The sequence below is a fragment of the Shewanella sp. SP2S2-4 genome, from assembly GCF_031932025.1.
Lineage (GTDB): Bacteria > Pseudomonadota > Gammaproteobacteria > Enterobacterales > Shewanellaceae > Shewanella > Shewanella baltica.
Map to the genome: position 1 here is coordinate 1 of NZ_JAUOER010000011.1, position 57,059 is coordinate 57,059.

57 protein-coding genes (1 of these 57 running past the window's edge) are annotated in these 57,059 nt (G+C 46.7%); 35 read left to right on the forward strand and 22 right to left on the reverse strand.

What is annotated here, in order from left to right; all coding sequences use genetic code 11:
• The first annotated feature begins 944 nt into the window (after nt 1–944).
• Both Q4Q54_RS10485 and Q4Q54_RS10490 read left to right on the forward strand, forming a co-directional pair.
• Nucleotides 945–1,508: a hypothetical protein gene (locus tag Q4Q54_RS10485; RefSeq protein WP_311988411.1), complete on the forward strand. Its 564-nt coding sequence runs from the start codon at nt 945–947 to the stop codon at nt 1,506–1,508.
• A gap of 106 nt (nt 1,509–1,614) precedes the next feature.
• The gene (locus tag Q4Q54_RS10490) at nt 1,615–2,001 is read left to right on the forward strand and encodes a carboxymuconolactone decarboxylase family protein (RefSeq protein ID WP_131524148.1); all 387 of its coding nucleotides are present in this window, start codon (nt 1,615–1,617) and stop codon (nt 1,999–2,001) included.
• 127 nt (nt 2,002–2,128) lie between these two features.
• Here Q4Q54_RS10490 and Q4Q54_RS10495 read toward each other — a convergent pair whose 3' ends face one another.
• Nucleotides 2,129–2,380 carry a DUF2999 family protein gene (locus Q4Q54_RS10495; RefSeq protein ID WP_006083102.1) on the reverse strand — a complete coding sequence of 84 codons (252 nt, stop codon included), beginning with the start codon at nt 2,378–2,380 and terminating at the stop codon, nt 2,129–2,131.
• A gap of 166 nt (nt 2,381–2,546) precedes the next feature.
• On the opposite strand from Q4Q54_RS10495, the gene Q4Q54_RS10500 reads away from it, so the two are divergent.
• The 3 genes from Q4Q54_RS10500 (at nt 2,547) to Q4Q54_RS10510 (ending at nt 5,292) form a co-directional block, all read left to right on the forward strand.
• Entirely contained in the window at nt 2,547–4,061 is a 1,515-nt protein-coding gene (locus Q4Q54_RS10500; RefSeq protein ID WP_311988412.1) for an ATP-binding cassette domain-containing protein, read from the forward strand.
• A 422-nt stretch (nt 4,062–4,483) separates the two neighbouring features.
• Nucleotides 4,484–4,780: a DUF134 domain-containing protein gene (locus Q4Q54_RS10505; RefSeq protein WP_012088215.1), complete on the forward strand. Its 297-nt coding sequence runs from the start codon at nt 4,484–4,486 to the stop codon at nt 4,778–4,780.
• Complete coding sequence (locus tag Q4Q54_RS10510) at nt 4,777–5,292, forward strand: NifB/NifX family molybdenum-iron cluster-binding protein (protein ID WP_311988413.1); 516 nt, start codon at nt 4,777–4,779, stop codon at nt 5,290–5,292. Before Q4Q54_RS10505 ends, Q4Q54_RS10510 begins: the two co-directional genes overlap by 4 nt.
• A 19-nt stretch (nt 5,293–5,311) precedes the next feature.
• On the opposite strand, the gene Q4Q54_RS10515 is transcribed toward Q4Q54_RS10510, so the two are convergent.
• Together Q4Q54_RS10515 and Q4Q54_RS10520 are read right to left on the reverse strand one after the other, a co-directional pair.
• Nucleotides 5,312–5,659, reverse strand: a complete 348-nt coding sequence (locus tag Q4Q54_RS10515) for a thioredoxin family protein (RefSeq protein WP_263200635.1) — start codon at nt 5,657–5,659, stop codon at nt 5,312–5,314.
• Nucleotides 5,660–5,710: 51 nt separating this feature from the next.
• Nucleotides 5,711–6,364 carry an excalibur calcium-binding domain-containing protein gene (locus tag Q4Q54_RS10520; protein WP_263200634.1) on the reverse strand — a complete coding sequence of 218 codons (654 nt, stop codon included), beginning with the start codon at nt 6,362–6,364 and terminating at the stop codon, nt 5,711–5,713.
• A gap of 411 nt (nt 6,365–6,775) precedes the next feature.
• On the opposite strand from Q4Q54_RS10520, the gene Q4Q54_RS10525 reads away from it, so the two are divergent.
• Both Q4Q54_RS10525 and Q4Q54_RS10530 read left to right on the forward strand, forming a co-directional pair.
• Entirely contained in the window at nt 6,776–7,162 is a 387-nt protein-coding gene (locus tag Q4Q54_RS10525) for a PadR family transcriptional regulator (RefSeq protein WP_105251375.1), read from the forward strand.
• Nucleotide 7,163: 1 nt separating this feature from the next.
• Nucleotides 7,164–8,126, forward strand: a complete 963-nt coding sequence (locus Q4Q54_RS10530) for a hypothetical protein (protein ID WP_306684525.1) — start codon at nt 7,164–7,166, stop codon at nt 8,124–8,126.
• Between the two features lie 147 nt (nt 8,127–8,273).
• Here Q4Q54_RS10530 and Q4Q54_RS10535 read toward each other — a convergent pair whose 3' ends face one another.
• Complete coding sequence (locus Q4Q54_RS10535) at nt 8,274–9,089, reverse strand: hypothetical protein (RefSeq protein WP_311988414.1); 816 nt, start codon at nt 9,087–9,089, stop codon at nt 8,274–8,276.
• A 326-nt stretch (nt 9,090–9,415) separates the two neighbouring features.
• Here Q4Q54_RS10535 and Q4Q54_RS10540 point away from each other — a divergent pair, with 326 nt between their 5' ends.
• The 7 genes from Q4Q54_RS10540 (at nt 9,416) to Q4Q54_RS10570 (ending at nt 18,745) form a co-directional block, all read left to right on the forward strand.
• Nucleotides 9,416–11,473: a TonB-dependent receptor gene (locus tag Q4Q54_RS10540; protein ID WP_409438288.1), complete on the forward strand. Its 2,058-nt coding sequence runs from the start codon at nt 9,416–9,418 to the stop codon at nt 11,471–11,473.
• 207 nt (nt 11,474–11,680) lie between these two features.
• On the forward strand, nt 11,681–13,177 hold the full coding sequence (locus Q4Q54_RS10545; protein ID WP_011847836.1) for an alkaline phosphatase: 1,497 nt from the start codon (nt 11,681–11,683) through the stop codon (nt 13,175–13,177).
• A 40-nt stretch (nt 13,178–13,217) separates the two neighbouring features.
• On the forward strand, nt 13,218–14,855 hold the full coding sequence (locus Q4Q54_RS10550) for an alkaline phosphatase (protein WP_311988415.1): 1,638 nt from the start codon (nt 13,218–13,220) through the stop codon (nt 14,853–14,855).
• A gap of 174 nt (nt 14,856–15,029) precedes the next feature.
• Nucleotides 15,030–15,758 (forward strand): hypothetical protein, encoded by a 729-nt coding sequence (locus Q4Q54_RS10555; protein WP_311988416.1) that lies wholly within the window; start codon nt 15,030–15,032, stop codon nt 15,756–15,758.
• A gap of 281 nt (nt 15,759–16,039) precedes the next feature.
• A complete protein-coding gene (locus tag Q4Q54_RS10560; protein WP_311988417.1) occupies nt 16,040–16,882 on the forward strand; it encodes an AraC family transcriptional regulator in 843 nt (280 codons plus the stop codon).
• A gap of 226 nt (nt 16,883–17,108) precedes the next feature.
• Nucleotides 17,109–17,816: a LysE family transporter gene (locus Q4Q54_RS10565; RefSeq protein ID WP_311988418.1), complete on the forward strand. Its 708-nt coding sequence runs from the start codon at nt 17,109–17,111 to the stop codon at nt 17,814–17,816.
• 98 nt (nt 17,817–17,914) lie between these two features.
• Nucleotides 17,915–18,745 carry a hypothetical protein gene (locus Q4Q54_RS10570; RefSeq protein ID WP_311988419.1) on the forward strand — a complete coding sequence of 277 codons (831 nt, stop codon included), beginning with the start codon at nt 17,915–17,917 and terminating at the stop codon, nt 18,743–18,745.
• Between the two features lie 1,368 nt (nt 18,746–20,113).
• Here Q4Q54_RS10570 and Q4Q54_RS10575 read toward each other — a convergent pair.
• Nucleotides 20,114–22,054: an EAL domain-containing protein gene (locus Q4Q54_RS10575; RefSeq protein WP_311988420.1), complete on the reverse strand. Its 1,941-nt coding sequence runs from the start codon at nt 22,052–22,054 to the stop codon at nt 20,114–20,116.
• Between the two features lie 224 nt (nt 22,055–22,278).
• Here Q4Q54_RS10575 and Q4Q54_RS10580 point away from each other — a divergent pair, with 224 nt between their 5' ends.
• Nucleotides 22,279–23,040: a phosphatase PAP2 family protein gene (locus Q4Q54_RS10580; protein ID WP_259484100.1), complete on the forward strand. Its 762-nt coding sequence runs from the start codon at nt 22,279–22,281 to the stop codon at nt 23,038–23,040.
• Nucleotides 23,041–23,116: 76 nt separating this feature from the next.
• Here Q4Q54_RS10580 and Q4Q54_RS10585 read toward each other — a convergent pair whose 3' ends face one another.
• Nucleotides 23,117–23,665: a DUF2799 domain-containing protein gene (locus tag Q4Q54_RS10585; protein WP_006083081.1), complete on the reverse strand. Its 549-nt coding sequence runs from the start codon at nt 23,663–23,665 to the stop codon at nt 23,117–23,119.
• A gap of 179 nt (nt 23,666–23,844) precedes the next feature.
• Between Q4Q54_RS10585 and Q4Q54_RS10590 the strand changes: the two genes are divergently transcribed.
• Complete coding sequence (locus Q4Q54_RS10590; RefSeq protein ID WP_311988421.1) at nt 23,845–24,162, forward strand: hypothetical protein; 318 nt, start codon at nt 23,845–23,847, stop codon at nt 24,160–24,162.
• Between the two features lie 335 nt (nt 24,163–24,497).
• Entirely contained in the window at nt 24,498–25,358 is an 861-nt protein-coding gene (locus tag Q4Q54_RS10595) for a PA4780 family RIO1-like protein kinase (protein WP_006083079.1), read from the forward strand.
• Nucleotides 25,359–26,140: 782 nt separating this feature from the next.
• Here the strand turns inward: Q4Q54_RS10595 and Q4Q54_RS10600 are convergent.
• Nucleotides 26,141–26,374 carry a transposase gene (locus Q4Q54_RS10600; protein ID WP_006083078.1) on the reverse strand — a complete coding sequence of 78 codons (234 nt, stop codon included), beginning with the start codon at nt 26,372–26,374 and terminating at the stop codon, nt 26,141–26,143.
• Nucleotides 26,375–27,310: 936 nt separating this feature from the next.
• Between Q4Q54_RS10600 and Q4Q54_RS10605 the strand changes: the two genes are divergently transcribed.
• Nucleotides 27,311–28,000: an OmpA family protein gene (locus tag Q4Q54_RS10605; protein WP_311988487.1), complete on the forward strand. Its 690-nt coding sequence runs from the start codon at nt 27,311–27,313 to the stop codon at nt 27,998–28,000.
• 265 nt (nt 28,001–28,265) lie between these two features.
• On the forward strand, nt 28,266–29,102 hold the full coding sequence (locus Q4Q54_RS10610; protein WP_311988422.1) for a molybdate ABC transporter substrate-binding protein: 837 nt from the start codon (nt 28,266–28,268) through the stop codon (nt 29,100–29,102).
• Nucleotides 29,103–29,181: 79 nt separating this feature from the next.
• On the opposite strand, the gene mgtE is transcribed toward Q4Q54_RS10610, so the two are convergent.
• The 11 genes from mgtE to Q4Q54_RS10665 all read right to left on the reverse strand — a co-directional run bounded on the left by mgtE (nt 29,182) and on the right by Q4Q54_RS10665 (nt 37,713).
• Entirely contained in the window at nt 29,182–30,546 is a 1,365-nt protein-coding gene (gene mgtE, locus Q4Q54_RS10615) for a magnesium transporter (RefSeq protein WP_311988423.1), read from the reverse strand.
• A gap of 351 nt (nt 30,547–30,897) precedes the next feature.
• Nucleotides 30,898–31,173 carry an HPr family phosphocarrier protein gene (locus Q4Q54_RS10620; RefSeq protein WP_006083073.1) on the reverse strand — a complete coding sequence of 92 codons (276 nt, stop codon included), beginning with the start codon at nt 31,171–31,173 and terminating at the stop codon, nt 30,898–30,900.
• Nucleotides 31,160–32,014 (reverse strand): RNase adapter RapZ, encoded by an 855-nt coding sequence (gene rapZ / locus Q4Q54_RS10625; RefSeq protein ID WP_006083072.1) that lies wholly within the window; start codon nt 32,012–32,014, stop codon nt 31,160–31,162. The genes Q4Q54_RS10620 and rapZ overlap by 14 nt, the downstream gene beginning before the upstream one ends.
• A complete protein-coding gene (gene ptsN, locus Q4Q54_RS10630; RefSeq protein ID WP_006083071.1) occupies nt 32,011–32,454 on the reverse strand; it encodes a PTS IIA-like nitrogen regulatory protein PtsN in 444 nt (147 codons plus the stop codon). Before ptsN ends, rapZ begins: the two co-directional genes overlap by 4 nt.
• 2 nt (nt 32,455–32,456) lie before the next feature.
• Nucleotides 32,457–32,744, reverse strand: a complete 288-nt coding sequence (hpf, locus tag Q4Q54_RS10635; RefSeq protein ID WP_006083070.1) for a ribosome hibernation promoting factor — start codon at nt 32,742–32,744, stop codon at nt 32,457–32,459.
• A gap of 28 nt (nt 32,745–32,772) precedes the next feature.
• Nucleotides 32,773–34,251 carry an RNA polymerase factor sigma-54 gene (locus tag Q4Q54_RS10640; RefSeq protein WP_006083069.1) on the reverse strand — a complete coding sequence of 493 codons (1,479 nt, stop codon included), beginning with the start codon at nt 34,249–34,251 and terminating at the stop codon, nt 32,773–32,775.
• Nucleotides 34,252–34,358: 107 nt separating this feature from the next.
• On the reverse strand, nt 34,359–35,090 hold the full coding sequence (gene lptB, locus Q4Q54_RS10645; protein WP_106649416.1) for an LPS export ABC transporter ATP-binding protein: 732 nt from the start codon (nt 35,088–35,090) through the stop codon (nt 34,359–34,361).
• Nucleotides 35,087–35,641: a lipopolysaccharide transport periplasmic protein LptA gene (gene lptA / locus Q4Q54_RS10650; protein ID WP_311988424.1), complete on the reverse strand. Its 555-nt coding sequence runs from the start codon at nt 35,639–35,641 to the stop codon at nt 35,087–35,089. The genes lptB and lptA overlap by 4 nt, the downstream gene beginning before the upstream one ends.
• A complete protein-coding gene (gene lptC, locus Q4Q54_RS10655; RefSeq protein WP_220591973.1) occupies nt 35,628–36,188 on the reverse strand; it encodes an LPS export ABC transporter periplasmic protein LptC in 561 nt (186 codons plus the stop codon). The genes lptA and lptC overlap by 14 nt, the downstream gene beginning before the upstream one ends.
• The gene (gene kdsC / locus Q4Q54_RS10660) at nt 36,185–36,736 is read right to left on the reverse strand and encodes a 3-deoxy-manno-octulosonate-8-phosphatase KdsC (RefSeq protein WP_028759542.1); all 552 of its coding nucleotides are present in this window, start codon (nt 36,734–36,736) and stop codon (nt 36,185–36,187) included. Before kdsC ends, lptC begins: the two co-directional genes overlap by 4 nt.
• Nucleotides 36,736–37,713: a KpsF/GutQ family sugar-phosphate isomerase gene (locus Q4Q54_RS10665; protein ID WP_006086070.1), complete on the reverse strand. Its 978-nt coding sequence runs from the start codon at nt 37,711–37,713 to the stop codon at nt 36,736–36,738. Before Q4Q54_RS10665 ends, kdsC begins: the two co-directional genes overlap by 1 nt.
• 643 nt (nt 37,714–38,356) lie before the next feature.
• Here Q4Q54_RS10665 and mlaF point away from each other — a divergent pair.
• From mlaF to murA, 7 genes are read left to right on the forward strand one after another with little or no spacing between them, the layout of a single operon-like run.
• Entirely contained in the window at nt 38,357–39,175 is an 819-nt protein-coding gene (gene mlaF, locus Q4Q54_RS10670; RefSeq protein ID WP_063882287.1) for a phospholipid ABC transporter ATP-binding protein MlaF, read from the forward strand.
• On the forward strand, nt 39,172–39,957 hold the full coding sequence (mlaE, locus tag Q4Q54_RS10675; RefSeq protein WP_006083062.1) for a lipid asymmetry maintenance ABC transporter permease subunit MlaE: 786 nt from the start codon (nt 39,172–39,174) through the stop codon (nt 39,955–39,957). The genes mlaF and mlaE overlap by 4 nt, the downstream gene beginning before the upstream one ends.
• A gap of 56 nt (nt 39,958–40,013) precedes the next feature.
• Nucleotides 40,014–40,487 (forward strand): outer membrane lipid asymmetry maintenance protein MlaD, encoded by a 474-nt coding sequence (gene mlaD, locus Q4Q54_RS10680; protein WP_006083061.1) that lies wholly within the window; start codon nt 40,014–40,016, stop codon nt 40,485–40,487.
• An 11-nt stretch (nt 40,488–40,498) separates the two neighbouring features.
• Entirely contained in the window at nt 40,499–41,161 is a 663-nt protein-coding gene (locus tag Q4Q54_RS10685) for an ABC transporter substrate-binding protein (protein WP_311988425.1), read from the forward strand.
• Nucleotides 41,158–41,442 (forward strand): lipid asymmetry maintenance protein MlaB, encoded by a 285-nt coding sequence (locus tag Q4Q54_RS10690; RefSeq protein WP_106649422.1) that lies wholly within the window; start codon nt 41,158–41,160, stop codon nt 41,440–41,442. The genes Q4Q54_RS10685 and Q4Q54_RS10690 overlap by 4 nt, the downstream gene beginning before the upstream one ends.
• A 19-nt stretch (nt 41,443–41,461) precedes the next feature.
• The gene (locus tag Q4Q54_RS10695) at nt 41,462–41,719 is read left to right on the forward strand and encodes a BolA family protein (protein WP_006086065.1); all 258 of its coding nucleotides are present in this window, start codon (nt 41,462–41,464) and stop codon (nt 41,717–41,719) included.
• Nucleotides 41,720–41,728: 9 nt separating this feature from the next.
• Nucleotides 41,729–42,988, forward strand: coding sequence for a UDP-N-acetylglucosamine 1-carboxyvinyltransferase (gene murA / locus Q4Q54_RS10700; protein WP_106649424.1), 1,260 nt, complete (start codon nt 41,729–41,731; stop codon nt 42,986–42,988).
• 103 nt (nt 42,989–43,091) lie between these two features.
• Here the strand turns inward: murA and degS are convergent, their stop codons facing one another.
• Together degS and degQ are read right to left on the reverse strand one after the other, a co-directional pair.
• Nucleotides 43,092–44,174, reverse strand: coding sequence for an outer membrane-stress sensor serine endopeptidase DegS (degS, locus tag Q4Q54_RS10705; protein WP_006083056.1), 1,083 nt, complete (start codon nt 44,172–44,174; stop codon nt 43,092–43,094).
• Nucleotides 44,175–44,289: 115 nt separating this feature from the next.
• Nucleotides 44,290–45,642: a Do family serine endopeptidase DegQ gene (gene degQ / locus Q4Q54_RS10710; RefSeq protein WP_107402643.1), complete on the reverse strand. Its 1,353-nt coding sequence runs from the start codon at nt 45,640–45,642 to the stop codon at nt 44,290–44,292.
• A 413-nt stretch (nt 45,643–46,055) separates the two neighbouring features.
• Here degQ and zapE point away from each other — a divergent pair, with 413 nt between their 5' ends.
• From zapE to rlmB, 8 genes are all read left to right on the forward strand, one after another.
• Entirely contained in the window at nt 46,056–47,168 is a 1,113-nt protein-coding gene (zapE, locus tag Q4Q54_RS10715; protein ID WP_107946540.1) for a cell division protein ZapE, read from the forward strand.
• Nucleotides 47,169–47,458: 290 nt separating this feature from the next.
• Nucleotides 47,459–47,887, forward strand: coding sequence for a 50S ribosomal protein L13 (rplM, locus tag Q4Q54_RS10720; protein ID WP_012088240.1), 429 nt, complete (start codon nt 47,459–47,461; stop codon nt 47,885–47,887).
• Nucleotides 47,888–47,901: 14 nt separating this feature from the next.
• Nucleotides 47,902–48,294, forward strand: coding sequence for a 30S ribosomal protein S9 (gene rpsI / locus Q4Q54_RS10725; RefSeq protein WP_006083052.1), 393 nt, complete (start codon nt 47,902–47,904; stop codon nt 48,292–48,294).
• 154 nt (nt 48,295–48,448) lie between these two features.
• Nucleotides 48,449–48,637: a DUF2065 domain-containing protein gene (locus Q4Q54_RS10730; protein ID WP_006083051.1), complete on the forward strand. Its 189-nt coding sequence runs from the start codon at nt 48,449–48,451 to the stop codon at nt 48,635–48,637.
• A 72-nt stretch (nt 48,638–48,709) separates the two neighbouring features.
• Nucleotides 48,710–50,005, forward strand: coding sequence for an adenylosuccinate synthase (locus tag Q4Q54_RS10735; protein WP_006083050.1), 1,296 nt, complete (start codon nt 48,710–48,712; stop codon nt 50,003–50,005).
• Between the two features lie 112 nt (nt 50,006–50,117).
• The gene (motX, locus tag Q4Q54_RS10740; protein ID WP_011847814.1) at nt 50,118–50,774 is read left to right on the forward strand and encodes a flagellar protein MotX; all 657 of its coding nucleotides are present in this window, start codon (nt 50,118–50,120) and stop codon (nt 50,772–50,774) included.
• A gap of 39 nt (nt 50,775–50,813) precedes the next feature.
• On the forward strand, nt 50,814–53,237 hold the full coding sequence (gene rnr / locus Q4Q54_RS10745; protein ID WP_311988426.1) for a ribonuclease R: 2,424 nt from the start codon (nt 50,814–50,816) through the stop codon (nt 53,235–53,237).
• Complete coding sequence (rlmB, locus tag Q4Q54_RS10750) at nt 53,238–53,978, forward strand: 23S rRNA (guanosine(2251)-2'-O)-methyltransferase RlmB (RefSeq protein WP_311906063.1); 741 nt, start codon at nt 53,238–53,240, stop codon at nt 53,976–53,978.
• Between the two features lie 147 nt (nt 53,979–54,125).
• On the opposite strand, the gene Q4Q54_RS10755 is transcribed toward rlmB, so the two are convergent.
• Both Q4Q54_RS10755 and Q4Q54_RS10760 read right to left on the reverse strand, forming a co-directional pair.
• Nucleotides 54,126–55,568 carry an MFS transporter gene (locus tag Q4Q54_RS10755; protein WP_311906064.1) on the reverse strand — a complete coding sequence of 481 codons (1,443 nt, stop codon included), beginning with the start codon at nt 55,566–55,568 and terminating at the stop codon, nt 54,126–54,128.
• Between the two features lie 240 nt (nt 55,569–55,808).
• Complete coding sequence (locus Q4Q54_RS10760) at nt 55,809–56,552, reverse strand: DUF481 domain-containing protein (protein WP_311906065.1); 744 nt, start codon at nt 56,550–56,552, stop codon at nt 55,809–55,811.
• Nucleotides 56,553–56,764: 212 nt separating this feature from the next.
• Between Q4Q54_RS10760 and rpsF the strand changes: the two genes are divergently transcribed.
• Nucleotides 56,765–57,059, forward strand: the 5' portion of a protein-coding gene (gene rpsF, locus Q4Q54_RS10765; protein ID WP_006083044.1) for a 30S ribosomal protein S6. It continues 101 nt past the right edge of the window; the window shows 295 of its 396 coding nt (coding positions 1–295); the start codon lies at nt 56,765–56,767; its stop codon lies off the right edge, out of view.

Below are 57,059 nucleotides of genomic sequence, written 5' to 3' on the forward strand. Positions count from 1 at the left end.
CTTTACTCTTAGAAAGATGTTGGTTCATAACATAATAATAACGTTTGTGTTGTGTTTTTTACCAGAACATTTATGTACTTAGTGTAGTTTTTATATTGTTTTTGATCACTTGATTATTGTTCACAAAATAATCCAGCGGCGCTAGCTTTGCTAACACGCTGGGGCTGATACACATTTCTGCAGCCATCATCCTGTGGTCAGCGGCGCGGCTTAGGCGACCACTGCGGATAATGGTTGCGTTACCAAATGCGGGCTTAGTAAGACAGCCACATCTTGTAACGTGTTTGACGCTGTGACAACTCTTCTGCTTTATTTGTTGGCTTTTTTAACGCTGATTACAATTCATATTGATTGATGGGACTTGGCTTTTAATAGTATTAAAATAAAACCTGAATTTAACGAGCCATCCATTGTTAAATTTGCAGAGTGTATGCTTGTAAAAAAGGCATACAGATAACTGGATAGTTGGTTGGATTAAGCATTGGCATGTAAGTGACCGTTGACGGCATGGCCGCTCTTTCATATCTGACCCATAGGGATATGGGAAATGTCACTATGATGTCTGGAACATCATTGACCATGTGATCGCGGCATTTGCACTTCCGTATGCAGCAGATGCCGTCGTCGAGCCCTCATGGATACTTCTTGTGAAATAAAAAGGGTGGCGCGTCACTGGAATGACAGTGCTTAATCATCAGCTTCCGCTGTTATGCCGCAAACGAGCAGCAAACGAATTTAACGAGCCATCCATTGTTAAATTTGCAGAGTGTATGCTTGTAAAAAGGCATACAGATAACAGGAAAATTGGTTGAATACTCACATATTGGTAGACATTTAAGCTGAACAAAAATAGTGGGTTAAGCTCTTATTCTCAATTACAATGCACTATTTTCATTCGCTAAATGCGGCATTAAACGAGCAGGAAATCCAGTATGAATATCCCAATGATTACCGCGCTTCAGAGTGCGATTACCGAAGCGCTCGCGAGTATACCAACCTCTGAGGCGGAGCCTATCTATGCATTGTCTTTCTATATCAACAACGAATATGACGATCCCCGTCTACCTACGCTGACCGTCGGCTATAACACAGTCGACGAGTGGCATGCCTCGATTCCAAAGGCTTCTAGCTCTGACGAAGCAAAATGGAACTATGCCTTCTGGCTTCAAAACGAACTCCTCGTCTTTGGGGATTCTGACTCTCAGACTGCGGATATCTTAGCTCGCTGGGTGGCCGATCTCGGTCTCGGGTACAGTGATGCGGAGGAAGATGTCGATTTTGAGCGCTGCCTTGAGCTCGGTCAGGAGATAACCGAGCAATTTGTTGCCGCAGTATGCGTTGTCGCTTCTACACTCCATTCCAACTTAACCGTTAGTCGCGTTTTCGGTCGTTCGGTACCCATCATAGTTCACGAGCTCGAGTACTATAACGAGATCGCAGATCAGACAGAGGCCTGTAACCCTCCCAGACTCGCCGAAGAGTTTGTTTCTTGGGTGCGCTCAATCTAACGTTAGTTATCAGTTATAGGTGGTAAGGATATAGGGCAGATTGGTTGGCGGCGGTTCAATAAGCCTAATCACATAGCTTAATCACATAAGAAAAAAGGATGCATCGATGAACGATGAGCAATACGAGAAGGGGCTTGAGGTGCGTCGTGCTGTGATGGGCGATAGCTATGTGGATAAGGCGCTCAATAGTGCGACGGATTTTACCCAGCCGCTGCAAGATTTAGTTACGGCGAACTGCTGGGGTGAAGTTTGGGTGCGTGATGCCATTTCAAGGCAAACGCGCAGTTTGATTACCATAGCGACGCTGGCGGCATTAAAGGCGCCGACTGAGTTAAAGGGCCATGTGCGGGGCGCGCTAAACAATGGCTGCTCGGTTGAAGAGATCCAAGAAGTCTTACTGCATTGCACCGTTTACTGCGGTATGCCTGCGGGGATTGAAGCTTTTCGAGCGGCGAAAGAGGCGATTGAGGAGTGGCAGGCGCAACACAGTTAGCTCACTTGGTATTAATCATTTTGAGCGTCAATGGCTGTGAGGTTTAGTGGTTTTAACATTCGCTAGGGGATCTGAGTTACGCGGATTCCCCTAGCGCATGATGGCTACAAACTTGAACAGTCTGCGCTTATTTTTGCAGTTGGGCTTTTGCGGCTTCTACTTTTGAGAAATCCAAACCGAGTTCAAGCACGGCTTCTTTGATCAAGGCTGGTTTCTGCATCACTAGCCCCAGCAGTTGTTGTAATTTTTCGGCTGGGATACCTAATTGACCGAGCGTGCCCATCGCCATTAATGGATTTTCGGTTAATGTTTGAAACAGTTCTTGGATTTTAGCGTCACTGACGTTGTGTTCTTTTAAGATGGCAATAATGGGATTCATTGCATTACCTTGTTGATATGAAAGTTAAACAGGTGCCGATTTTATCACAGTTCTGCCAGAGTGGTTGCCTCACACATGGGTATCCGTTGGATGTTGCCACGCTTTGCCTATGCCATTAAGCGCATTAGATTTTATCATCCCTTAAAAATAGAAAGGAACTGTGGTTATGCTTGATGTTGTCGCGAACCAAGACAAAAGTATTGTGGTTAAACAGTTACGATACGGGCGTGATAATGAGGTGCTAGTCGTCGATGAATGGCAGCTGCACCCTGCTGAACACTGGGCGATTTTCGCGACTGACAGCTATTGCGGTTCCTTGCTCGGGCGAATATTAACGGGTGATATTCTGCCCGATGAAGGGACGATTTCTGGCCTACCGCAACGTATCGGCTGGGTGTCACTTGGGTTGCAGCAAGCATTGCTGGAGCGCGAGTTAGAAAAAGACGAGTTGGATTACGGTTCGAGTGTCGAATCCTTAGTGTTGGAATGCTGCCAAGATGCCAAGCAACTCCCAGCATTATTACAAAAGGTTGGGCTTGAGCCTCTGCGTCGGCGCGGTTTTCGGCAATTATCGACCGGTGAAACACGCCGAGTCATGCTGGCACGTGCGCTGGCAATGTTACCGCAATTGCTGATTTTAGATGACCCTTATGCTGGGCTCGATGCTGAACATCAGGCGAGTTTATCTGAGCTGCTGAGTGAAGTGGCCGAGCATAGCCAGTTGCTGATCATTACCTCTCGCCAAGAAGAATTGCCGCCGTGCATCAGTCATGTGGCGCTGTTTAATGGTGAGATGCTCAAATCGGGGCAGAGTGTGCACAAACTCAGCCCGTCGATGTCGATTGAGCAATGGCACAATCATCCTGTGATGGCGCAGCTGAATGCGTTATCGGCGCAACGTAGCGATGAACTCTTGGCCTTGATGGAGCGGCAAAGGCACAACGCCGAGGCGTTTGATCCTCTGGTCGAGATTAAAAATGGCAGAGTGGAATATGTCAGTGGGCTGATTTTCAGCGGCGTGAATTGGCGCATCGAGGCGGGGCAACATTGGCAAGTTCGCGGCCCAAATGGCTGCGGTAAAAGCACTTTGCTGGGGCTGATTTTAGGCGACCATCCCCAATGCTATAGCAATGACATCACGCTCTTTGGCCGACCTCGCGGAAGCGGCGAGAGTATTTGGCAGATTAAACAACGGATTGGCATAGTATCGTCGGCGCTACACTTGCAATATCGCGTCAGTTGCTCGGCATTAGATGTGCTGCTTTCGGGCTTTTTTGACTCTATTGGCTTGTACCATAAACCCACTAAACCTCAGCTAGATTTGGCGAAGGAATGGTTGGCGATTTTGCACATGACAGGGCTGGCGAGCACCAGCTTTAAGAAGCTCGATTATGGTCAGCAGCGGTTACTGCTGATAGGTCGCGCCTTGATTAAACAGCCACTGTTGCTGATTTTAGATGAGCCGTATCAGGGCTTAGATTTTATCAATCGCACCTTAGTGATGCGGGCGCTGGAGATGATAGCCGAGCATCATCTGAGCCAATTGCTGTACGTGTCGCACCATAGGGAAGATGCCCTACCTGCGATTAAAAACTTTGTCGATTTTATCAAGCAAGATGACGGCTATTCGGTACAGGTGAACTACTGTGAGTCTGAGGATTTCACCCGTTTAAATCCATGAACATCATCAATAACAGCGGCTTAACGGCTGCTTATTTGTTTGCAGAGTTTGTCATTATCCCTCGGCACCACCAATGCAGGTTAAGATTGACCTTACAGGGCGCTAGCCATTGAGTGTGTTAGTTACGCCAGACAGCCGTTCTGTTAATTAGTCATGCTTGATATAGGTAACTGTGAGCCGTCCTACAGTTTTTAATGTCGTTGGCGCGAATAATAGTTTCTGGCCTATGCCAGAAACTCGTGACAGTTTTATGGTTCATCCACTGAACTTATTCATCAAGTCAGTTATCACGCTTGAGAATCCAGAATTATGGACTCCCTTAGCGAGATGAGCCCGAGTGTCACTCGTAGTACCGAAGATGTGCACTAAGACCTAAAACACGATTTCAAGACATATAAGACGACTTAAAGATAAAAACATTTATGCCAAGACCCAAAAAATGCCGTCAATTATCGAGCTGTGTGCCCTGTAGCCTATTTAAGCCTAATGGGATCCCTGCGGTTAAATTAACTCATATTCAATTAGAGGCCGATGAGTTTGAGGCCCTCGAACTGGGTGACGTTAAAAGATTAAGCCAGATCGAAGCCGCGGCCTTGATGGGGATCTCTCGGCAAACCTTTGGATACCTTCTCGCCAATGCCCGTAAAAAGGTGGCGACGGCTATCACTCAAGGTCAAGCCTTGAGGCTGCCAACCCAAACAGACAAGGATTTATCATGATTATTGCCATGCCGATGAGCCGCGAACGCCTCGCCAGTCACTTTACGAAAGCCCTACAAATTGGCTTTTATAATGAACAGTTTCAGCTGATTAAGCTGGTCGATAACCCGGCAATTGAGGGTGACTGTAGTGCTAAAAAAGCCTTATTAGAGCTGATTATTCAACAAGGTACCGACATTGTACTTGTGCAGAATATCGGTGAGCGCATGTTAGGAAAGTTGCTAGATGCGGGGATTAGTGTGAGCAAAGGCAGTGCGAGTCAAACAGTGGTGACTTTACTTGCACAAACGGCGGATCTTAATCTTAGATTGACGGATGCATCCCAAGGCCGCGCTTCACTCAAACATGCAGCCAAGGGCGGATGTTGTCATTCTACAGGTGACGGCTGTGGTTGCAGCGGTAAAGCTAAAGCAGCACCTAGATCAACACGTCTTATGGGCATGCCTGCAGCACAGGTTAAGCTCGATAAGTCAGTGCATTACGCTGGGTTTAGACCCTTGGTAAACAAATAATATCATCGTTTAATTTGGATTATTCCGTCACAGTTAAAGCGTAGGGGCGGGCAAGCGCCCCTCGAATATCCGCTAACGAAAACACCTTGGAAAACCGTCCAAAGGTTTTGCCATAAAACACACATTCCACCACCGGCAAGGCAAATACATTGCGGCTCGCCGCTATCTCACCTTGGGCTTGGCAATCAATATAGGCCATCCGCATCAGCGGGAACGCTTGCGCCAACATCTCTGCAATTCTCGGTTTGAGCGTTTGGCACACACCGCAGTCCGGCGCACCAAATAACAACAGCACCGCCGCATGCTCAGTTAACATGGACTCAAGCATCTCAGGTGAATCAATGTGCATGATGATGTCGGTGTGCATACGTTGCCATTTGGAAGTTGTTATGGGTATGAATTCATGGGTGTCGTATCGCTAACTGCACCACTGGCGCTCGCAGGGAATGCCATCATCGTCACCATCCATTTGAGTATTGGGGCAATTTTGGATGTAGAAAGTCGCCTCAGCACAGGAACTCATGTGGCTGCAATGGGTTTTACCCGCTTCACATTGGAAACTTGGTGTTGCCGTTGCTTGTGTTCGCGCTTTAGTTTCATACATGGGCATTGGCTGAATGTCTTCATTCGTGAGGACAGGTACTTCATCGATTGCAGGAGCTTCGTTGAATTCTTGGTATTGTTTAAAGCCAAAGATAACTATGGCCACGATGATTAGCAGCGGGATTATCGTATTAAAGGACGATTTTCGTGAGTTATGGTGATGCGCTTTGTCTTTGTTATTGAAGTTGAAGTTTTCATTGCGTGATTGGACATGAGAGTGGGAGCGCGGTGTTACACTCGCTGCAACGACAGCGACGCCTTCAATTGAGGCGATAACCGCTTTTCTCTTGCCATCATTTTGCACTTCCGTTTGATACAGAATGCTGTCGCCCACTATGGGTTTTCTCGCCATCTTTTTCAGCACTGAAATGTGAATAAACACATCTTGGGCTGCGTTTTTTTCAGGCTGAATAAAGCCAAATCCCTTTTCATCGTTCCAGCGTACCAGTACGCCTCTATCCATGAGCATTTTCTATGTCCTTAATTTAACCGCTTAATATTTTTAGTTATTGAATATCAATACTTACTTGAGTCGCTCCGATTTATCTTTTTTAAGGAGCAAACCGTACTTAGGTTGACGAATCGGCTATTCAATGTTGGCAGCTAAGTTACTCAAGCAAAGGAAGTTTTGCAATTTTTTATCTTGAATTTGCTTATGTGTGACTCATTCGCATTGAGTGTATGGCGGTGGGGAAATGTGAGCACTTAGCAGGAACGGTTGGCATTTTTGTAAATTCAATACAAACAATAGATTGCATTAATAATAAATAAAGTGATCAAAAAATGCGCATGAAAACTTGCAATTTTACTGTGTGCTACATAGTATTTGCTGTGTGGCACACAGTGTGTGTGACACAGTGTTAAGGACAGGAATTCGACAATGACAAGTTCACAGCTAGTCAAAATGCGACTCGAGTTGCGCCGTGGGGTATTAGTGTTGGCGGTACTGGGATTATTAAAACAAGCCCACTATGGTTATTCGCTCCGCAAACAGTTGCAGGAAGGTGGTATTGATATTGACGAAGGGACTCTGTATCCCTTAGTGCGCCGCCTAGCCGATCAAGGATTGTTGGATAGTGAGTGGCGACAGGCCGAAGGGCGTGAGCGTCGTTATTACCAATTGTCGTCATTGGGCGCTGAGTTGCTCAGTCAACTTACCGATGAATGGCAGCAACTTAATGGCGCCTTGGCTTTTTTACTGGAGCAAAGCGCTGACACTAATGGCTCTGATATGAAAAGCTCAGACGAGAGTGCAGAGGAGATTTGATATGGAATTAGTCGATCGCTATATCGCCGCGGTGCAGCGAGAATTGCCTGAGAACAAACGTCAGGAAATAGGCCGTGAATTAAAAGCCAATATCTGCGACCAATTGGATGCCCTATCTGAACAAGGTGAATTGACTGAAGCGCAAATTGTCGCGGTATTAAAGCAAATGGGTCATCCCTGTAAGGTCGCGCAGCAATTTGTTCCGGCAGTGCCTATTATTGCCTCTGAGGATATTCCGCTTTTTAAACATACACTTTTCACTGTGCTTGGGGTCTTGTTTGTGCTGCAGGTTGTGGGCGGCACGACTCAATGGTTGGGCTCTGCAGAGGGGGACCTATTAGGATTTATCCACCATATTGCCAAAGGTTTTATCGGCGATGCCTGTCTTGCCTTTACCGCTATCCTGTTGGCCTTTTGGAGTTTCTCGGCTCAGGGGAAACCCCTATCTGGCAGCAATTGCCAAAAATGGCAGCCGCAGAATTTGCCTAAGGTTGGGCCCGGTTGGCAGCATATTAGTTTAAGCGATGTGTTTACCGATCTGGCGACATATCTTTTTCTCTTGCTTGTGATCTGGTGTTCTGTGTGGATGAGTAGCGAGCAATTAGCCGCGCGGACTGTGATTTTCAGCGCCAATGCTCAGCAATTGTTGCAATGGTTTAGCCCTATTATTTTACTGTCTATGGCGAATAGTCTCTGGCAACTACGCCGCCGAGTGTGGACTACTGAATTGTTACTGACGAATATGGGGATCAATCTTGCTTATGCCTCGTTCTTAGTCTTTCTGGCCTTTGGTTCGCCACTATTACAAAACCAAGTACAAAACCAAGGCGCTGAATTAAATGGGGAATTTACGTTATTACAGTTAGAACATTGGCTAAGTTATAGTCTAGTGATTGCCGCTATGTTCCCTGGCTATGAGGTGATTCGCGATGGGTTGCGTTGGCGTAAACTCGCAAGCAAATAAGTAAGGTTTAACCTAGGTTTTGTAGGTGAGTTTTATGCGCTTTTTCATCGAATACATGGCCTGTTCAGTATGATTGAACAGGCTTTTTACATTAGTGCCATCTTCTGTGGGGAAAAGTAAGCCACGACTTTTACATTCGATGCTGATTTATTCTGGGGTATCGCCATGATTCATTTCATTATTAAGCGATTTTTGGGCCTGTTGTTTGTAGGTGTCAAATATACCTTCTTGCTTCATCTGTTTTAGCTCCCGAGCAAGATTAACGGCGAGTGCCGCGTGACGTTTATTTAAGTAACCATAGCTGGTGAGTTCTTCTAGGGTGGCAATCGCGATGATCTCGCTACCTTGAAACTCTGGCGTTTGTAATAGATCCAATGAGCTTGCCTCTGTATCAATATAGATATCGATTCGGTTGCGGAGCATTTTACGAAAAGAGCTCACAGGGGATGAGGATTCAGTCAGGCGCTCCTCTGGAATGAGTCCCTTTAGCTTTTGTTCTGCGAGGAACACGCCTCGATAGTATTCGATCTTATATCGACTCTTTTGCAGTGCTTGCCAGTTGGTAATCTTGATTTTGGGATTGTGTGCGAAGGCAATTAAATGGGTATCGACAACTGGTTCCTCGATGCGAATGAGGTTGGTAAACTTCTCGCCATAACGAAATACGCGCCCCGGCTCACCATCCACTTTTCCTGAGTCCGCCATCATACTGGCGCGGGCAGCGGGAACCACTTGATAGGAGAAGCCATAACCTAAGCGTTCAAAAGCTTGGGTGTAAATCAGTTCAGCCCATTTAAAGTAGAAGTTGTGTTTTGGGTCCTCATAAAACGCCATGGTAATGATAGGTTTATCAGCAAGTACCGCTGTAGTTTCTGCTGTGGATTTACTGGTTGCATGAACAGAGATACAAAAGAATAAGCCTATCAACACACTCCAAATGCGCATATTGCTCCGTCGCTGCATAACCAGTCCCTAACCGTGTTGAGTTAACTAAAGTATAGCTAGCCTGATAAATGGGTTCATTTTTATTCAAGTTTAACCATCCGTTTCCATGAGCTCGCATCAATAGGATATTGAAATGTGATCTGCTGGCGGACATTTTGTCCTTTTGCTTTTAAAAATGTGCGATACAGCACATGGAAATAGCATTTGCCGGTATTTTGCTGGTTTTTTACTCATCAGAGTTTGAGCTTGATCGGCTTTTTCCGTGTGAATTAGGCGTTAAATCGGCGTCATCTATCACCTGTAGTAGGAAATAAAGGATGAAGTCGGGACGTGAATTATCAGGAATGCGCTTATCAAAACTTTGGATATCAATGGCATGGTTATTACCCCTCTGTAGTTTATCCTGCGTGGTTATGGCAGATGCGGCGACAGACAATATCGAACGTCTTGAAGTGCGCGGCAGGCAGATTAATACCTTAGGCCATAGCACCTCAGCATCTGAAGGGATAGTCGGCGCGGCAGAAATCGAGAGTCGACCACTATTACGAACCGGCGAAATCCTCGAATTTGTTCCTGGGATGATAGTCACTCAGCACAGTGGTTCAGGTAAGGCGAATCAGTATTTCTTACGCGGCTTTAACTTGGACCATGGCACTGACTTTAATACCCGCGTCGACGGCATGCCGGTGAATATGCGTACCCACGGACATGGTCAGGGTTATACGGATCTTAACTTTTTGATCCCAGAACTTATTGGTGAGATCCGTTATGCCAAAGGCGCTTATTATCCTGAGGTGGCCGATTTTTCCGGTGCGGGTGCCGCCCAATTGCTGCTTGCCGATCAATTGCCCCACAACCAAATGGGCGTGACTTTTGGGGAATATGGTTACCAGCGGCTTGTGGCGACGCAGGAGTTAAACACTGATATGGGGCGGTTTATTCTTGGCGGTGAAGTACAAGCCTATGATGGTCCGTGGACTGATATTGATGAGGATGTGAGTAAAGTCAGTTTGGTGGGGCGTTATTTAACTCGGCTCGGTGAGGGTGACTTGAGCGTGACTATGATGGCCTATGACAACAGCTGGAATTCGGCGGATCAGATCCCTGCCCGTGCGGTAGATTCTGGATTAATCGATTTTTACGGATCGTTAGATAAAGACGTCGGCGGTGATTCAAGCCGCTATAGCGTGTCAGCCAATTACGATGCGGGCGATTGGCAGGGAAATGTGTATGCCATTCGCTCGACCATGAATTTATTCTCTAATTTTACTTACTTCTTAAACGACCCCGTTAATGGCGATGAGTTTGAGCAAGTCGATGAGCGTACGCTTTGGGGCGGCGATCTGAAACGCGACTGGCAAACTTACCTCGGTGGCACTCAACTGAATTACAGTGTGGGCGGCGATGTACGTTATGACGATATTGGCGCAGTGGGTTTGTATAACACTAAGGCGCGACAACGGCTGAATACCGTCAGGCTCGATGACGTGCAAGAGTTGTCGAGCGGTATATTTGGCAAAGTGGAGTGGCTGCCCGTAGAGCAATGGCGCTTCAACCTTGGGCTGCGTTACGACTATTTTGATGTGCAGGTCGACAGTGATAATCCACTGAACAGTGGCGATGCGTCCGATGGTATGTTCAGTCTTAAGGCGGGCGCTTCCTATTTGTGGAGCGATAATCTTGAGTTATATGTGAATGCAGGCCAAGGGCTACATTCGAACGATGCCCGTGGTGCGACCATTAGCGTCGATCCCGTGAGTGGCGATGAGGTCGAGAAAGTCGATCTGCTCGTGCGCTCCAATGGCGGCGAATTTGGGGTGAAATATTATGATAGGGACTTTATCAATTTCTCCGCCGCGCTTTGGTATCTGCAATTAGACTCAGAACTCGTGTTTGTCGGCGATGCAGGTAACACTGAACCGAGTCGCGCATCTGAACGTTATGGTGCTGAATTAACGGCTTATTATTGGCTGAATGATGCCATCAGTATCGATATGGAGTTGGCTTGGACCAATGCGAGATTCACTGAAAATGAACTCGAAGAGGGCAAGTATATCGATGGCGCGGTTCCTTTTGTTGCCAGTGCGGGCATCACCTATCGACCCGACGGCGATGGCCTGTATTCGAGTGTACGCGTGCGCCACCTTGGCGAGCGGGTGCTCGACAGTTTCAATGATCACAAGGCCGATGCGACCACATTAGTTAACCTCGCGCTAGGATACGAGTTCCGCTGCTTCGACACTAAGCTTGAGCTGCTCAATGTGTTCGATAGTAAAGATCATGACATAGATTATTTCTATGAATCACGCTTACTTAGTGAAGCCGCCGAAGGGGTAGAAGATCAGCATTATCATCCTGTTGAGCCGCGTATGGTGAGAGTGAGCGTGAGTTACCATTTCTAAGATTACCCCATCCTTTGATCAGTTTGGCCACCATGCTGGTGGTCAAACTTAACGTCTTGCATATTGTTAGTTGAAATAAATCTGACACTTAGCTGCAATAAAACCGCCATCCAAATCACGCTTATTCGTCACATAAATGCCTGAAAATCGGGTCGCCTCTACAGGGAATACCCTCATACACTCAATAATAAATCGGTGATGAACGTGATGAATATTAAACGGATCGCTGCAGCTATCTCCTGCAGCTTAATGACGGTTGTAGCGCATGCTGCAGTCCTGCCCGCAACACAAACAGACAGCCAGTGGTTTAAAGACAGTGCGGCAAACGTGGTGGCTAAAGCCCAAGTCGACACTAAAAAAACCGCTAAAAATGTGATTTTATTTGTCGGTGACGGCATGAGTATTTCGACGCTAACGGCAGCCCGAATTCTGCAAGGGCAGGATAAAGCAGACAACCAAGGCGGCGAAGAAAACTTCTTAAGTTTCGAACAGTTCCCCCACACGGCGTTAGTGAAAACCTATAACACTAACCAACAAACGCCAGATTCTGCGGGCACTATGACGGCCATGGCGACAGGCGTTAAAACCAAGGCGGGTATTATCTCTATTTCAGATACCAGCTTACGTGGTAACTGTTTGTCTTCAAAAGGCAATGAACTTGTTTCACTGGTCGACCTTGCTAATGCTAAAGGATTATCAACAGGCATAGTCACTACGGCGCGTTTAACGCATGCTACGCCAGCGGCAACCTATGCCAAAACCCCTGAGCGCGATTGGGAAGGCGATTTCAACTTACCTGCCGAAGCGGTTGCGAACGGTTGTACCGACATCGCAAGCCAATTGGTGATGCGCGATGAAGCCAATTCGTTAACTGTGGCATTAGGTGGCGGCCGTAGCTACTTCCTACCCACAACAGTGAAAGATGGCGAGAACAAAGCCGGTAAACGTAAAGACGGTAAAGACTTAACCAAAGCTTGGGTCGATAATTTCAGCAAATCTGCTTACGTGTGGGACAAAAAAGGCTTCGACGCCATTGATGCTGCCAACACAGATCACTTACTCGGCCTATTTAATCCATCACACATGGAATACGAAGCAGACCGCGCTGATGACGTCGGTGGTGAGCCATCACTAACTGAAATGACCGCTAAATCCCTCGATATTTTGAAGAAGAACGACAAAGGCTACTTGCTGATCGTTGAATCTGGCCGTATCGACCATGGTCACCATGCGGGCAATGCGAGCCGCGCGTTGACCGATGCAGTTGAATTATCTAATGCAGTGAAAGCGGCAATGGATGCGACGAGCAGCGACGATACTTTGATCATGGTTACAGCGGATCACAGCCATGTGTTCACTATCGCAGGCTACCCAAAACGCGGTAACCCTATCTTAGGTTTAGTGCATAACGTCGATGGCACGTTAGCGACGGCGAATGACAACAAGCCTTACACCACGCTGGCTTATACCAACGGCCCAGGTGCTGTGGTGGGTGTGCGTGACGACTTAACCTCAGTTGATACGCAAGATAAAGATTTTATGCAACAAGCGCTTATCCCAATGGAAAGTGAGACTCACGCCGGTGAAGACATCAGCTTACATGCCAGAGGTCCAGGTTCGAATCTGGTTCAGGGCGTGATTGAGCAGAACGTGATCTTCCACATTATCAACCAAGCGCAGCAGCTTGGCGGCACTAAGTACTAATCACGTATTAGTTACTGAGTCCTCACTTTTGGAGCAAAAAATGAATAAGAAATTACTAGTAGTCGCGATTTCAGCCATGCTGGGTTTAGCCGCATGCGGTAGCGATGGTGATAACGGTACCGCGGGAACACCGGGTAGCAATGGATCAAATGGGTCTAACGGTAGCAATGGCAAAGATTGGACTGCTGTGAATCAGTGGTATGTCGATGCACAAGCTCGCGTGACCAAAGCCGAAGGCTTAACGGTTAACAATGATGTTGGCGCCGCTAAAAACGTGATCCTGTTTGTGGGTGACGGTATGGGTGTATCAACCATTACTGCCGCACGTATTTTAGAAGGCCAGCTAAAAGGTAAAACGGGTGAAGAAAACTCGTTATCTTTCGAAACTCTGCCGTATGTGGGTCTTTCTAAAACCTATAATGTCGACGGCCAAACGCCGGATTCTGCAGGCACTATGTCGGCGATGATGACAGGTGTAAAAACTGACGTGGGTGTGATTTCACAAGCTGAAGGCGTAGTACGTGCTAACTGTGCTTCGACTAAAGATCAAGATCTTGTGACGTCACTTGAGCTTGCCGCAATGGCGGGAATGGCAACAGGTGTGGTGACAACTGCGCGTTTAACCCACGCAACTCCAGCGGCGACTTACGCCCATGTGCCAGAACGTGATTGGGAAGCCGATTCAAACCTGCCAGCTGAAGCTGTGACTAATGGCTGTAAAGATATCGCCGCGCAAATGCTCGATTTTAACTACGGCAGCGGTCTTAACGTGATGATGGGTGGCGGTCGCCGCGCCTTTATTCCTAAGACGACCGTAGATCCAGAAGGTAAGGCTGGTAAGCGTAACGATGGTCGCGATCTCACAGCTGAGTGGATGACCAAATACACTAACGCCGCTTACGTGCAAGACAGAGACGGTTTCCTCAGTGTGGATGCAGCAAGCACAGATCATTTGCTTGGCCTATTCAACTCATCTCACATGGAATACGACTACGATCGTAAAGAAGCTGGCGTGACTGGCGAGCCATCACTGGCGGAAATGACGGCTAAGTCGATTGATATTCTGAAGAAAAACTCAAAAGGCTTCGTGCTGATCGTTGAAGCTGGCCGTATCGACCACGCTCACCATGCAGGTAACGCGGCGCGTGCGCTGTATGACACAGTGGCATTATCTGAAGCGGTACGTGTCGCCATGGAAAAAACCTCGGCAAACGATACCTTGTTAATGGTTACAGCGGATCACAGCCATGTGTTCACCATCGCAGGTTATCCAACTCGCGGTAACCCTATCCTAGGTTTAGTGAAGTCGAACGACGCCAACGGCGTTGCTGAAGTGACTAACTCTACCGATGCTAACGGTTTGCCATATACCACTGTCGGTTACGCTAACGGCATGGGCTATGCGTCATTAGCAACAGGTGGCGATGAGCGTTACAACTTCCCAGTAGACGCAGGTCGTAAGGACTTGAACTTTGTTGATACCCAAAGTGCCGGATTCCACCAAGAAGCGCTAGTGCCATTAAGCGATGAGACCCATGCTGGGGAAGACGTAGCGATTTTCGCCCGCGGCCCAAGTTCGGATCTTATCCAAGGTACGGTTGAGCAGAACCACATTTTCCACGTGATGAACCGCGCGGCAAATTTAGTGGCTAAAGCTGAAGCGGCTGCCGTTAAGTAAGGCCCGCTTAGTCTCTGCATAGTGAAGTAAGAAATAGTGCAGTAAGAATAGTTAAGTAAAAGCAGTGCTGATGGATGGCATACGTCATCCATCGGCCTTTAGCCTAACGATTTAACATACCAAAGCGTTTACAAAAGCTTAAGTGTTTACACTGTTCAGTAAGTGAGAATTCTAATGAAAAACCGTCTATTGGCTCTAATGTTATCCAGCTTAGTTCTGCCCAATGTTGTTATGGCAGCACAAGAGGCTCAGTGTCCAACGCTACAAGCCGAGCATTTAAAGGCTCAATATCAAGTGACCAATGGCAAGGGCCAGCAATGGCAAATGACCCTCATCCGTAATGGACAAGACTTTATTATTCAGCGTGATGGATCAACATTTGAAGAATGGTCGAGCAATGGCGAGTACGTGCGCTATTTCCCCGCTGAAAAACGTTCTGTGACTTACCGCAAAGGTGATTTGCGCGCACTCAACATTCAACACGATCGCGACCAGTTGTACCATGTCGTATCGCCAGCATTGCCGACCCACATGACCAAGACACAAGCTAAGCAAGAGGCGTGTTTTGCGACTCAAGGCTTTGAAGGTAAGGTTAACGGTTTAGAGAGTGAGCTTGTTTGGATTGATGCCATCGGCCTGCCCGCTGAGTTTATCTTAGGTCAATCTCAACCGAATCTAGCGTACAAGCTGGTGGGCGTAGAGCCATTTGATAGCGATGCGTTTGTGGTATTAACCCAAGACTATCAAGACATTGATTTTGCCGATGTCGGCGACAGTGAGTCCGATCCTTTTATCGCTAAGATGATCAACCAGGGCTTTATTGAACACGGCGGCAGCGGTTTTTACAACAGCGAAGGCCAATCGATTGAAGCCCAAGGCGGACACGGTAGCCATTCGCATTAATCGATATTAAGTGTAAGTGATACTGACGAGCTTAGCGCTGAGTAGAACTGAGAGCTTAAGCCAGTCCGCATGTATAAGCGCCCACAGAGTTGGGCGTTTTTGTTTTTCATCGGCGCTAATGAAAACGCCAATTTATGCGTGAATCCAAGCGCACATTTCATCAAACGATATGACTGCAATAATTTACTATTGCCGCGCTGACAATGAAGGCTAGAATGAACCTTAGTGGATTTGAGTTTTCCCAGTGTTAAAACTGATGTTATAGGTAATAGCCGCGAGCGATGAGTACAGCAACACCCATTGAAAACATTAACTATTGGCGCCATCCCAGCTTATCAGGCATAGAACTGAGTCAGGCGGAGTTCACTCATTTTAGCTTCGATAAACATGTGCATCTGGATTACCACTTAGGTGTGGTCACCCAAGGTGCGCAGCAGTTTGTGAATAAGGGCAGCAGTTATCAACTCGGTCAGCACAGTCTATCGACCTTAAATCCCGACGAAACCCACGATGGCCAGAGCCGCGATGCCGACGGTTATCGGGTGAAAGTCATGTCTATCCCCGTGGAATACATGAATGAAGTCAGCCAAGAACTGGGCTTGAAGGAGCACTTTTTCAGCGCGCCTATGGTGGATGACCCAACGCTTTATCAATATTTTATTCAGCTACACGAGCTATTGATCCAAGGCCAATGCAGTGCGCTCGCTGGCGAGTCCCACTTACTGAACTTTATTCATCTGCTGCTGGAGCGTTACCCAAGCGGCGTTTCATCTGGCATATCTAAACCGAATCCACAGCTTGGGTTATCTAAGTTACAGGTGAGCTTAGTCAAGCAGCGAATTCACGATGAGCCTTGGCATAATACTCAGCTTGAAACCTTAGCCAATGAAGTGAGCTTAAGTAAGTTTCAGTTTTTACGGCAATTTAAACAGGCAACAGGGATGACACCCCATGCGTATCTCAAGCGGGTGCGTTTAGAGTTGGCGAAAAAATCCTTAAGCCATGGCGCTTTAGTGGCGGATGTGGCGCAGCAATTCGGATTTTTCGATCAGAGCCATTTAAATAAAGCCTTTAAGCAGGCATTCCTATTATCGCCAGTGCAATTTCAGCGACGTATGCTCTAGTTTTCCCCGTCTTTTAACGATTGCTGTAGAGTTGAAGATTGCAGCTTTTAAAGCCGTTGCTTTGAAACCGTTATTTCGAAAACGGTTGCTTCTAAAGTCACTGGTTCAAAAACACTAATTCGAATAAAACAGAATCGTGCAATTTATTACAATTCAGCCCTGCGATAAATGGCCATACTGACAGCCTCAGTTATCGTTCATCACTTTTTTGCGGAGCCGCATCTCTATGGATTTATCTTTATTACTCACCTTGGCCGTGATCCACTCGGTTGCCTTGATAAGCCCCGGACCCGATTTCGCTATTATGGTGAAGATTGCGACTCAGCAGTCGCGAAGCACGGCGATTGCCGCAGCCGTGGGGATTTCAATAGCCATTTTAGCCCACACGATTTTAAGTCTGACTGGCGTGAGTCTGCTTATTAAGAGTTCGCATACCCTGTATCTATTAGTGCAAATTGTGGGCGCGTCTTACCTAGCTTGGATGGGGTTTGGTGCCCTGCGTGCAGGCCTTGCGATACTGGCTAAACGTAAAGCGAGTGCCAGTATAAATGCTGGGACAAATGTTGATGCTATTTCTGCTGACGTTGAAGGCGCGGCGTCTATTGCTGGTGGCTTAGGTGGCGCTATGTCACGCAGGCAAGGTTTTTTGACTGGGCTTTATACCAATCTATTGAATCCCAAGGCATTGGTGTTTTTCTTAACCCTGTTTTCGGCCTTGATTACCCCAAGCGTCACCACTAGCACTAAAATTGCCTCCGCTGTTTTGTTGTTATCGCTGTCGCTGGCATGGTTTGGCTTTTTGGCTGTGATGTTATCTAAGGCGCAGGTGCAACTTAAATTGCAGCGACTGACACCGATTATCGATGCAATTATTGGTGTCATCTTTATGTCGGTCGCGCTGGCTATTTACGCTAACCTGTTGCTCACGGCTTAGTCAGGCGTAGCGTCAATCAGCTTAGGTTTTAGCCCTGTGCATTTATGTTATTCTTGGCCTTTGGTCTCAGTAGAGACGTTTGGATGTAAGGAATAAAGATGTCACTCGCCTCACCACTAAAGGCAATAAAATTAGCAGTTTTCGGCCAAGCTAAACTAATGCAAATCGCGTGTTATGCCGCCTTGATATTTGGTGCTATGGGTTTGAGTAGCAGAGTGAATGCCGCCGATGAGGCATTGCCAAAGGAATATATTCCTCTGGTGCAAGGGCTTATTGATGCGGCTAAAGCAAATGATCCAGAAGCCATGGCTAAGCGAGTGGCTTACCCTCTTAAACGTGAATATCCGATCCTTGCGATTCAAAATATGCAAGAAATGAGCGCACGTTTCGACCAAGTCTTCGATTCACAATTACTTGAGCAGATTGCCAATTCTAAGGTCGACGCTGATTGGCAGACCATGGGTTGGCGCGGCATTATGCTCGGCAGCGGTGAAGTGTGGCTGGATTTAGATGGCAAGATTATAGCTATTAACTACCAAACACCCACAGAGGCAAAATTGAAAGCTGAGCTGATCGCTAAGCAAAAAACGGGATTACATGCGAGCGTGAGTGAGTTTGTGAGCCCAGAATTAACTTGGGAAACCGCTAAGTTTACGATTCGTGTCGATAATATGGGGAACAGCCAATACCGTTATGCCGCTTGGGCAAAGGGTAAGTCATTGAGCGAAAAGCCAGATCTAGTGCTGAATAAGGGCAAACTCGTATTCGACGGTAGCGGTGGGAATCATTCATACCAATTTCGCAGCGGCCCATACCAGTATCACTGTTATGTCATCGTCTTAGGCACCAGTGATAGCCCTCCAGGCGAGCTAGTGGTGTTTAAAAATGACCAAGAAATACTCAAACAAACCGTCATCAAAGCAGACTAGTCTCGTTTCCCTATCCCTATGAGTGAGATGTAAAGCAGCGACTATCCGTTGATGGTTGTTGCTTTAATAATCCTAACGACTCCTTTAGCTAGAAGCTGTTGCCCCAAAGTGTGTTTCGTAGTTTGAATGCTTTAATCAAAATCAAAGTCGTGGGGCTTCACCCCACACCCGACCAAGGAGGACAGCTCGTCCTATCCTCCTTGGATGCTCCAAGACGCCCCTAGCGGAGTTGAAAGCCCCTTGTGCTCATGGCCAAATTTGCTATCGCTTCCGAAGGATGCGTCCCTGCACCTGCGAAAGCTAGTCGGTCATCCATGACCGAACTCACGCAATTTGTCTATTCGCCCTGCGGCAACTCCGAGGGGAGGTGTATTCCTTGGAGTTTTGAGTCGTTAGATAGCGATTCATCAGCAAAAAATAAGCGCTAAAAATGAGAAAGCTAAAACGATATCAAGTGATTACCCATCAAACTGGATAAAAAACCGCTACCGCAAAAAAGTAAATTCCTATAGCATCATTTATACCAATTGACATGGATGTGGCAGCGGCCATATTTGAGATTTAGTGAACAAGCGATTTATGCCCTGCAAACAGCGTAGCGCATAAATACTAAGACGTTATGTTACCAAATGGAATTGCATGAAGTATCTAAAATTAATCATAATTAAGCCACTTGAGGGCTACCTACATTTAACAGCTTGGCTTATATTCGCTTGGTTGTATTTCCAAATAATTCTTTCGGCAACAGCATTATTTTGTATGCCCAGTTTATTTAGCTTTTATTTTTTCGAATTCAATACGGCATTGAACATTGTGTACGGAGCATCAGGTCTCGGTTTTATTGTGGGTATTTGGTGGGCTGAAACTATTCGAAAAACACATGGTATTATCACTTTTCACGCATATTTGCTCTCAACGCCTGAAATTGAAGGTTGGAGAGATAGATACGGTAACGTAATCAAGAAGCGGTAACATACAAGCTGTTCAACAGGGACAAATACTGTTTGGCTTTTATCTCTATGTTCCAAAATTATAGCCAAACACCATTTCCCTATTAACAGTTTGTTATACATAGATATTTAAATTCGAAACTCACTAATTCGAGCTAAAAGTCTAACTCGGAATTGTCCCAAAGCGTGCTGCGTAAGGCTTTTAAACCTACAGGTTACGCTAATACCATGGTAAACCTATATGAGTGGATATCAGCAGACGCTAAACTGCTAACGACTAAAATTACTGGTCCCAAACATTAGTCTTCAACACATATCTATCCCAATGTAATTTATAACTGTCTGTGGAAATGACTATTCACGCAGCATTGTGCAGTCGGTTTTTATTCGTGAGATAAAAAGAGCATTGAGGATGAACTTAATGCTCTTTTTTATGGATAAATTCCTGCTCAAACTCTTGTGCGGTGATGGGTTTACCGTAGAGGTAGCCTTGGCCTAAGTCGCATTCCTCGTGACGAATAAAGGCATCTTGTTCTAGGGTTTCCACGCCTTCGGCGATCACGACTAAGTTCAGTTTCTTGCCTATGGCAATAATCGCTTTGGTGAGCTCCCTATCTTGTTCGTTTTCTTCGAGTTTATTGATAAAACAGCGATCGATTTTTAAAGTATCGAAAGAGTATTTTTGTAGATAACTTAGGGATGAATAGCCAGTACCAAAGTCATCTAAGGAGATGCGGATCCCGAGTTCCTGCAGCTTTTGGATGGCATTGTGGGCAATGTGCTCGTCCTGCATCAACATGCCTTCGGTGATTTCAAGCTCTAGGGCGGTCGGTGGCAATTGATAGAGGGTGAGTAAGTCAGCTATGTGCTCGCTAAAACGGGGATTGCGCATTTGCAAAGGGGAGATATTGATGGCGATTTTAAACTCCTGATCTAGCTCACGACACCATTTTGCCGCCTGAGCTAGGGCGGTATGCAATACAAAATTGCCAATATCTATAATCTGGCCATTACGTTCTGCTAAGGCGATAAATCTGTCTGGGGCGACATTGCCAAGGATCGGATTGTGCCAGCGCAGCAGGGCTTCGGCGCCTATCACCTTTTGAGTCCTTAAGTTAATAAAGGGTTGGTAATGAAGGCTTAACTCGTTTTTGTTCAATGCATCGACTAAGTGAGATTCCAGTTGATAGCGTAGATTCAAAGCCGCTTGAGTATCTTGATTAAAGAAGCTGTGAGTTGAGCCATCGGCCTTGCTGATCGTCATCGCAGCCCCTGCTTTTTGCAGCAGAATGGCGGCATCTATGCCATCGATGGGCGCTTGAGCTATACCCATGCTCGATGGAATGGTGATCACAAAATCCGCCACGCCAAAGGGGGTATTGCAGCAGCTAAGCACTTTATTGATGAGTTTGTTGGTTTCGTTGTTCGAAGGTTTATGGGCTTGAATAATCACAAACTCGGCGCCGGCAATACGGGCGATGAAGGTATTTTCATCGGCATAGTGTTGTAAACGTTGGCTGAGAATGGTGAGAATTTTATCGCCAATCAGGTAGCCATAACTGTCGTTGATGGACTTGAAATTACGCAGCCCCAGATAGAGTACTGAAATCTTTTCCTTGCGATTCACTTCTTCGAGCATGGTCGAAAGGCTATTAATCAAATTGATGCGATTCGGTAATCCCGTCAGTGGATCATAGCTTTTATGGTATTCCAGTGAGGTTTCGGTGGAGGTCCGATTTTCGATTTCTTTGATGAGTTTGCTACTGAGTTCGGCGAGTTCATGGGTGCGTTGTTGCACTTTTTGCTCTAACTCTTGGTTGTGCAGTTGCAGCTTTGCCTGTTGATAGAGGGTGACTAGGTTGGCTTCTATACCATTTTGAAAACGAGCGAGTAAGCTGCGAAACGATTGGCTGTAATTATGCTCTTTGCTATCGAGCATGCAGATAGTGCCAAAGGCGCTGTTATCGGGCCAGCGTAAAGGCAAGCCACAGTAAGCAATCATGCCGAGTTTAATATCCGGATTTTTATCCCAGTCTTTATCTTTTAGGGCATTCGGAATGTGGAGTTCCTTGCCTGCTTTTATCACTGTCTCGCAGTAAAGTCCGTGGCCTAAACTGTCTTTGTCGTGTTTTTTATAGGGATTCCCTTGAGTGCGGCTTGAGGTAAACACTTCTATATCGGTTTGATGGACACGCATGATTAAAGCCGCGGGAGTGTCGACCAATTCAGAGAGCAAATCTAAGGTTTGTTGCCAGTTATCAACCATGACTTGGGGAACCACGATTTTGTCTGTGTCGATAGCAATGTCGGCGAATAAACGATCTTTTTGAGACTGATTAATGGCGAAATTGTATGGCATAAATGCTCAGTCCTAGAGGCGCGATATTATTTATAAACTATAGTCTTTTTACTCATGTTGTGAGTTTTTTGAATAAATTTAGTTGTATTGCGATGTAAATTTTGTGTTAACGTCGGCGCAATTGCGTTTCTTAAGTTTTAGATAAGAATTCAGCGCTACCCTAACGCAAGATATTCTAGTCATTGGATTTATGAGTGAGTAACTATTTGAAAGGTAATGTTAGGATGACATTTATCGATTTTGCCAAAGGGCATCTAATCGCACCACTGTTAGTGTTTGCGGTGATCATCTTTGGGCTTGAATGGACTCACGCCGATATGAAAGTGGCGACCTTGTTATTTCATTGGCAGGGTGGCGTCGACTCTTGGCCATTAAGAGGCCATTGGCTGACCGAAAATGTATTGCACGTTGCTGGGCGTAACTTTGTTATCTTGCTGGCGGTGAGCGTTGTAGTCGGCATTGCCTTTAGTTTTCGAAGTGACAGGGTTAAGCCGTACCGCAAAGGTTTGATTTATCTATTTTGTAGCGTATTGGCCAGTGTGTTGCTGGTACGCATTGGCAAGAGCTTTACCCATATGACCTGCCCGTGGGATGTGATTGAGTTTGGCGGCCGTATGCTGCATTCATCCCTGTTTGCTCGTTTACCTGAAGGCGCTGAATTTGGTCAATGTTTCCCTGGCGGCCATGCTAGCGGTGGGTTTGCTTGGGTTGCCTTGTATTACGTTTTGCGTGAGTATCGTCCGCATTTAGCTAAGTTTGGTTTGATTTTCGGGGTGAGTTTAGGCCTAGTGTTCGGTATCGGCCAAGAGTTACGCGGTGCCCATTTCTTGAGCCATGATTTATGGAGTTTAGCTATTGCATGGACGTCGGCGAGTCTACTTTACTATGGTTTTTTCCTGCGTCCATCAGGGTTAAAAAAAGCTAAATTTGCCGATGTTAGCCAAAGAGTCAATGTTAAATCCACTGCTGGATTAACACAAAAATAGCGGACTGTGAAACTGACATAACCTATGTGATTAACCTAAACACTGAGTCCAATTGGGCTCAGTGTTTTTTTATGGCTTAGAATCTGAATTCGAAGCGCATATCGGGTCTGCGTAGGCGAGATCTTTCATCTAACAGTTGGTTCTTCTCATTGAGGAGGCTGTTTTTTTGTTTCAATAAGTCAGCCTTATCGGTGAGATTATTGATCTTGCCATCAAGACTACTTATCTCTCTATCTATGGTATTTAAGCGATCGGCTATTTCAGATAAGCGTTTGTTAGTCAGATATTGTTGATGGCCTTGATTATAACGTTCAACGAAGGCGTTATTGCTGCAAACCCCATAATAGCTTTCTCCCGCTAAGCCCACGCGGTAGCCATTTTCGGGAAGACAGTAACTGGCTAACCCTTGCTGGTATCCTTGTTTCCACTGTGCGGTATCGACACTGAGATTAAATTCTCGGCAATCTTTTTGATATTGATTCAATTGCCCTGCGCTCGTCCCACGGTTGCCATCGGCCAGCCCTAGGGCAAACCAATCACTATTGGCGCATTCTTCAATCGATAAGCTGCTGCATTGAGTGAGTGATAGGACCGAAAGGGCGAGGAAAAGGCTAGGATAATGCATGGACAAGTTCTCTATATGTTGTGGCGTTTAGGATAAAGGCTCTTATGGGGGAGATCTAGTTTTATATACCGCCGTTTATACTGTCATAGATGCGTTTTGTTGGGCAGAATCCATCACAGTTTAGTGGATGAATGCATGATAACAGGCTGATATTGTGTTAGTTTGCGATTAACACTTTAATGTCTGCTTTGGGGTTAGCTATGATTTCACCCGTTTCATCGGCGCATTCTGCTTCATTACCGACGGCCAAATCGGTTCATCAATCTAGTGATACGGCGGAGCCAAGTGGACTGAAATCTTTTACCTATGGCGCATTGGGCTTGGCGGCTCCCAAAGCTGAGCCCAGTTCCGATGTTGCTGCGATGAGCAAAACTGAGGCGCCTACTCCCGATGCAGTCCCTAATGACACTAACGATTCGAACGATACTTATTATAGCGCTGGGCAAATATTGAAAGCGGCGGCGACCGTGGGAAGTGTGATTGCCTTATTTGTGTGAGTTAAGTTTTTGCTAAATGTTAGCTAGGATACCTATTTGAGCGATCTTGAATTTGAATGTTCGCTGTAGGAGAGTGGCAGTGGTTTTACCTCTTGCTTTATATCGATAGGCGGAAAAGAATATTCTTTTAGTTTAAGCTTCATTTTCAGTCTCTTTCTTTGCCAAAGTCCTCAGTAAATCTGGTATTGTGTTTAACACGCAAGTGCATTAGTTTTTACTTAAAATTCGTTTAACAATCCTGAACTATATTCATCAAACTTCCGCTGGAGACCGCTTTTGTATGAAGATTTGCCCGCAGTATTCCATATCATGCCTAAGTAAGGTATAAGGGCGCTATGAAAACTCCGAAACGAATCCAACCCCTGGTTGATGAAGGACTGGTCGATGAGGTCATTAGCCAGTTAATGAGCGGTAAAGAAGCCACTGTGTACGTTGTACGCAGTGGTGATGATATCCGCTGTGCCAAAGTCTATAAAGAAGCGGACAAGCGCAGTTTTAAGCAAGCTGTGTTGTATCAAGAAGGCCGAAAAGTCCGCAACAGCCGTCGTGCACGTGCGATGGAGAAAGGCTCTAAATTTGGTCGCGATCAGCAGGAAGAAGCTTGGCAAAATGCCGAGGTTGAAGCGCTTTATCGTTTAGCGAATGCGGGTGTGCGCGTGCCAACGCCCTATGGTTGTTTTGATGGCGTGTTGCTGATGGAGTTAGTGACGGATGCCGAGGGCAATGTCGCACCGAGATTGAACGATGTGAGTATGTCGGCAGAAAAAGCCCTGAACGATCATGCGTTGGTGATGACCTATGTCAAACGTATGCTCTGTGCAGGTTTAGTGCACGGTGACTTGTCTGAGTTTAACGTGTTAGTCGATAGTGAAGGGCCAGTGATTATCGACTTGCCTCAGGCCGTCGATGCCGCGGCGAATAACCATGCCAAATGGATGTTAGCGCGTGATGTGAATAACATGACCCAATACTATGGCTTGTATGCTCCTGAGCTGTTGAAAACACAATATGCCAAAGAGATTTGGGCCCTGTTTGAAGCGGGTGAATTGAAGCCTGAAACGCCATTAACCGGTGAGTTTACCGAAGTGTTGGTCGAAGCCGATGTCAGTGCCGTGTTAGAGGAAATTCAAGCGGCCTTTGAAGAGGCGCAAGAGCGTAAACAAAGGATCCAAGAGGCAAACGAAGAAGACTATTAATTGTCAGTCGTTTTTCGCCCATAAAAAAGACGCTCAAAGTAGCGTCTTTTTTATGCTAAAAATTAAGTGTCACTATTATTTTTATTGTTGATTTTATTACTGATTTTATTACTGATTTTATTACTGATTTTATTATTGTTATTTAATTTTTGGCGTTAGCCAACCCTTGGCTTAATCTCCGATTGGAGCTGGGTCCATCCTTGTTGCTATAAACAAGCTAGCAATCATCGAACAGTGTAATAAAAGGACAAGAGCTGAGAGAGAAATATGTTCATGACTTGGGGGAGCACAATTCACATATTTAATCTTTGGGGAAGACAACTCCCTCAATCCTTGCCGAAACCTTGGTAACTCTTCAGTCAATCTATAAAACAGCACTCTAAATCACAGCCTTCCTTGGCGCGCCACACTCGTTATAGCGCTGGATCATCATTGATCCTGTGAATAAAATGACAAGACCAGAGAGAGAAATATGTTCATGACTTGGGGGAGCACAGTTCACATATTTGATCTTGGGGGAGATAACTCCCTCCCCAGTCTTGCCGAAACTTTTGCATTGTCTCTGTTCGTTTCGTTTGTCGGTTTTAATACTATTTCCCAATCTTCGCTGGGTTCATCAATTTGGACGACAAGGCCGGACTAAAAAGGGCGCTGTTATTATTGTTGTTAGCACATCTTTTACATCGTTAGCGTTATCAGCAGGGCGATATGCAATCTCGTCCGGCCTTGTCTATTCGGGCACGTTTAACTTGTTGTACAGGCACTCAATTGCCATGCAGCGCTTAACCTATGGTGCGTAGCTCGTTATTGAGCTGTTTAATCCTTTTCTGCAGTTGGGCAATCTCGCTCATTAATGCGCATTCTCTTTGCTGGGGTTGCAGATCGCTTTCCCGCACCCATTGGTAAACTGCCTTGGCAGATAAACCGTATTGACGTGCAACATCCGACAGTAAGCGACCTTGCACTTTAACCTCGGTGATAACATGTAGCTTGAGACTATTTTCTGCGATTCCCATGAGCGTTCCCTCTTTTACTGCTTTCGAACTAAAATATGACCGTTTGCGTTGCCTTTTATTGATGATATTGACGCTGTTCTAAATCCCATTGGCTCAGACCTAGGTGGCGCAGACAAATCCATTCGTGGCGACATAGTGCGATAAAGTTCATGACTGTTTTCATATTTCCTCCTTCATGACCCTAAATACTCGAGTTTATTTTCTGTCTCGATAGGTCCATTTAATTTGGATTAATCCTGTTGAAGTCGACTTGAGTTTTCGGCGATTTATACCGCGTCTGACTGTCTACTCACTTAGTAGTATGTAAAATTCGTGCCAATATTCTAATTTTTATTTTAATGTTTAAAATCATTATCTTGTATGTTGGATTAAAACGGCGTGATTTTTTAGTGCTGCCAAAAAAGGTGCAAGGCGCACTATTTCGGTGCCATCGGCTTGATATGGAGCAGGGCGGTCTAAGTCAAGATTGAAGCCCTAAATCTGTATCTTTGCTGACTAAAATCTGGATTAGCAGAATTGAATATGGATAAAGGATTGTCTCGAGCGCAATTGCCTATATACCCAAGCTACCTGAAGATACGAGTTTCAGAGCGCCTAGGGTGCTTCAATTCAAGGCGCATCAATGACAGAATGTCGGCCACCTTTTGAATTGATGCAACACGGAAGTGGAGTGCCCTAGGCGCTCCGTCCCGGCGGGTTTTAACGCACTTTATGCCGTGTTGGTTATTTTTAACTTAGTCCACTAGGTCCGCAAATAACCGCACTTGCCTAAAGTGCGTTAAACTCCCGCTGAATCCTGCATCTTCAGGTAATTTGGGTATATACTGCCTGCCTTGTGGCAATCCCTAGGTCATTCGTATTACTTAGTGTGAAGTGATATTTCTTGCCCTTTGAGCGGTATTCACAGTCATCAATCATATAAAGAGGTTATAAATGATGAAGTGTTTTCAGGCAGTGCAATCTAAACCATCCCTGTTAGCCATAGTGGTATTGACGACCGCGCTAGTTGCATCGGGTTGTACAACAATCAATCCCTATTCAAACGAACAACAAACCGCTAAAGCGACCAGTGGTGCATTGATTGGTGCCGTCGCAGGGGCTGCCATTGGCGTAGTCTCTTCGAGCAAAAGCGACCGCGGTAAAGGTGCCTTAATTGGTGCTGCATCAGGCGCTGCAGTCGGTGGTGGTATTGGTTATTACATGGATGTGCAAGAGACCAAATTACGCCAACAACTCGCCTCAACGGGCGTGAGTGTGACCCGTAGCGGCGATAACATCATTTTGAATATGCCAAATGAAGTCACCTTCGGCGTAGATCAAACCGAGTTAAGCGACGGCGCTAAACGCGTGCTGAACTCAGTGGCGGTTGTGGCCAAGGAATACAGCAAAACACAGCTTAACGTATTAGGTTATACCGATAGCAGTGGCTCAGACTCTTACAATTTACGTCTGTCACAAGTACGTGCGGGTGAAGTGGGTAATTACTTGATGAGCAAAGGCGTCGCCTCTGCCCGTGTAAAATCAAAAGGCATGGGGGAAGCGAGTCCTATCGCATCAAATGCAAATGCAAACGGCCGCGCACAAAACCGCCGTGTTGAGATTGTACTAATACCAACGGGTAAATAGTCTGGTCTAAGCACAAAGTTCTCGCTGAAAAAGTCGCCTGGGGCGACTTTTTTGTTTTCAGTGGTGGGCTAATTGAGTGATTAGCTTGCCGTGCTTCAATTAGACAATTTGTCCTTTATGAAGCGCACCTTGAGTGACCTGCAGCACAAACATATCACTGCTAATGACCTTGGGATGACTTCAGCTTGATCCCTTTATCGATTTCACGTTCTGTATGGGGATAAGTCACAAGAATGACTTTTAGTGCCTAAAGGAGAATATGACTATGATAAGCAAAAATGTGTTAGTAGCCTTGAGTTTAAGTCCTGTCATCATGGTGACAGCTGTACAAGGAGTGCCGATGAAAGCCGAACTGACCACAGGAGTCGCGCCGATAGAACTGCGCGCCGCAGGCAGTTTAAAGGCTGCGATGAGTGATATTATTGCTGCTTATCAAGCACAGTCGCAAATGAGTGTTGTAGCGCAATATGCGCCCTCAGGTTTATTGTTAAAACGCATTCAAGAGGGCGAGAAAGTCGATATCTTTGCCTCGGCGAATATGAAACATCCACAGGCATTAGTGGATTCAGGTCAGGGCGAAGCAGTGCAAATGTTTGCCCTTAATCAACTCTGCGCCATTGCTCAAGACACAGTTCAGGTGACGAGTGCGACGTTACTCGATACCTTGTTAGATCCTAAGATTAAAGTCGGTACCTCAACCCCGAAAGCCGACCCCGCGGGTGATTATGCCTGGGCCGTTTTTGCTAAGGCCGAAGCGGTAAAACCCAATGCGAAAGCCGCGTTAGAGACCAAGGCATTACAACTGACGGGCGGCCCTGAGAGCGTTAAACCGCCTAAAGATCGCAACCCCTATGGCTGGGTGATGGAAAACAAGCAAGCGGATATCTTTTTAACCTATTGCACTAATGCTGTGCTGGCTAAAAAAGAAGTGCCGAGTTTACAAATCATCGACTTACCGCAGGAACTTGCCGTGGGTGCCGACTATGGTTTACTGGTTTTACAAGGCGCTAATACTGCCGCTAAGCCGTTAGCTGAGTTTATTCTATCGACAAAAGGCCAAGCGATTCTGAGCAGTTATGGTTTTCAACCTCCGGCAAAATAGCCTTCTTTAGTTTTCCAGCGGGATAAAAAACGGCACCTTTGAGGTGCCGTTTTTGTTATTAGCTCAAACGGTTAAAGCGTTAGTTCATCAGGTAGAGCGTCGCTAACCCGAGGAAGGCGAACAGGCCAACCACGTCAGTGACTGTAGTGAGCACCATACCGCCAGCGAGGGCAGGATCGATTTTAAGTCTTTTTAAAATCAATGGAATACTCGCACCTGCAAGCCCTGCTACTGTCATGTTGATCAGCATGGCGCTACCAATTAAGCCCGCCAGTGCCATATCATCCTTCCATAGCCACACGGCGACAAAGACTAAAATCGACCACATCAAACCATTGAGAAAACCAATCGATAGCTCTTTACCGATAAGCCAGCGGGCGTTGCTTTGGCCGATATGGCCTAAAGCAATACCGCGGATCACGAGCGCTAAGGTCTGATTACCGGCAACACCGCCCATGCTAGGGACAATCGTCATTAGGATGGCGATAGTGGCAAATTGCTCAATAGTGCCTTCAAACATATTGCTGACCGACGATGCGAGCAGGGCGGCAAATAAGTTTATAGTGAGCCAGAGTGAGCGACGTAGGGTACTTTTTAGCACAGGACCAAAGGTATCTTCATCTCCGTCCATCCCCGCCATACCCATCATGGAATGTTCAGCATCTTCGCGGATAACATCGACTACGTCATCGATTGTGATACGTCCGAGCAGCTTACCATCACTGTCGACGACAGGTGCCGATACCCAGTCATTGCGTTCGAATTTCTGCGCGACTTCGCTGTCGGACATGCTCACAGGAATACTTTGAATATTGGGATCCATTATATTGCGAATTGTGGTGCTTGGCGCGCAAGTCAGTAGATCTGCCAGCCTGACACCGCCGAGCACTTTGTCCTGTTTATCGACGACATATAAGGTATCTGTGGTGTCTGGCAGGTTGCCCCTTTGGCGAAGATAGCGCAGCACCACATCGATATTCACATCGGGTCTTAGAGTAACGGTATCTGTGTTCATCAAGCTGCCGGCGGTCTCATCGGGATAGGATAAGGCCTGTTCTACCCGCTGGCGGTTTTGTTCTGTCATCGACTGCAGCACTTGCTTGTAAACGGCATCGGGAAGACTACGTAGAATATAGGCCAGATCGTCGGTGTCCATACTCGCCGTCGCTTTCGCAACTCGCTCAGGACTCATGCTGCGGATCAGCGGATCTTTGAGTTCCTCGCTTAACTCGTCGAGTATGTCGCCTATTTGTTCTTGATCGATAAGCTGCCACAGCACTTGTCTGGCGCTGGGTGGTGAGGATTCTAAGATCAGCGCGATATCTGAGGCGGCCATTTTTTGCAGCATGTTACGCACGTGTACAAACATGCCACTGCTAAGCGCTTGGTTTAACTGGTCGAGACTATGTCCGGTGTGAGCGTTTTCTGAATTATCAACGGGCATTTGTCCTCCATGGTTGTCCGCCACTGTGCGGCAAATTGGTTCGAGAGTGCGCTGCTTGGCGCAGGGCTAGACTTAGCGGTGACTTCACGATAGTTATGCTTCAGTCACAGATAGAGAGCTCTGGCATAGATCATGCGTTTTACGCATAGATTAAGGCGGCTAAGACTAAGGTGAGTCAGCGGTAATGCTCGCTAGTGTAATCGCCTATGGTTCGTGTCGTCGAGCGACAAATGTGTCGCCCTGTTGAATGGCAAGCTTTTGAAACGAGATGTGAACTGCACAAATCAGCAGTGCTAAATGTGAGGTGTACTAATCTGAGTGCCTGTGTGGAACGCTGAGTATGAAATCAAACTAACAGGCTTCGTCAAACTTAGCGTCGATTAAGGCACAAATGGCATCCAAAGCGGGTTCAGCATCTGGGCCTTCGGCGATAAGTTTAATGGTTTTACCCATGCCAGTCTCAAGCATCAATAAGCCGAGTACGCTGGCTGCGGATGCCTGTTTATCGCCTTGTATTAAGGTGATGGTCGCATCAAACTCGGATGCCAGTACCACCAACTTAGTGGCGGCACGGGCATGCAATCCCAGTTTGTTACAGATGGTGATCTGACGTTCAAGCTTTGGCATTATTCAGCTCTCGATGGCGGGCATAAACTTTATGTTTACCGTTACTAAAGCGTTTAGCCAATTGCTCTGCGACGTAAACCGATCTGTGTTGTCCACCGGTGCAGCCAATCGCCACAGTTAAATAACTGCGATTGTTGCGTTCGAGATGCGGCAGCCAAGTTTCCAGTAAATTCTCGATTTGCCAGATGAACTTATTCACGAGTGGTTGACGATTTAAGAACTCAGCCACGGGTTCATCTAAGCCTGTCAATGGACGCAGCGCCAGTTCCCAGTGTGGGTTAGGCAGGAAGCGTACATCGAACATAAAGTCGGCTTCGGTTGGCATACCGTGCTTAAAGCCAAAGGACTCGAAGTTGATCACTAACTCTTTATCGACGCTGCCGAGCAGAATTTGTCTGACTTGGTCGCTTAAATCATAGATATTCAGGTTCGACGTATCTATGTAGTGATCGACCAGTTTTGACATAGGCTCGAGCAGCTTCCCTTCCAGTTTTATCGCTTCTTGCAAAGAGACTTGGCTCTTCGACAAAGGGTGCAAACGGCGGGTTTCGCTGTAACGCTTGAGCAGAATTTTATCGCTGGAATTGAGGAAGAAGCTGGTTAACTCAGTATCAGGAGGCAGGCTCGCGAGTTGCTTCACTAAGACCTTGTCCTGCTCAGGCATGTTACGCACGTCGACACTGATGGCGACGAGATCGTTACTGCCTTTGAGTTGCTCAAGCAAAGTGCCGATTAAGGGCAAGGGAAGGTTATCGACACAATAATAGCCGAGATCTTCGAGTACCCTTAGGGCGACAGATTTGCCTGAGCCTGAGCGGCCCGACACTATGACCAGTTTCATCCAGTGATTACCTGATAGAGTTCCGTTTCATCATGCGTCTTGCGTAATTGCTTTAATATTTGCTTGTCGCTCAGCTTTTCGGCCATGCAAGACAAGGTACTTAAGTGCTGCTGACATTGGTCTGCAGGCACCAGTAGTGCAAATAAAATATCAACAGGTTGCTTATCGATAGCATCGAATGCTATCGGCTCTTCACACTTAATGAGTATGGCAATGGGCTGATCTATATCGGCTAGTCGACCATGTGGAATGGCGATGCCGTTACCTATACCTGTGCTCCCCATCTTTTCGCGCGCCACTAGGCTTTCGAATATCTCTTGAGATGAGAGGGTCGGGTACTGGGCAGCGACTAAGTCGCTGATGAGTTCCAGTACCTTTTTCTTGCTGCCCGGAGTGGCGCAGGTAGTGCACTCCGGCCGCAGTATGGTACAAAGTTCCATTATTAGTGTTTTGTTAACTTCTCTTTGTGTTTAATAACCTGACGATCAAGCTTGTCAATCAGGGCGTCTATAGCGGCATACATGTCAGCATGCTCTGAAGTAGCAAAAACTTCACCACCGATAAGATTTATTCTCGCTTCGGCAATCTGTTGCATTTTTTCGACATTGAGCACAACGTGCACATTATTGATCTGTTCGAAATGGCGTTCAAGTTTTGAAAACTTTTCTTCTACATATGCGCGTAACGATTCGGTAATTTCGACATGGTGTCCACTCAGGTTTATTTGCATAGAAACGTCCTCCGATATCCACTGTAGGTTATAAACTTTTACGCTGATTAGAAGGCGGAATGAGCATAGCCTCTCGGTACTTCGCAATGGTTCTGCGGGCTACGTTGATCCCTTGTTCTGCCAGAAGTTGCGCCATCTTACTGTCGCTCAATGGTTTTTTCTGGTTTTCCGCTGCAACCAGTTTCTTAATGAAGGCTCTGATTGCTGTGGATGAGCACTCCCCACCATCGTCAGTACCGACGTGGCTAGAGAAGAAGTATTTTAGTTCAAAAAGTCCCTTAGGGGTATGCATGTATTTCTGGGTAGTCACCCGTGAGATGGTCGACTCATGCATTTCTACCGCTTCGGCAATATCGTTCAGCACCATAGGTTTCATGGCTTCTTCACCGTATTCAAAGAAACCTTGCTGATATTGGACGATACAGTTCGCCACCTTCAACAGGGTATCATTACGGCTCTCTAAACTCTTGATAAACCATTTAGCCTCTTGTAGATGGCCACGAATAAATTGGCTATCGGCTTGGCTTTTAGTGCTGCGCGCCATCGAGGCATAATGTTGGTTTACATTGATTTTTGGCATGCAGTCAGGATTAAGCTCAACCACCCAGCGACCATTTTTCTTCGACACTGACACATCCGGGATGACGTATTCGTCATCGTTGGGCGTAATCAATAAACCTGGGCGGGGATTGAGGGTTTGGATAAGCGCGATGCCGTCCCTTAACTCATCCTCTTTTAATTTAGTCTTACGCATCAACAGCCTAAAGTCGCGGGCGGCGATCAGATCTAAATGATCTTTGATCAACATGCGGGCGTTTTCTAGGTTGGGCGTGTCAGCGGCGAAATGCGACAGTTGGATCAACAGGCACTCGCTTAAATCGCGGGCGGCAACACCAATGGGATCAAAATGTTGAATGCGCTTGAGTACGGCTTCGACTTCGTCGAGCTCGACCTCCGAATTGCCCATGGCTTCGAGGATTTCGTCAGTACTTTGGGTGAGATAGCCTTGATCGTCGATGGCATCAATAATGGCGGTGGCAATGGCTAAATCGGTTTCAGAAAACGGCGTGAGGTTTTTTTGCCATTCTAAGTGTTCATACAAGCCTTCACTGGTCTCACCTTGGAAGGGCATATCGTCTTCACGACTGCCGCCGGGGCCAGAATTGGGGGAGGCGGTAAACACTTCATCCCAAGTGGTGTCCATGGGCAGTTCGTCGGGCATGGACTCTTTCGTGAGCGACTCTGCCGTATCTATGGTGGAGCTGTCTTTCTCTGGCGGCAGAGTGCTCGATTCACTGAAATCCGTATCGGAAAGCGTTTGGTTTACAGGGTCTTTAGTGGCGTCGAATTGATCCTCTTCCAGCTCGAGAAGGGGATTAGAATCTAAGGCTTGCTGGATCTCTTGCTGCAGTTCTAATGACGACAGTTGCAACAGACGAATGGCCTGTTGTAATTGTGGCGTCATGGTTAACTGTTGACCCAGTTTGAGCTGGAGTGACGCTTTCATGTTACCGCTGATCCCTACGTTATTATTGTTGGATGAGGTCGCTTGTTATCATCTTGAGTGGAGCCCAATGCTGGCACAAATTGCCTCCATTGGCTCCGCTTGATTAACTATAGCCTGAATTGTTCACCTAAGTACACAGCCCTAACTTGCTGATTGTCTAAGATCTCTGCAGGTGTTCCTTCGGCAATCAGGTTTCCGTGACTCACAATATAGGCATGTTCACACACATCTAATGTCTCGCGAACATTATGGTCGGTGATCAACACGCCAAGGCCACGACTTTTGAGCTGTTCGATAATCTTTTTGATGTCGATAACCGAAATCGGATCGACACCAGCAAAGGGTTCATCGAGCAAAATGAACTTAGGATTTGCTGCTAACGCCCGTGCAATTTCGACACGGCGACGTTCGCCACCCGACAATGACATGCCTTGGCTGTCACGGATGTGGGTGATGTGGAATTCTTCGAGCAGATGCTCGAGTTGTTCTTCCCTTTGCTCTTTTTTTAATTCTTTGCGCGTTTGCAGTACGGCCATGATGTTGTCATGGACGGTCAGCTTACGGAAGATACTGGCTTCCTGCGGCAAGTAACCTATGCCTTTGCGGGCGCGCAGGTGCATAGGATCTGCGGTTAAATCATCATCGTCGATAAAGATGTGGCCTTTATCGCTTTTAACCAGACCGACGACCATGTAAAAGGTGGTGGTTTTACCCGCGCCGTTCGGGCCGAGCAGTCCAACAACTTGACCTGTCTTTACCGTTAGACTGACGTCTTTAACCACTTGGCGACTCTTATAACTCTTTGCCAGATTTTGTGCTCTTAGGGTGATTTGGGTCATTTAGAGTCCTGCTTTTTCACAGGTTTATCCGCTGGCGCGTCTGGTTTGGCATCATCTTGATAGCTTTCAGGCTGAATAATAGTGATCACGCGATCGTCACCACTACCTGTGCTCTCAGCAATCAATTTTTGCTGGATAATGTTATAGCGGATCAAATTACCCGTCACTTGGCTACCCGCTTGATCTAACGAAGCTTGGCCTTTCAGTGTCAGGGTACGGCTTGCCATATCGTAACGAATTTCTTTCGCGCTCGCCGAGGCTGGACGGCCATCGTCTAACACTTGGCTGTAAGTTGCGGGGTTACCAGTGGCCACTAAAATTTTGCTATTTTCACCTTCGGCAGAAAATGCACGCAGTTCATTTGCTTGGATTTTTATCGAGCCTTGGGTAACTTCCACCGGACCAAAGAAGATGATCTGGTTGTTCTTGATATCTGCCGTTTGGCTCACTGCTTTGATTTTAACTTCCTGCTTTAGGTCGTCGACTTTAGCAAAGGCGCTCATGCTCATTATTAGCATTAGGCTGGCAAGTAATACGTTATTTTGCTTCATATGTTCCTACTACCTGACTGGTCAATTTCACTTCTTGCGCGTTGAGGTCGGCATAAAGGCCTTGGCCTTGAATATTAAAATCTTTCCCTGTGACGTAAATGGTACGGTCAGAGGTCATTATCATAGTATTGAGATCGAGTTCCAGATAACTGGTGGACAAGGTCTGGATCGGTTCTTCTGCGCTAATGGCATCAATAATAACATTGTTTTCGAGTACAACCTTGCCCGTTTCCTTGTTTAGCTTGCCCTGATCTGCACTGAGTTGCCATTGTGCTTTACCTTGGTCTGGATAAACAAGATAAACAGGTTGAGTAAAGTAAGTTTGATTCGTTGAATCATAATGTTCCATGTGTTTCGCCGTCACACGGCTATTGACTAGCCCTTGTTCATTGAACTCAACACTGCGCAGATCTTCAATGATGAAATCTGGGGTATTTTGATCTTTAACTCTATTATCGGTATCACCGCTGTGTTTGTTCTGCACTTGCCAATACAGCACTAATGCAGTTCCAAAAAAAGCAATAATCGCGAGTGTCACACGACTCATATACTCATTCCATGGGCCGAAGTGAATTTATTTTGACTGAGTAGCAACAGATCTGTGAGTTCACGCAGTGCACCGTGGCCACCATTGAGCGTAGTGACAAAGTGGGCGTGCTGACGCACATAGGGATGACCATCGGCTACGCTGACTGCTAAACCGACGACATTCATCACGGGTAAATCGACAATATCATCACCGATATACGCCACTTCTTCTGGGGTAACACCATAGAGTGCGAGCAATGCTTCATAGGGCTCGAACTTATTATCTACGCCTTGGTAAATATGGGTAACTCCAAGGGCTGTCATACGGTTTTCAACGATTTTGGATTGACGTCCAGTGATAACGGCGAGATTAAAACCGCTGGTGAGTAGCGAGCGCACGCCATAGCCGTCGCGGGTGTGGAAGGCTTTTAGCTCTTCGCCGCTATTGCTTAAGTAGATACGGCCGTCGGAAAACACTCCATCGACGTCACAAATCAACAGTTTAATCTTTTGCGCGCGTTGCCACACATCATCACTGATTGGGCCGTAAAATCCTTGCTGTGGCATTAAATGACTCCTGCTTTAACCATGTCTAGCATGTTAAGAGCGCCGATAGGATGGCGGTCTTTATCGATAACAATTAATCCGTTGATGTTTTTTGAGTCCATCACTTGCAGCGCTTGGGCGGCCAACACACCGTCTGTGATGGTCACGCAGTTACGGGTCATCACATCGGCGATGGGCGTTGTACGCAGATTTACTTCGGCATCGATAACGCGGCGTAAATCACCATCGGTGAAGATACCAACCAGCTTGCGCTGATCATCGATAATCGCGGTCATGCCTAAGCCTTTCTTAGAGATTTCGTACAGGGCTTCTGTGATGCAAATATCGTGGTTAACGAGCGGTAAGTCATCACCGCTATGCATGACATCGCAGACTTTTAACAATAACTTACGCCCTAAAGCACCGCCAGGATGGGACATAGCAAAGTCATCACGGGTAAAGCCTTTTGCTTGTAGTAGCGCAATGGCAATCGCATCGCCCATCACTAAGGTCGCTGTGGTACTCGACGTTGGGGCAAGTCCAAGTGGGCAAGCCTCTTCGGGTACTTCAATACATAAATGCACTTTAGATAAGCGCGCCATGTTCGATTCGGGTTTACCTGTTACCGCAATAACGGGTACGCCCATACGTTGGATGACGGGCATTAAGGTGAGGATTTCGCTCGACTCACCGGAATTTGAAATCGCTAAAATCACATCGTTATCGGCTAATACACCGAGATCACCGTGGCTGGCTTCACCCGGATGCACAAAAAATGCGGGCGTTCCTGTGCTGGCGAGGGTGGCAGAAATCTTATTGCCGATATGGCCCGACTTGCCCATGCCCATGACAATCACTTTGCCTGTGCAGTTGAGGATCAACTCGCAAGCTTCTGCAAATTCAGCCGAATCAACATATTGATAAAGATTGTCTAGGGCTGACTTTTCAATGTCGATAACTTTACAGCCCCATTGGCGCAGTTGTGATTTGTCTACCATGTCTATCTCTCTTTTTGCATTGTCTTTGTCGCCCCATGATGGGATTGGAATAGCACAATTTGGTACGCGATAAAGATGATATGTAATAGGCTTTCTGCCAAGTTTTAGTTTGTTTTCAGACGATTTAGCTTATGTCTCGTTGTGGTGAGTTTCCTAAAACAACAAAACAATTGCGGCAGGCTAGAGTGATTGATCTGACTCGTCAAGTTCAGCTGCGGCAGCTATGCATGCACAATAACCCAGTTTAGCAACTGAAGGCCTTGAGCAATATCATCGTCTTTGTCGTTTATTTCAATGGATTTATCCCGTATCGCTGTGGGTATTCCTCACGGGATGCCTCGATTTCACACTCGTGTATCGACTTATCACACCTTAAAAGTGGACGAAGAGCGAGCTAAGTGCGAATGAATTAGCCAATATTGCCAATTATGCAACTAGGTTGAAAACATTAAGTAACATTTTACCTATGCAGAGTGAAAACTTAGGGCGCATTTTCGCTGTAAATGAGGCAAATTGAAAGTATCACTGGGCGATAGTGTCGATTCGGTTGTAGGTTAAAGCGCAATTACGTACAATTTGCGGCTCTTCGATTGGTCAGTCTAGGAAGACTAGGATCACCTCTTTGCAAATGTCGGAATCAAGCATGACTCAAGAACAAACGCCGTTGGTTGAGATCCGTAATTTGGGGTTTAGCCGCGGTCAGCGTGTGATATATGAAGATATTAGCCTGTCCATTCCAAGGGGCAAGGTGACGGCGATCATGGGGCCGAGCGGCATAGGCAAAACGACCCTGTTAAAGTTGATCGGCGGCCAATTAACGCCTGACCACGGGCAAGTGTTATTCGACGGTCACGATATCCATGGCGTGAGTCGCAATGAATTATTTAGCCTGCGTAAGCGGATGAGCATGCTGTTTCAAAGTGGCGCGCTATTTACCGACATTAATGTGTTCGATAACGTGGCGTTTGCGCTGCGCGAACATTCTGGTCTGCCAGAAGACATTATTCGCACTATCGTGCTGATGAAGCTTGAAGCCGTAGGCTTGCGTGGCGCCGCCCAGATGATGCCAAGTGAGTTATCCGGTGGTATGCAACGCCGCGCAGCATTGGCCAGAGCCATAGCGCTTGAGCCTGAAATGGTGATGTACGATGAGCCTTTTGCCGGCCAAGATCCAATCTCTATGGGCGTGTTAGTGAAGCTTATTCGTGAGTTATCGGATGCGCTCAATTTGACCTCCATCGTAGTGTCCCACGATGTGGATGAAGTCCTCGGCATTGCCGATTATGTGTATGTGGTGGCCGACAAAAAAGTCATTGCCCACGGTACGCCAGAAGAATTGAAATACGCCGACAATCCACAGCTTAAACAGTTTATTCAAGGCGCGCCCGATGGCCCTGTGCCGTTCCATTATCCGGCGAATGATTACCAACAAGAATTGATGGCAAAAGGAGTTGGCAAGTGAAGTTAATAGACAGTATTGCCGACTTAGGCCGCAGCGCGATTGAGTTAGTGCTCGGTTTTGGCCGCGCAGGGCTCATGTTGTGGGGGGCGATTTTTCGCTGGCCACGGGTGCGCAAAGGTTTTCCATTATTAGTGCGCCAGATTTATGTGGTCGGCGTGCAATCTATGGTGATTATTTTAGTCTCAGGGCTTTTTATCGGCATGGTGTTGGCACTGCAAGGCTATAACATCTTAGTTGGTTTTGGCACCGAAGAAAGCTTAGGCCCTATGGTGGCGCTCAGTTTACTGCGTGAGTTAGGGCCCGTGGTTACCGCACTTTTGTTTGCGGGACGTGCGGGTTCTGCCTTAACCGCTGAAATTGGTTTGATGAAGAGTACTGAGCAGCTCTCGAGTTTAGAGATGATGGCTATCGACCCATTAAGGCAGATTATTGCACCGCGCTTTTGGGCGGGGGTGATCAGTATGCCATTGCTGGCGTTAATGTTTACCGCTGTGGGTATTTACGGTGGTCACATAGTCGGCGTGGAATGGAAAGGAATCGACAGCGGGGCGTTTTGGTCGATTCTGCAGGCGTCGGTCGAATGGCGTCAGGACATAGTTAACTGCTTGATCAAGAGTGGTGTGTTTGCCGTAGTGGTGACTTGGATTGCGTTATATCGCGGTTATCAAGTGATCCCAAATCCGGAAGGCATCAGCCGTGCAACGACTCAGACTGTGGTTCAGTCGAGCCTCGCTGTATTGGCATTAGATTTTTTACTGACAGCCCTGATGTTTGGCCGCTAACGGAACACTGCGGATTTCGACACAGGTAAGATGGATTAACAGAGTGGTAGCTGAACATGTTGACACGAAAAATTGAATTATTAGTGGGTGTGTTTCTTTTAACGGGATTGGCCGCTTTTTTGGTCTTAGTCTTTAACGTCGCCAATATTGAAGTGAAAAGCAGCGATAGCACTTATACCATAAAAGCCAATTTCACCAATATTGGTGGCTTGAAGGTACGTTCGCCCGTTAAGGTCGGCGGTGTTGTGGTTGGCCGCGTCAGTGGCATTGATTTAGATCCCGTTAAGTTAGTGGCTGTGGTCACCTTAGTGATGGATAAACGTTACGATAAATTCCCAGAAACCAGTAGTTTAGCAATTTTAACTTCGGGTTTATTGGGCGAGCAATTCTTAGGGTTAACACCGGGTTTTGTCGACGATGATGTCAGTATGCTCAAAGATGGTGACAAGATTGATGACACACGCTCGGCATTAGTGTTGGAGGAACTGATTGGTCAGTTCTTATATAGTATGGGTTCGAAGGATAAATAGGGGTTACCGCTATGTTTAAAAACTTATCTCGTTTTTTACTGCCTTTAGTGATGGTTTTAGGGACAACGAGCGCTGTCGCCGCCGATGTGGTGGTCGACACTATGGACCCGTATGCCATGGTCAAAGCCGTTGCCAATAAAACCTTCGATCGTTTTCATAAAGATAAAGCGTTAATCGATGCTGACTCAGATCATTTAAAGGTGATCGTTCGTGAAGAGCTGATGCCTTATGTCGATTATAAATACGCTTCTTACAAAGTCTTAGGCCAGTATCTTAAGGATTCAACTGAAGATCAGCGTAATCGTTTCGTCGATGCCTTTGAAGGTTATTTAGTGTCGACTTATGCCCAAGCTTTTACTGAATACACCAATCAAAAAGTGGAATTTTCACCTGGGGTTGATTTCAGCAAAGAGAAAATGGTGGATGTGAACGTGCAGATCATCGAAGCCGGTCGTCCGCCAATTAAACTGTTGTTTAAGGCTCGCCGTTTGAAAGATGACTCATGGAAGGCATTTGATTTAGTCGCCGAAGGTGTGAGCCTACTGTCTTCTAAGCAATCTGAAATCTCGAATCTAATTCGCCAGCAGGGTATCGATCCTGTGATTAAGATGCTTGAAGATCGCACCAAAGAAAAAGTGGTCATGAAGGCTAAATCAGGGAAGTCACAGTCGTGATTGAATTTGTGCAACAGGGCACAGTTTGCCATCTCAAAGGGCGCATAACCCAAGCCGATGTCATTACACTTTGGCCGCAGCGGCAACAACTGCTGAGCGAGTCAACCCAGATATTGTCTTTGTCTGGGCTCGAATACAGTGATAGCGCTGGCATGGCATTTTTGCTGGCGTTAGTGCGTGAACATGGCAGCCAACTTGAATTACGTTCTGCCTCACCACAACTTAAAAAACTCATCGATTTATATGATTTACATGCCTTCTTTACCGAAGAAGTGCATTGATAATAGGGTAATAGATTTCATGGAATGCAGCTTAATCGAACAGATTTTACGTGATGCGTTAGGGCTTGAAGAAGTTCACGCTAGCTCAGATGGTAGCCATTATAAAGTGATCGCAGTAGGCGAATGCTTCGATGGTATGAGCCGAGTCAAACAGCAACAAGCCATTTATGCACCGTTGACGGCACACATTGCCAGCGGTGAATTACATGCATTAACGATCAAAACTTTCACGCCGACTCAATGGAAACGCGAAAAAGTTTTCAACATGCCTAGCTAGTGAGGAAAAGTGGATAAACTAACAATTCAGGCAAGCCCCCCGCTTGCCGGTGATGTGATTATTTCGGGTGCGAAAAATGCGGCTCTGCCTATTCTGATGGCAGGCGTATTAGCCGAAACCGATTTTGTGGTTTCTAACGTGCCGAATCTTCGCGATGTGAGTACGAGCTGTAAATTATTACGCTGCCTTGGTGCTGAAGTGACTGAGCTTGGCGACGGACAGATCCGCATTTCAACCACGAATCTAAATGAGTTTTGCGCTCCCTACGATCTAGTGAAAACCATGCGCGCTTCTATCTTGATCTTAGGGCCGTTATTGGCGCGTTATGGTACCGCAGATGTGTCATTGCCTGGCGGCTGTGCCATTGGCGCAAGACCAGTTAACTTACACTTACATGGCCTCGAAATGATGGGTGCCAAGATTGAAGTGAAAGAAGGCTATATTAAAGCCCGTGTTGATGGACGTCTTAAGGGCGCACACATTTTCATGGACATGGTGAGTGTTGGCGCCACCGAAAACTTACTGATGGCGGCAGCGTTGGCCGATGGCGAAACCGTGATTGAAAATGCGGCCCGTGAACCTGAAGTGATCGATCTCGCTAATTGCTTAATTGCCATGGGCGCAAAAATCACCGGCGTAGGCAGTGCAACCTTGCGTATTCAAGGGGTTGAGCGTTTACAGGGCTGTCATTACCGCGTGATGCCAGACCGTATCGAAACCGGTTCATTTTTGGTGGCCGCTGCGGTAACCCGTGGTCGCATCCGTTGCTTAAAAGCCGATCCTGCGTCATTAGAGTCGGTTATCGCAAAACTTGAAGATGCGGGTGCTAAGATCACTACAGGTGAAGATTGGATTGAGCTTGATATGCAGGGTAAACGTCCGAAGGCGGTCAATATCAAGACGGCACCTTATCCTGGTTTTCCAACGGATATGCAGGCGCAGTTCTGTGTGCTTAATGCCTTAGCGCAAGGCACGGCAACGATTACCGAGACCATCTTCGAAAACCGTTTTATGCACGTACCAGAGCTTATTCGTATGGGTGCAACCATGGAGCTTGAAGGTAATACCTGCATCATCCAAGGGATTGAATCCTTAAGTGGTGCGCAGGTGATGGCGACGGATTTACGCGCGTCAGCGAGTCTAGTGATTGCGGGTTTAGTGGCCGATGGTAAGACGATTGTCGATCGTATCTATCACTTAGACCGTGGTTACGAGCACATTGAGAATAAGTTCCAAGGTTTAGGCGCGCAGGTTGTGCGTACTCAGTAATGAGCTATTGAGCTAGGCCTGAGAGATTAAAATCTCGACCCATTAAAAAACCAGCTTAAAAGCTGGTTTTTTGTTCTCTGCGTACGCAATGATGGGTGCCGCTCTAGTTATCGACCACAACCTTTTCATCGATAATAACGGGCAACTCCTGTTGTTTCCCTTGGCGTATCACAGTCATCATCACTTTCTTACCCGGTGTGGTTTCAGCGATGCGATCCATCAGCATTTCAACGCCTGGCACATCTTCACCATCGTATTTAATAATCACATCCCTTGGCATTAAGAGGGCTCGCGCCGCAGGGCCATTAGGATCGACACCTGTAACGAGCACACCTTTTAGGTCGGGTAGATTAAGGATCTGCGCCACCACAGGGTTAATTGGCTCGCCAGAAATCCCTAAGGCACCACGGATCACGCGGCCATTCTTAATCAACTTGCCCATAATGCTGTGGGCCAATTTAATCGGGATAGCGAAGTTAATCCCATGGCCGCCGCCTTCTTCACCCACTTGGAATGCTGCGGTATTAATACCAATAAGGCTGCCGTTGGTGTCAATCAGTGCGCCGCCCGAGTTACCGGCATTAATCGCCGCGTCGGTTTGTAAGAAGTCTAAGTAACCTGAACTTAAGCCGTTACGACCCGTGGCACTGATGATACCTTGGGTAATGGTTTGGCCCAAATTGTAGGGATTACCAATGGCGAGTACGACATCACCAACTTGAGGCGGACTGTCGAGGTTAACGGGGACAATCGGTAAGTTATCGCCTTCAATCTTGAGTACCGATAAATCGGTTTCTGGATCGAAGCCAACCACTTCAGAGGTAAATTTGCGTCCATCTTGCAGGGCGACAACAATTTCGTCGGCCTTTTTAATGACATGATAATTCGTAAGAATATAGCCTTCTTTGCTCATTATCACCCCAGAACCTAGGCCCTGTAGCGAACCCGAGTTAAGTGGGCGGTTCTGATCTATGCTGAGGCTATAAATGTTAACAACGGCAGGGGCTGCGCGGCGGACCGCCTTGGCAAAGGAGAGCTCGACTGTGTTGTTGGCTCGGGTTTGTAGCAGACTATTACCGAGGGACTGGTTATCGAAATAACGGGTTACCAATAAAAACATGGCCGCCATGATAAGACCAAAAAGGGTGGCTTTACCGAGATATAATAGTGTGTCTTTTATCGTCATGGCAGGATGGATCTTGAAAAAGGTGAGTTAGATTAACATGTTTAATCTATGTAAGCATAGGGAACCTAAGCTCCCTATGCTTATGTGTGGCAGAAAAAATGGCCTATTTAGTCGATTAACGTAGGACTAAATACAACATGCTCTTATCACGCATGATCTTCAGTGCCACCGCACCTTCTTGATCTTTTAGTTGTGCTTTAAGTGCCTTAAGATCTTTAATTGCAGTACGGTTAATACCGACAATCACATCTCCTTTTTGTAAGCCACTCATTGCCGCAGGTGAACCTTGGGCGACATCGGTGATTTCAATGCCCTTAGATGAGTTTTCTAAGGATGCACCTTGCAACATAGGATGCACGGCGCCCGCCGCAGATTCACTGGTTTGGCTTGCTTCACCTAAGGTCACCTTAACGGTTTTCTTATCGCCGTCACGGATGAGTCCTAGCTCAACCTTAGCACCCGCGCCCATAGTGGCGACTTTGGCACGCAGTTCTTGGAAGGACTTAATGCCACGGCCATCGACGCTGATAATGATATCACCCGCTTTAATACCGGCTTTCTCGGCGGCACTGTCTTTAGCGACTTCATTCACGAAGCCGCCGTGCTGGGTGTCTAAACCAAAGCCTTGGGCGAGTTGGCTATCAAGATCGCGTCCCGAAATCCCCAGTACTCCGCGGCGTACTTCACCGTGTTCGGCAATTTGTGCGACCAAGTTTTTCACCATATTGGCAGGGATCGCAAAGCCGATACCAACGTTACCACCGCCTGGTGCTACTATTGCGGTGTTAATCCCAATCAATTCCCCGTTTAAGTTAACGAGTGCACCACCCGAGTTACCACTGTTAATGGCGGCATCGGTTTGAATAAAGTTTTCCAGCATTTCTATGCCTAAACCGCTACGGCCTAAAGCACTGACAATACCTGAAGTCACGGTTTGCCCTAAACCGAAGGGGTTACCAATGGCAACGGCAAAGTCACCAACACGCAAGTCGTCAGAGTCTGATGACTTGATTGCGATAAGATTTTTTGCCTCAATTTGCAGCAATGCAATATCAGACTCTGAGTCAGTACCAATGAGTTTGGCTTTTACTTCACGACCGTCATGTAGACCAACTTGAATATCATCAGCACCGTCAATCACGTGGTTGTTAGTGACTATGTAGCCTTTTTCGGCATCAATAATAACGCCTGAGCCTAAGCCTCTAAAAGGACGTTCCTGCACTTGCTCCTGCGGCGCATTGGGGCCAAAGAAGTAACGGAAAACATCAGGTACTCTTTGTTTTGAAACATGAGTACCCGTAACGGCTACGGACACAACAGCAGGTGTCGTACGCTCAAGCATGGGCGCAAGACTTGGAATGGATTGTCCCTCAACCGTCTGTGGAATGGCGGCCTGTGAGACGACAGGCATCATAGTCAGGGTCGCGGCTAACATTGCGGCTGAAAGTACAGATAATTTTGTTTTCATCTATTCATAACTCCAAATAAGGGTTGAGCGATCTGGATGTAATGCATCAGCTATTGTGCGAGTGCCAGATCAAATCTGTATCGGTACCGGCTATTTGCCTAGGTAACCATTCGGACACGCACCTAATTGAAAAAGTTCATCATATTAACAAATGTTAATTTTTTTGAGCCTATTTTATCGGCTGTTTCATGCTCGTTGCTGAGTGGAAAACTGTGGGCAAGATACGCATTTTTCAAGCCCTGAAAACAACAAGTCTTGCCGATTAAAATGACCTACAGCATAGAGGTTTATTCGTCGTTTGTATGCTGTTTAACCTTGAGGCAAAAGTCGTATTCTGCATTAATATATCCTGCGTCACATTGGCCGTGCTAATATCGTTGCAGTTTTAGTAAAGGACATAAGAGAATTAAAAAGTGCCTCAGTTAAGCCCTTGGCAGCATTATCAAAAAGATCTTACCCGTGACGGTTTTTCCCATGATCCGGCCCAAGAAATTGCCGTCAAAGCATTACAACGTGTCTATGAAGACTTAACGGCGGCGGAAGAGCCGACTTCTGTCGTGGGGAAATTGTTTAGTGCATTAGGCTTAAAATCGGCGCCGGCTTCACCTAAGGGCCTGTATCTTTGGGGCGGTGTGGGTCGCGGTAAAACCTATCTGATGGATACTTTTTTTGATGCCTTGCCTGGCGATCAAAAGCTGCGGGCTCACTTCCATCGTTTTATGCATCAGCTACATTTAGATTTAGATGAGCTGAAAGGCGTGCGCGATCCCTTGCTGGTGATTGCGAAAAAGATGGCCGCGAAATATCGCGTTATCTGCTTCGATGAATTCTTTGTCTCAGATATTACTGATGCCATGTTGTTAGGCACGCTGTTTCAAGCACTATTTAAAGAAGGCGTTGTGCTGGTTGCTACATCTAACATTATCCCCGATGACTTATATAAAAATGGCTTACAGCGCGCACGTTTCTTACCTGCGATAGCCCTAATTAATCAACATTGTGAAGTGCTCAATGTGGATTCTGGCATCGATTATCGACTACGTACCCTTGAGCAAGCGGAGATTTATCATCATCCTTTAGACGCACAAGCCGATGCCAATCTTATGCGTTATTTTAGCCAGTTAGCGCCTGAGTCAGAGGTGCTTACCGCCGACATCGAAATCGAAGGTCGTAGCATCAGTATTCGTCAGCAGGCGCAGGGCGTATTGTTGGCCGATTTTAGAGCGCTCTGTGATGGACCGCGAAGTCAGCGTGACTACATGGAATTGGCGCGGATTTACCATACTGTGCTGGTCAGCGGCATTGAGCAAATGGGCGCATTTTTGACCGGCGATGATATCGCCAGACGATTTTTAGCTATGGTTGATGAGTTTTACGAGCGCAATGTAAAGCTTATCGTATCGGCCCAAGTGCCACTCGAAGATATCTACGCCGATGGCTTGCTTAACTTCGAATTTAGACGTTGTCGCTCGCGTCTTATTGAGATGCAATCCCACGATTATTTGAAAACAGAGCACCTGCCTTAACCCTGCGGCGCAAGAGTTTTGCTTTAACTCCCGTGTTAAATCGCCAGTGGCTTGTTAATCCTTAGGATGACAAGCCAGATTGGTCGATATTTTATAATTTTTATCAAAATATCAGGTGATTTTTAACTCAGCTTTGTCTATACTCCGCCACCTGCCCACGTTACTCCGCCAATTGGGCGGAAGTTGTAAGCCGAAGTCAGTGCTCGAAGGGGTACTAAAAGGCAATTTTGTGTTGTTTGCAAATGCAGGCAGCATGTGAGACAGAAAATTAACTTTGGGTTTTTGTAATAATGAAGACTTTTACTGCTACACCAGAAACCGTAACTCGTGACTGGTTCGTCGTTGATGCAGACGGCAAAACTTTAGGTCGTATCGCTACTGAAATCGCTATCCGTTTACGCGGTAAGCATAAGCCAGAATACACTCCACACGTTGATACCGGTGATTACATCATCGTTGTTAATGCTGAAAAAGTGACTGTTACTGGTAACAAAGCGAAAGGCAAAACGTACTACTCGCATTCAGGCTTCCCTGGTGGCATTAAGCAAATCAGCTTTGAAAAGCTGCAAGCGCAAAAGCCAGAAATGATCATCGAGAAAGCAGTTAAGGGTATGTTACCAAAAGGTCCTCTGGGCCGTGCCATGTTCCGTAAACTGAAAGTTTACGCTGGCGCAGAACATAACCACACTGCACAACAACCTCAAGTTCTTGATATCTAAACGGGATTAAGCAAATGGCTGCAACTCAGTACTACGGCACTGGCCGTCGCAAAACCTCTACAGCTCGCGTTTTCGCTAAAGCAGGTAGTGGCAACATCGTTGTAAATCAACGTCCTTTGGATCAGTATTTTGGTCGTGAAACTGCTCGTATGGTTGTTCGTCAACCTTTAGAGTTAGTTGAAATGACTGACAAGCTGGACATCTATGTAACTGTTAAAGGCGGTGGTATCACTGGCCAAGCAGGCGCAATCCGTCACGGTATTACCCGTGCTCTGATGCAATTAGATGAAGCACTGCGTCCATCACTACGTTCTGCTGGTTTCGTTACCCGTGACGCTCGTAAAGTTGAGCGTAAGAAAGTGGGTCTACGTAAAGCACGTCGTAAGCCACAATTCTCTAAGCGTTAATTCGTTTTTGGAATATCAAAAAACCCAGCCTATGCTGGGTTTTTTATTGGCTAGAATTTACGGTACTGGCGAATTCATTTAAATAAGAGACTCTGTTGTTGGGGTGTGCTGATATACAATCAATTTGTATTGAACGACTGAGTTTGAGGTGCGCATGACTTTTCAAGTTTTTATGCTGGCAGTGGCACTTGTATTACTTTTAGAGGGAGTCGGGCCCTTACTCTTTCCGAACAAGTGGCGTCGTTATTTAAATGAACTCTCCCATCAAAATCAGCAGGTTATCCAGCGACTCGGTGGCGCGTTAGTCACGGCAGGCGTGGTGATTCTGGTGATTTTTGCGTAAAAAACAGCCTGCTTGCCCTTGCTTACTAAGATCTGTTAAAATTCTTTTTTAACCGCAACCTTGCAGCAAATAATGGGCAAAAACGTAGTTGTTCTCGGCACCCAATGGGGTGACGAAGGAAAAGGTAAGATTGTCGACCTTCTAACAGAACAGGCAAAATATGTAGTTCGCTATCAAGGCGGCCACAATGCTGGTCATACCTTGGTTATCGATGGTGATAAAACCGTTCTTCATCTGATCCCATCGGGTATCCTGCGCGATAATGTGAAATGCATTATTGGCAACGGTGTGGTGCTTGCACCTGACGCCCTGATGAAAGAGATCAACATGCTGAAAGATCGTGGTGTTCCTGTTGAGGAACGTCTGTTGATCTCTGAAGCGTGTCCGCTGATCCTACCATTCCATTGCGCCTTAGATATCGCCCGTGAAAAAGCACGTGGCAATAAAGCTATTGGTACAACTGGCCGTGGAATCGGACCTGCGTATGAAGACAAGATCTCCCGTCGCGGTCTGCGAGTAGGCGACCTGTTCAATGCTGAACTGTTTGCTGAAAAGCTGAAAGAAGTTATGAAATACCATAACTTTATGCTGACAGAGTACTATCAAGTCGAAGCTGTTGATTACGAGCAAACGCTAGCAGATGCTTTGGCTATGGCCGATTATCTGAAGAGCATGTGTGTTGACGTGACTGAACTGTTGGATACTGCGCGTAAAGCCGGTGAGCCAATCCTGTTTGAAGGCGCTCAAGGTACATTACTCGACATCGACCACGGAACTTATCCTTTTGTAACCTCTTCAAATACCACTGCCGGTGGTGTTGCGACGGGTTCAGGTTTTGGTCCACGTCACTTAGACTATGTCTTAGGTATCATGAAGGCTTACACCACTCGCGTGGGTGCAGGTCCATTCCCAACTGAACTATTATGTGAAGTTGGTGATCATTTAGGTACTAAAGGTCATGAGTTTGGTGCGACAACGGGTCGTAAGCGTCGTCCAGGTTGGTTGGATGCTGTGGCAATGCGCCGCGCAGTTCAAATCAACAGTGTGAGTGGCTTCTGCTTGACTAAGTTAGATGTACTTGATGGTCTGAAAGAAGTGAAAATTTGTGTTGGTTATCAGAATCCTGATGGCACTATCTCTAAAGTGACCCCGCTTGCGGCTGAAGGTTATGAACTGGTTACGCCTGTTTATGAAACTATGCCAGGTTGGAGCGAGTCGACTTTTGGCGCGACATCCATTGAGCAACTGCCACCGGCAGCGATCAATTATATCAAGCGTCTTGAAGAGCTATTAGAAACACCAATCGACATTATCTCTACTGGTCCTGACCGTAACGAAACCATGATTTTGGTTAATCCGTTCAATTAAGACCTGTTAAGGCCGTGTTTCACGGCCTTTTTCTCTGCTTCTTTATGCCTTTCTCTGTTTAATTCTGCGGTTAGAAATTCAGCTCAAGCTCAAGAAATAGGTTATACTGCCGATGCAAGTATTCACCCTTTTGTCATTGAGAGTCGTTATGCTACGTACAGCACTAGTTGCGCTACTGCCCTTAGTATCTTCAATGTGCTTTGCTGAAACGCAGGCGGTGGATATTTATAGCCAAGATCAATTGCTTGATTTGATCCGTAGCGATCAATATTTAGCGAAAGTGAAGCGTGATGATTGCCAGTTAGTCCAAGACATTGAGGCGCGAGCCCAAGTCTTAAAACAGCCTTTATATCAATTCCTGTGGGGCGAAATGCTCAATTATGGAACCTGTGTAAAGGCAAACCCTGTGAAGGGCATTGCTTTGTTACGTGACTCGGCCGAACAAGGTAGCTCAGAAGCGATGTTAAAGCTTGCCGAGTATTATCAGAGTGGGAAATTTGTCATCCGCAATAAAGACAGAGCAGTGCATTATTTACTGCCTGCGGCTGCAAGTGGTGATTTACCCGCTCGTATGATGTTAGTGCGTTTATTCGGTGAAGGTTATGGTAGTCCTAGGGATTACGAGATGGCCTATCACTGGTTATATAACGATGTATTTGCGGACGAGGCGACGAAGAAAAAAGCCTTGTCTTTACTGCAGGTGTTAGCAGCTAAAATGCCCCCCAGTGCAGTGGCGCGGGCCCAGCAAGAACAGTTGCGAACCCGTTAAGTGGTCTCTTAATCTAGAGACACATTATTTGGATATTGAATGATCAAAGACCCTCATTTTGAGCGTGAACAGGATAAGTACGAAAACCCTATCCCAAGCCGTGAGTATATTATCGATTACTTACGTTCTCAGAAATCACCTATCACTCGTGACAGTATTGCCGCGGCGTTAAACATCCAAGAGGAAGAACAACTTGAGGCCCTGCGCCGTCGCCTTCGTGCGATGGAACGCGATGGCGAACTCGTGTTCACCCGTGGGCAGAGCTATGGCTTGCCCGAGAAAATGGATCTTATCCCCGGCACTGTACTCGGACACAGAGAAGGCTTCGGCTTTTTCAAACCCGATGAAGGCGGTGATGACTTATTTATTTCGAACCGCGATATGCTGATGTATTTCCATGGTGATAAAGTGCTGGCGCAAAAAGCGGGCACAGATCGTCGTGGTCGCCGCGAAGCGCGTTTGGTGCGTTTGATCCAGCCGCGCAGTGCCGCGATTGTTGGCCGTTATCATGTTGATAGCGGTATGGCATTTGTCATTGCCGATGATAAGCGTATAACCCAAGAAATCTTAGTCGCGAATGAAGACCGCAACGGCGCCCGTCAAGGCGATGTGGTTGTGGTTGAATTAACGCGTCGCCCAGGTCGTTTTGTTAAGGCTGCGGGTAAAGTGACTGAAGTGCTTGGTAAGCAAATGGCGCCGGGGATGGAAATCGAAATCGCCTTGCGTAACTACGACTTACCCCATACTTGGTCACCTGTGATCGAGAAGAAACTGCGCCGAATTCCCGATGAAGTGACCGACGCCGATAAAGTCGGCCGTGTAGATTTACGTCATCTGCCATTAGTGACTATCGACGGCGAAGACGCCCGCGATTTTGACGATGCCGTGTATGCGGAGAAAAAAGCCGGTGGCGGCTGGCGTTTATGGGTTGCGATTGCTGACGTTAGTTATTATGTTCGCACCGATTCGGCTTTAGATACCGAAGCGCGTGCCCGTGGTAACTCAGTGTATTTCCCATCGCAAGTGATCCCTATGCTGCCGGAGAAAATCTCCAACGGCCTATGTTCGCTTAATCCTCACGTCGACCGTTTATGTATGGTCGCCGAGATGACAGTGTCTGCCAAAGGCAAGTTGTCGGGTTATAAGTTTTATCCGGCGGTGATGTATTCCCATGCCCGTTTTACTTATACCCAAGTGGCGGAGATGTTAGAAGGCGGCCCAATTGCGCCTGAGCATGAAGCCTTGTTCCCGCATCTACAGTGTTTACAGTCATTGTATTTAGCGCTAGATGAACAAAGAGCCGAGCGTGGTGCGATTGCGTTTGAAACCATGGAAACGCAGTTCATTTTCAATGAGCAGCGCAAGATTGATAAAATCGTGCCGCGTGGCCGTAATCAAGCCCATAAAATCATTGAAGAATGCATGATTTTAGCTAACGTTTCTGCAGCTAAGTTTGTGAAGAAACACAAAGGCGAAGTCTTGTACCGTGTGCATGAAGCGCCATCCGAGCAAAAATTGGCGAACTTTAAAGAGTTCCTTGCTGAGCGTGGCTTGACTATGACTGGTGGTCTTGAGCCAACGCCGTCCGATTATCAGAACGTGATGCTGCAAATTGCTGAGCGTCCCGATGCTGAACTTATCCAAGTGATGTTGCTGCGCTCTATGCGTCAGGCCATTTACACTCCAGATAATGAAGGTCACTTTGGTCTAGCCTTAGAGGAGTATGCGCATTTTACCTCGCCCATTCGCCGTTATCCGGATTTAGTCTTACATAGAGTGATCCGTTATTTACTGGCGAAGGAAAGAGGCGAAGCCACAGAAAAGTGGACGCAGGATGGTGGCTACCATTATCAACTCGATGAACTCGACCAATTGGGCGAAGAGTGTTCGACTACAGAGCGTCGTGCCGATGAAGCGACTCGCGATGTTAGCGATTGGCTCAAGTGCGAGTTTATGCAAGATCACGTCGGCGATACCTTTGAAGCTGTAATTGCCTCAGTGACGAGCTTTGGTTTATTCGTGCGCTTAAATGAGCTGTTTATCGATGGCTTAGTGCATATCTCAAGCCTAGGTAGTGATTACTACCAATTCGATCCTATGCGTCAACGCCTTATCGGTGAGCATACAGGCCAAGTCTATCAAGTGGGCGATCCTGTGACGGTTAAGGTCGCTGCAGTTAACTTAGATGACAGACAGATTGATTTAGTCATGCTGGGCGATGACGGCAAAGGTGGCAAGCGTAAAGCATCTGCCAGCCGTGATAAGCCGATGACTGCCCGTGAGCGTGTTAATCGCGAAGGTGCTAAGCAAGGCAAAGCGGGTAAAACCGCAACCCCTAGCACTAAGGCTGAAGCTGGCAAAGCCAAACCTAAGGCTAAAGCGGGCACTAAAGCGAAAAAAACAGCAGTAAAAGATCCGGCTAAAAAGCCAAAAGCCGCTAAGCGGAGCACGAGAAAGAAATAAATGAAAAAACAAGATATTATTTTTGGGATCCACGCAGTTGAAGCCCTGCTAAAACACAGCCCTGAGCGCATTATCGAGTTATGGCTGTTACAAGGCCGTGACGATGAGCGCTTAACTGTGCTGGCCAATCAGGCCAAAGCTTTTGGCACTACGATTCAGGTCGCTTCTCGCAAAGCCTTGGATGACAAAGCGGAAAGCAGCCAACATCAAGGTATAGTCGCGCGCGTTAAAGCGGCGAAAGTGTTGAATGAGCAAGATTTAGATGTGCTGCTTGCTAACACTGAGCAAGCATTCCTGCTGATTTTGGATGGCGTGACGGATCCCCATAACTTAGGCGCTTGTCTACGTAATGCCGATGCGGCGGGCGTACAAGGTATTATCGTGCCTAAAGACAATTCAGTTGGCTTAACGGCGACTGTGAGTAAAGTGGCATGTGGCGCTGCGGAAACAGTGCCTTTATTCCAAGTGACTAATCTTGCGCGCACTATGCGTCACCTGCAGGAAAAGGGTGTGTGGATTGTGGGCACTGCGGGCGAGGCAGATTGCGAGCTTTATCAAGCCGATCTCAAAGGATCATTAGCGATTGCCATGGGCGCGGAAGATAAAGGTTTACGCCGTTTAAGCCGTGAGTCTTGTGATTCACTGATCTCTATCCCTATGGCGGGTAGTGTGTCGAGCTTGAATGTATCGGTTGCGACCGGTATTTGCTTATTTGAAGCTGTGCGTCAGCGCCGCCGCTAATACGCTCACGCTTGCCTGATTTCGCACATGCGGTATCAGGCTTGCAGTAACGACTTGTTGCAGTAACTATTTGTTTTAGTCAGCACTTGAAGTAATAAAAAAGGCCGATTAACTTTAAACAGTTAATCGGTCTTTTTATTGGCCTTTTTATATCAGCGCTTTGTCTAGGTTAACCGGATGGCTATCGGCTTCATCCGTTTGAACGGCTTCAGGCTCTGCTTGTTCGATATCGAAACTGAAGGCGAGTTGCTCCTCATCACTGTCATTTGCGTCGATAATATCGTCATCGACACCATCAGCCCCTAAATCATATTCCGCTTCATCTAGGTTAGCACTGGGCGTCATATGTTCTTGAATCGATTCGACATCAACTCGTGGGTCCAGCGCTGCCGCCAGTGGTGAAGAGACTAAGTCGCCCGTCGCCATTATGTAGTCTTGGGTGACATTGGTTTCGGCTTTTTGTTGTGCATGTACATAACGTAGCCGCACAAACAAGATTAAGGTACAGGCAGACATAAAGCCATATAACATGCTGTTGCCAAGCCATTGCATCAACGTAGAGGCGATCAATGGACCGATACTAGCCCCTAAGCCGAAGGTTAATAAGATGGTGGCAGATAAACCGACCCGCTCATTCTGTTCGACTCGTGAGTTAGCCAGTGCCGTAGCAAGTGGATAGAAGGTGAAGCCTAAAATACCGAAGAGGAAAGTCATCACCAGCGAAATCACTGGATGATAGGGCGTTAAGGCGATGGCTAAGGCTAAGATGCCAAGCAATATACAGTTGATACGAATAAGGCGACTGCGGGACATAATGTCGGACAGTTTCCCCATCGGCCATTGTGCCAGTAATCCTGCTAAAATCGTTGCTGTCATATAAGTGGCGACTTTTTCAGGTGGCAAACCTAAGTTGCTCGCGTAGGCGGGCGCGAGACCATAAAACGAACCCACTATCATGCTACCAATCGCGATGGTTGTGAGTGCCTGCGGCGCTTTTTTCCAGTAATGGGCAATTTTGAGTGGAGCTGGGACCAAAGGCGCAGGGTGAAGACGACGCGTGAGTGAAATCGGTACGATACAGAGTGAGAAACAAATCGCGATCAGCAGTAATGGCTCAAGGCCTAATTCGGGGAAGATGCTTATTGCGCCTTGGCCCAAGATCAAGCCAAAGTAAGATACGATCATATAACTCGCGAACACTGTGCCCCTTTGGTTACTTTCGGCTTGTTCGTTAAGCCAACTTTCTAGCACCATGTATTGGCACATCATTCCCATGCCGACAACGAGCCTGAGGAGCAGCCAAACTGCTAGCTCATCCACGAGTGCATGACCCAATGCAGATGCGGCGACTATGCCTGCACTGGCTACGAAGGCGCGGATATGACCCACTTGGGCGATAAGTCTATGACCAATCTTAGAGCCCGCCACAAGGCCAACATAATAGGCCGACATCATGCCGCCTATCCATATCTGTGGCACATTCATCACCGAGAGCCTGAGCCCAAGGTAAGTAGTGAGCAAACCGCCGGCCAGTACCATTAACAAGGTGGTGCTATATAAAGAGGCGAAAGTGCGCAGCGGATTAGTCATATACAACTCCGAAAACACAAACAAGATTGATAATAAACCGTGAGTATATCAGGGGTTGGTGTTTATGTTGTGTTGCAAATTGTTGGTAAATCTTGATTAATTGCGCATTTCTGCTCGAAAAATCCTTAGATTATGTCGAAGTGACTTGAGAGGGGGCGGAGGAACTTCACATAGACGCCAGCCGAAGATGACATTGGCGCCGTGTGCTTGCTTATATTGTTTTGGATTATCTAAAAGCGGTTATCTAAAGGTATAAAGTAAGTTGAAGGTGGTGATGGTATCTGTCTGCTGGCTACCTTCAGGGACCACTTCAGTATATTTGATGTTCATGCCGATTTTAAAAGCCCAATCTTGGAACACCAGATTCTTGTAGTTCATGTCTAAGGTGAGGGTATTGTTGTTTTCGCCCATTTCGGCGGTTAAATCGGCATTGAGACTGCTGTATTCCTGCAGTTTTTGAGAAAACTTTGCCGCGGTACGCAAAATGACATCTTTCTCAGCATCAGGATTGGGAATATCGACAGATTCGGCCGGTAAGTTATATCGATAACCGGGGCCGACTTCGAGACTGAGTTTGGTCTTGTAGCTGCTGATGGCATTAAAACCGTAACCACTAGAAATAGTTGAGATTTGCGTGTAACTACCGAATTGATCCCAAGTAAAATCACCGCGTCCGAAGATGTAGCCTTTGGTCAGTTTATAGTTCGACTGGAGTTGGAGTTCGTATTTTTCTGAAGTTGTCTTGCTTTTTTCTGAGGCAAAGTAGGCTTTGAGCGTGGCTTCTTGCTTGGTTTGCTGGGTGTCGTAAATCAGTTGGGTTCGACCGTTAAAACTGCTGGACTCGGTATTGCCTGTATTCAGTTGCAAACCCGCTTCGATTTCTGCGGTAAAATCGCTGGGCGGTTCCTGGTAATCCGGTGGAACAAGCGCAAGCGCAGGAAATGAAAGGGAAAATAAAAAAATTGGCGCAATAACTTTTAGCATTATGTTTATTCTTGGTTAGCCGATGTCTGATGTCCGAATATAGATGAAGCGCCATCATACCTGTATTGATTGGCGAGGCAAAGTTATTGCTTGAGTTTCTGTCTTGCTTTCTGTACTATCTCGCGCTCAAATCAGTCACTATTTTTCGTTCCTTGCCTCCATTTGGTTTGACTGAGCCAATACCGAGGCTACATAACCGTAAGGAGCAATAAATGCGTCATTACGAAATCGTATTTATGGTTCACCCAGATCAAAGTGAACAAGTACCAGGTATGATTGAGCGTTACACAGGTGTTATCACCGAAGCTAACGGCACAATCCACCGTTTAGAAGATTGGGGCCGTCGTCAACTGGCTTACCCAATCCTTGATCTGCATAAAGCTCACTACGTTCTGATGAACGTTGAAGCTAAAGCAGAGACGATTGAAGAGCTAGAAACAGCTTTCCGTTTCAACGACGCAGTTCTGCGTAACATGGTAATGCGTACTAAAGTTGCCGTTACTGAAG

Bases quoted from the DNA above. Each gene is read 5' to 3' on its own strand.
- Q4Q54_RS10485 (WP_311988411.1), top strand. From the start codon at position 945: ATGATTACCGCGCTTCAGAGTGCGATTACCGAAGCGCTCGCGAGTATA.
- Q4Q54_RS10490 (WP_131524148.1), top strand. From the start codon at position 1,615: ATGAACGATGAGCAATACGAGAAGGGGCTTGAGGTGCGTCGTGCTGTG.
- Q4Q54_RS10495 (WP_006083102.1), bottom strand. From the start codon at position 2,380: ATGAATCCCATTATTGCCATCTTAAAAGAACACAACGTCAGTGACGCT.
- Q4Q54_RS10500 (WP_311988412.1), top strand. From the start codon at position 2,547: ATGCTTGATGTTGTCGCGAACCAAGACAAAAGTATTGTGGTTAAACAG.
- Q4Q54_RS10505 (WP_012088215.1), top strand. From the start codon at position 4,484: ATGCCAAGACCCAAAAAATGCCGTCAATTATCGAGCTGTGTGCCCTGT.
- Q4Q54_RS10510 (WP_311988413.1), top strand. From the start codon at position 4,777: ATGATTATTGCCATGCCGATGAGCCGCGAACGCCTCGCCAGTCACTTT.
- Q4Q54_RS10515 (WP_263200635.1), bottom strand. From the start codon at position 5,659: ATGCACACCGACATCATCATGCACATTGATTCACCTGAGATGCTTGAG.
- Q4Q54_RS10520 (WP_263200634.1), bottom strand. From the start codon at position 6,364: ATGCTCATGGATAGAGGCGTACTGGTACGCTGGAACGATGAAAAGGGA.
- Q4Q54_RS10525 (WP_105251375.1), top strand. From the start codon at position 6,776: ATGACAAGTTCACAGCTAGTCAAAATGCGACTCGAGTTGCGCCGTGGG.
- Q4Q54_RS10530 (WP_306684525.1), top strand. From the start codon at position 7,164: ATGGAATTAGTCGATCGCTATATCGCCGCGGTGCAGCGAGAATTGCCT.
- Q4Q54_RS10535 (WP_311988414.1), bottom strand. From the start codon at position 9,089: ATGCAGCGACGGAGCAATATGCGCATTTGGAGTGTGTTGATAGGCTTA.
- Q4Q54_RS10540 (WP_409438288.1), top strand. From the start codon at position 9,416: ATGCGCTTATCAAAACTTTGGATATCAATGGCATGGTTATTACCCCTC.
- Q4Q54_RS10545 (WP_011847836.1), top strand. From the start codon at position 11,681: ATGAATATTAAACGGATCGCTGCAGCTATCTCCTGCAGCTTAATGACG.
- Q4Q54_RS10550 (WP_311988415.1), top strand. From the start codon at position 13,218: ATGAATAAGAAATTACTAGTAGTCGCGATTTCAGCCATGCTGGGTTTA.
- Q4Q54_RS10555 (WP_311988416.1), top strand. From the start codon at position 15,030: ATGAAAAACCGTCTATTGGCTCTAATGTTATCCAGCTTAGTTCTGCCC.
- Q4Q54_RS10560 (WP_311988417.1), top strand. From the start codon at position 16,040: ATGAGTACAGCAACACCCATTGAAAACATTAACTATTGGCGCCATCCC.
- Q4Q54_RS10565 (WP_311988418.1), top strand. From the start codon at position 17,109: ATGGATTTATCTTTATTACTCACCTTGGCCGTGATCCACTCGGTTGCC.
- Q4Q54_RS10570 (WP_311988419.1), top strand. From the start codon at position 17,915: ATGTCACTCGCCTCACCACTAAAGGCAATAAAATTAGCAGTTTTCGGC.
- Q4Q54_RS10575 (WP_311988420.1), bottom strand. From the start codon at position 22,054: ATGCCATACAATTTCGCCATTAATCAGTCTCAAAAAGATCGTTTATTC.
- Q4Q54_RS10580 (WP_259484100.1), top strand. From the start codon at position 22,279: ATGACATTTATCGATTTTGCCAAAGGGCATCTAATCGCACCACTGTTA.
- Q4Q54_RS10585 (WP_006083081.1), bottom strand. From the start codon at position 23,665: ATGCATTATCCTAGCCTTTTCCTCGCCCTTTCGGTCCTATCACTCACT.
- Q4Q54_RS10590 (WP_311988421.1), top strand. From the start codon at position 23,845: ATGTCTGCTTTGGGGTTAGCTATGATTTCACCCGTTTCATCGGCGCAT.
- Q4Q54_RS10595 (WP_006083079.1), top strand. From the start codon at position 24,498: ATGAAAACTCCGAAACGAATCCAACCCCTGGTTGATGAAGGACTGGTC.
- Q4Q54_RS10600 (WP_006083078.1), bottom strand. From the start codon at position 26,374: ATGGGAATCGCAGAAAATAGTCTCAAGCTACATGTTATCACCGAGGTT.
- Q4Q54_RS10605 (WP_311988487.1), top strand. From the start codon at position 27,311: ATGAAGTGTTTTCAGGCAGTGCAATCTAAACCATCCCTGTTAGCCATA.
- Q4Q54_RS10610 (WP_311988422.1), top strand. From the start codon at position 28,266: ATGATAAGCAAAAATGTGTTAGTAGCCTTGAGTTTAAGTCCTGTCATC.
- mgtE (WP_311988423.1), bottom strand. From the start codon at position 30,546: ATGCCCGTTGATAATTCAGAAAACGCTCACACCGGACATAGTCTCGAC.
- Q4Q54_RS10620 (WP_006083073.1), bottom strand. From the start codon at position 31,173: ATGCCAAAGCTTGAACGTCAGATCACCATCTGTAACAAACTGGGATTG.
- rapZ (WP_006083072.1), bottom strand. From the start codon at position 32,014: ATGAAACTGGTCATAGTGTCGGGCCGCTCAGGCTCAGGCAAATCTGTC.
- ptsN (WP_006083071.1), bottom strand. From the start codon at position 32,454: ATGGAACTTTGTACCATACTGCGGCCGGAGTGCACTACCTGCGCCACT.
- hpf (WP_006083070.1), bottom strand. From the start codon at position 32,744: ATGCAAATAAACCTGAGTGGACACCATGTCGAAATTACCGAATCGTTA.
- Q4Q54_RS10640 (WP_006083069.1), bottom strand. From the start codon at position 34,251: ATGAAAGCGTCACTCCAGCTCAAACTGGGTCAACAGTTAACCATGACG.
- lptB (WP_106649416.1), bottom strand. From the start codon at position 35,090: ATGACCCAAATCACCCTAAGAGCACAAAATCTGGCAAAGAGTTATAAG.
- lptA (WP_311988424.1), bottom strand. From the start codon at position 35,641: ATGAAGCAAAATAACGTATTACTTGCCAGCCTAATGCTAATAATGAGC.
- lptC (WP_220591973.1), bottom strand. From the start codon at position 36,188: ATGAGTCGTGTGACACTCGCGATTATTGCTTTTTTTGGAACTGCATTA.
- kdsC (WP_028759542.1), bottom strand. From the start codon at position 36,736: ATGCCACAGCAAGGATTTTACGGCCCAATCAGTGATGATGTGTGGCAA.
- Q4Q54_RS10665 (WP_006086070.1), bottom strand. From the start codon at position 37,713: ATGGTAGACAAATCACAACTGCGCCAATGGGGCTGTAAAGTTATCGAC.
- mlaF (WP_063882287.1), top strand. From the start codon at position 38,357: ATGACTCAAGAACAAACGCCGTTGGTTGAGATCCGTAATTTGGGGTTT.
- mlaD (WP_006083061.1), top strand. From the start codon at position 40,014: ATGTTGACACGAAAAATTGAATTATTAGTGGGTGTGTTTCTTTTAACG.
- Q4Q54_RS10685 (WP_311988425.1), top strand. From the start codon at position 40,499: ATGTTTAAAAACTTATCTCGTTTTTTACTGCCTTTAGTGATGGTTTTA.
- Q4Q54_RS10695 (WP_006086065.1), top strand. From the start codon at position 41,462: ATGGAATGCAGCTTAATCGAACAGATTTTACGTGATGCGTTAGGGCTT.
- degS (WP_006083056.1), bottom strand. From the start codon at position 44,174: ATGACGATAAAAGACACACTATTATATCTCGGTAAAGCCACCCTTTTT.
- degQ (WP_107402643.1), bottom strand. From the start codon at position 45,642: ATGAAAACAAAATTATCTGTACTTTCAGCCGCAATGTTAGCCGCGACC.
- rplM (WP_012088240.1), top strand. From the start codon at position 47,459: ATGAAGACTTTTACTGCTACACCAGAAACCGTAACTCGTGACTGGTTC.
- rpsI (WP_006083052.1), top strand. From the start codon at position 47,902: ATGGCTGCAACTCAGTACTACGGCACTGGCCGTCGCAAAACCTCTACA.
- Q4Q54_RS10730 (WP_006083051.1), top strand. From the start codon at position 48,449: ATGACTTTTCAAGTTTTTATGCTGGCAGTGGCACTTGTATTACTTTTA.
- Q4Q54_RS10735 (WP_006083050.1), top strand. From the start codon at position 48,710: ATGGGCAAAAACGTAGTTGTTCTCGGCACCCAATGGGGTGACGAAGGA.
- motX (WP_011847814.1), top strand. From the start codon at position 50,118: ATGCAAGTATTCACCCTTTTGTCATTGAGAGTCGTTATGCTACGTACA.
- rnr (WP_311988426.1), top strand. From the start codon at position 50,814: ATGATCAAAGACCCTCATTTTGAGCGTGAACAGGATAAGTACGAAAAC.
- rlmB (WP_311906063.1), top strand. From the start codon at position 53,238: ATGAAAAAACAAGATATTATTTTTGGGATCCACGCAGTTGAAGCCCTG.
- Q4Q54_RS10755 (WP_311906064.1), bottom strand. From the start codon at position 55,568: ATGACTAATCCGCTGCGCACTTTCGCCTCTTTATATAGCACCACCTTG.
- Q4Q54_RS10760 (WP_311906065.1), bottom strand. From the start codon at position 56,552: ATGCTAAAAGTTATTGCGCCAATTTTTTTATTTTCCCTTTCATTTCCT.